Consider the following 56,208-nt stretch of genomic DNA (forward strand, 5'->3'; position numbering starts at 1 on the left):
AATGGAGTAATCCCTTATAACCGCCAACTAAAATCACATTATTTTCTTTAAGCAAAGCAGTCAGTTTTTCTTCTATTGTATGCAGATATTTCTTTAAATCCTCATTCTTAAATTCTCTCACCAGCAGCATTTGAATATATGTGCGCATTTGATTTATTTTATCTTTTGTATCTTTGTTTGCCGTTTCTAATATTTCCGAAAACGCTATATTTTCTTCCAGATATAAGTCACCATCTAACTCCGTTCCGTCTTTAATCATTTCGATACCTACATTATCAAAAAACAAGGCAAATCCTGCCTTCCCGACGTCATCAAGATATTGGGCTTTCCAAAGACTGCGAAGAACAATTGATAAATTCGGAACCGGCACATCGTCTGCCATAAGTTTAAATCCTTTTCTTTTATGCTGCAACAGGGCACCTTTTACAGAACTTCCCGGAAGATAATAATTTGCATGTTCGGGATCATACCTTTCATATTCGCCATATTGATAGAACGGATAGACCACTTTGATCTCATGTTTCTTATCGGACTTAATATCAGCTAACTTATCATCCGGTGATAGGCAGAATTCATCAATATTTTTATAAAATGCCTGTCCTGATCTGGGGGATACAATCAAACTCGATAAAAGTTTCATTGTATATGTAATCTTTTTCATCCTTTTCCCTCTTTTCTCTGAACAATTGGATACAGAAATGCATTACCAAACACAATATCCCGCATTTTATTAAAAGGTGATGGTACGCACTTACCGGCTTCTCCTACTCCATTCTGCAAAGAAATTACACTGCCACTATCGATAAAGCTGATAAAATATTTCCCGCAGGTTTGATTCCAGCCCCCTTGCATTGCAAACGGACGCCGCTCTGAAGTAAATAGTTTTAATGTAGATGACCCGTAGTCAATTTTATCAGGCAGCAACATACCTAAGTTCAAATAATAATTTGCATTCGGAAGTTTTATAGGTTGCACATCAGTTACCCGGTACTTATTCAACCCTTGTGACGCACGCTTTCCTAATATAAGCGATGTCCCATTTTGCACCAGTTCTTTTATTACATCAAGCACGGATTCAATCAACTTATTTTCATCCCCCTGCAGGTAAAAACAAAACTCATTTACAGAATCCATCAATTTCCTACCATCCTTATTTCTCTTTACTTCCTGCAGTTTTAAAAAAGGCACCGTATATAATTTCGTTTCGAGACCTTCAACGCCATATATCACGCTTTCCATAGAAGCGCGAAGCTGCTGACCATCAGATTGTTTAATATATGGATATAAATCACTACAAGTTTCAGGATTTTCCATTACACGTCTTAAATCCCACTCCCTAATAAAGGCTCTCTCTTTTACTGCTGCCCGCTGCTCTTTTAGACTCACAGCCTCTGATATTTTCTCTGCCAGCTTATCAACAACATAATCTTCAGGCATAGGAAAATAATGTAATGGCATTACACTAGACAAGGCCAAATGAATTGTCTTATCAAGTACGGCCTTTACCATCTTTGCAGCTTTTTCGTTTCCGTTTGTTTCTGCGTACATAGTGGTCAGCGCCCCAAATACTTTTTGAGAATCGGGAAGCTGTGTAATTGCACCTGTCGCTTTCAATACGATTTTATAATTTCTCACATTCCTCTCCCCCGCCTTATTCAATCGATACATATACTTTTCCGTAACCACGGCTTTTTGAATTGCCAAGCCGATAAACGCCACCATTAAACTTTTTCAAATTATAAACTATATATGCTTTACATTTCTCAATGGCATTATTGTCGAAATATTTGGAATTGAACCTGTAGAGCTCAATCTCCCCCTCAAACTCTAAACCCATTCTTGCGGTTTTATAAGTACGTGGATTTGATTTCGGCTCCGCACCTTCGCAATTAATCGATGTTTTTGTGTCAATAGAAAAACATTTATTCAAATCACGATGCTCTTTTTTTAACAGCAGGTCATTGAATAACAGTTTGGGTGTGTTATTAAACTCTCTAATCCCAAAAAGGTGGCCTGCTGATGCCTCTTTTATCGCGCTGGCATAGCGTTCTTTAGTTCTGACAAGCGCTTCTGTGTTTTCCTTATAATATTTCTGAATCAGCGCCTCATTTTCTTCTTTTTCTTTTCTTAACAGTTCCGCATACCATCGAGCGATTTCATCAGCCTCTTTACTATGATCCTCCATAACAATAGCGCGAAGTGCCCCTTTCAAAGATGACGCAGGAATACACGGAAAACCCTGTCCATCCACTGCTGTCCACTGATCAATTCCACCTATTTCAAAAGGCATCGGCGATCCTCCGATGAAAAGATTTGAAAGGGTTTTTATTCTTATTTTTATGACGTTCTCCATTTACAAAAACCTCCTATTCTAACTCCGTCTTTTTGAATTTCATAGCCAGCTCATTGTATTGATAAAACAGCATCAGAGAATCCACAAAAACAGGAGTCCACGCCTTTGTACTTACTGCAAGTTTACAAAACTTCTCCTTATCAAAATACAATCGGTTAGGATGTTTCCCTTCCTTTTCACGCTTTTCATTTAAAGCTTGTATCTCCTGCTTTGCTTCCACCGTTGATGGGTTGCGCAATTCTATCATATCTGCGGCCTTTTCTACCGGTATCGTATCTGTTTCCCTCAGGCGGTAAAGCATAGATGTTTCAAGTACAAGTCGTTGGTACCCACATTTCCGTGATTTCTTTAAAGTTTTTTCTTTCACAAAAACAGCTGTCAATTCTCTATTCAGCTTTTTTAGACAACGTTCGAAAAGATATTTTCTAGGCTGTACAAACAAATAGCGACAGATATCTGTTTTACTCTCTTCATACCTTTTCTCATACATATCCCATCCTTCTTTATCCGAAATCTGAAAACGGGCATCACAGAAGAGCAGCATTAAACGCAGATATGACTCAAAACGGTGCCTTGTCAAGCTATCCAGTTTTATCCTCGTTCCATATTCATCCTTTATATATAACTGCCGTATTAAATTACCGTTCAAAAGAAGTTCCAGCTTTCCTGCCCTTTGATCAGAATCATCCAAATGCCTTGGGCGCAAATGATACAATATATGATTTATATATTGTACCTGCTCAGACTGGATATCGTCAGCCGTAATATCCTCTAACAATGTATAAAAAAAGTTAGGCTTCCCCAAAAATTCAGAGCATCCACTCTCTTTGCTTCTTATATAATTAAGGAGCTTAACATCGCTAAGAAAAAAATTCCAAATCGGGGTGTTTTTTAACTGCTGGTTTATTGCTGACCGTTTCCTGCAATTTTCACATTTACATCTCGATTTTTCTTTTGTTTTACACTCTAGTAATTCTTTTTCTTTCTTCAATTCTCCATAATCTATATCGAAAAAAGTCATGTTTCCAATAGATATCTTCATTATAAAAAACTCATTCAAGGTATCCGAAATTTTCTTGGATTTTGCATTTTTTAGCTGAGCCTCAACCATTTCCATATAGTAGCGGACAGGCTGTTTGTTAAATGTAATTTCTACCCCAACACTTATAAACAACTTTGTTGTATTTCCGCACTCTTTGATTTTTCCATTTACATTTTGCATAATTTCCCTGCAAACATTGATTCCGCAAATCAAATCTTCGATGGCTACAGCAAAAAAGATATCATCTCCAGCTATGTATAATGGAAAAAGCCACCCCCTTCTCCCTTCTGGCGCACATTTGACAGCCATTCGATGCAGCCCTTCCAAAGAAATCTCTTCATTAAGTATCTGGCTGATATTTCTATATTTTTTATAATCTTTTATATTTTTGAACATTGCTCCCATTCTGTCTAAGTCAGCTTTTAGTATAGCGATACGAAAGCGTTTTGAATCATCTTCCTTTTTATTCGCTTCTTCATTATTTTCTTTCTTTCGCAATGCATTGATATTTTCGGCAAAAGCAGGAAACTTCTCTGTATCTATTTTAATACTACGTTTTTTATCCTCATCCTCCGGCGCCTTGCAAAATGAGAAAAGCAGCTCACGATTTTTTGATATTATTTCATTCCAGTTATTCGTCTTTTTAAGATTTGCCTTTGCCGTTTGAATTGCAGCGATATCATCCAATCCTTCAGAAGAAAAAACTGTCCATCGGATTAACTTCTGTCCCTGTGATTCTCGATAATATTCCTCAAATAAAGTATTGAGACGGCTCTCCAGCTCCGCTTCAGATAATGTACAACGAAAGACATATACTCCCGAACATTTTAAAAGCACATAGTTATCGAATTCAGGGAATTTATTATGTATATGTTCAAAGAAGCCCTTGGAAACCTGATAAGAGGAATTTATAATTCCCCGAAGTGTAGCATCTTCCGTCTGCTTTTCCTGTGCATGAGAATGTATAACCTCTGTCAAAAATGTTTGAATTTTGTCTACGGATAGCGCAACAATTTGTTCATTCATCCCCCTTTTCCTCCATATTTCCATTATTGTCAAACATCTCCGCATAAGCAGCATGTGGGAACAACATTGGATTATTAATCAACATGAGTACCTGATTTAGCTGAAAATTAAATGTCAGTAGTGAAAGTTCTGTGCCTTCATGATGAACCAAATATTTATCTAATCCGTAATTTTTCACTGCCTCTTCCCAGTCTACTTGATCATTTTTATGCTCTGGCAAACCCTTTGCATGGTTTAAGGATACATACCAATCGTATAGATTTTTCTTGCTGTCATCCCATTCAATCTGCAATTTGCCGCCCTTATTAGGAATTGCCCTTATAACAATATCAAAAGGATTTTCATCTTCATCTACCAATTCACTAATATCCTTCTCGTTTAAACAACACAAAATCCGCAAAGGGCGCGTAGCTGTCTGTGTTATTGTAGGTTCTATTTCCCCGCACACAATTTTACCAATCATACGGATATATGATTTGTTTGAAGTCCTTAACGCTTTTATGCTACTGATCCAAGCCCTTAATATTTCCTTATCCATTGAGGAACTTTTGCATTCAATAACTGCTGCCACCGCTTCAATCGGAAGAAATTTCAAATTGTCATAACTAAAAATATATGGAGTATAAGTTTCATCAAAAACAGCCAAATCCACTTCCTTCGAAACTTGACCGTAGGAATCAATGATAAACATAGACTGTTCAATCATAAACTTTTTAGGCACAATGTTACGAAACATCTTCCCCCAAATTTGTTCCCGATAATGCCCAATTGTGCTGCCATGGGGCACTTTAAAATATAATTCATTTACAATTCCCTGTTCCATCCGCTCATAGTTCAATTTAATATTTCTTATAGTAGAATAATCAGCATTTGCATATTTATCTATATGATCCTCTTCGCTTTTTCTGTTTGTTTCTTCTTGTTTCATCCGTTCCTCCTAATGTGTTCTTTATAGATTTTTCAAATAAAATATACCTCAATCCGCCCCATCCCAAAGGTCGTATTCCGACCAATGTGCAAAATTTGCGCTGCAAGCAGCCACGGGACAAAAGGTGTCAGATCCCCCGCAAACTCCAACTCCCCCAATAAACCACTTAGATCCATCTTTCCCTTCAGACGGTTTGAATATCGTTCTACTTGTTCCAGCCTCAAGTCCTCCTTCGTCGTCCTGACCTCTGCTGCAAGCATCAAAAGCCTGGTAGCCTCCTCCTTATTCACAAACCCTCCATACCTCTCGGTTATCGCAATTATCCGATTAGTAATATTTCGAATCAGTGTCGGAAACGTTATGCTTGTCAACAACTGGCCACTACGACGTATTCGAAGCGGGGTGCAGAGCTTTATTACTACACCTGTAACTTTCTGCAATCTTTGATAAGGTATACTGACGGCATTGGCGCCTGTCGCGTAATAATTTTCTTTTCTCCAAAGGACTCTTTGATCCTGGCTATTATTGATTTGCGATAAACTAAAAGGATATCGCTGCGCTCCTAAACCCAAGCGCCAGATATCCTGTAAGGCCCTTGACAATGAAGGGGCATATTTAACTGCATTTCCAAGAAGTATGAATTCGAATTTTAATTGTTCTCCCTGTTCAATTATTGTTTTTGTCCCGAAAGCCTCAGGTGGAACTATCAAATAGGGCTTTACAATATCTTGCTTCCCATCACAGTACTTACCATTCGCATAGAGAAAATCGTAAGCCTTTCTATCTTCCTTATATAACGCCTGCCCGATCACTCCTCGTAATGTCGACCCGAGATAACACGGTAATTCTGCTTGTTTTAATGAAACCAGCGAAATTCTAAGCGGTAAATATCTAATATCAAATGATTTCTGTTCACTCATAGTCTAAACCTGTTAGCGTATTTACCGTACGTTTACCTTTCTTTCATTATTTATGTTAGTTAAGTGTTTCTTTAATTTTTCTTTCACGCTCCCGTGAAGGAGCGACTGTGCTGATACATTCAATGAGGCAAATAAAAGAATTTCAATCCACGCTCCCGTGAAGGAGCGACGGTAGAGATTTTGAGTATGAGCTTCAGGTAATAGCATTTCAATCCACGCTCCCGTGAAGGAGCGACCTGTGGGCACTCATGTTCTTTGGATGGATGGGGTATTTCAATCCACGCTCCCGTGAAGGAGCGACGAAATTACAAAGAGGGAGACATACTTGAAATGATGATTTCAATCCACGCTCCCGTGAAGGAGCGACGAAGGTCCAGCCACTCCCCCCACGACCACATAGGATTTCAATCCACGCTCCCGTGAAGGAGCGACGCGTATCGTGCTGACGAGGTAGCGGATGCGCTGATTTCAATCCACGCTCCCGTGAAGGAGCGACAGCAATATTGCACAAATATCCCCTTTGTCGTCTCATTCCTATTAGTCAATTATACCCATTCCCTTCTCTTTAAGCAAGCTTTTCCTTTCGCATTCACTTCAAATCATTCAAATTTTCACGTTTTTTTGGTGCGAATCTCCTAAGGGATTTATGTCTACTTGACATTCGCACTTAATCCCCTCTAATCACACAGCTCTGTATCTGCCGCTTTTTCCCCTGATTCGATTTGTTTTAATAAATTCAATGATATGCTTCATCCCAAAGAAATACCGTTTATACCTTAATTATTCTCTTCATAAACTGCCTTGCATTCTCCATATCCTTCCTATCAGGATGCTTCTTCGCTATTCCCCCAATCCTCCCAAACACCCCAAATGTATCAAAGCCACGGCATTGAAAGTTTCCAAGATAGTCCGCTCCTTTTATTTTTATCTGTTTTGCCGCACCACTTGCATAATTACGGTATCCGACACCACAGGTTGTAACCGTGAACACCTTTTGGTTTCCGGAAAAATCGCTTTTCTCAATAAGCTCTTTTATCCCATCATGCATGGAATGATAAAATACCCCGGATGCCAGTCCTATCACATCATAACCCGCCAGATCCACGTCCTTTTCCTTTGTGATGTCCACAACGTCCGCACCTACCTCTGGTGCCATAACGTCCACGATTTTCTTTGTATTTCCATGATGTACAGACGCATATACAATTACAGCTCTCATATATGAATACCTTCCTTTCTAAATGTATGGTCAACCATTCAATCTCCAAAAAACTCAAATGCAGCACCCGATCACCACTTATAGGCTGCATTGTACCGCTGATTCCTCATCAAAGAACTGATCTTATAGCCCATTATTCAGCATTACCATAGGTTTTCCCTTCTTTATTTATATGAATAACAACATATTCACACTTTCCTTGTGTACGAACAGGAAATCCCCATCCGGCAGCCCCCGAGGACACCACCATGCTGCATTCTTCCTCCTGATATTTACCGTAATTAGGGCTAAGGAACCACTCTGTGAAATAACCTGTAGGAAATATCTGTCCGGCATGGGTATGACCGGATAGTACCAAATCCACTTTCTGTGCAGCATTTTCTTCCGCTTCCACTGGCTGGTGATCCGCTACAATGATAAACCGTTTCCTGTCTGCATTCTCTAATAACGCTTTCACAGAAGCACGTCCTGATGTGTATGATGCATCTTCCCTTCCTGCCAGAATCAATTCATCCCCTACCGGAACCCAATCGTCACACAGAATCGTAATACTATTTGTTTCTATGGCCTGTACCAGCTCCTGTTCCGTATACTTCCGGGAATGAGAAGTTACGTCTGCATATAGCTGGCGGTCATGATTTCCATAGACATAATAAGTGCCATAGGTACTTTTAAGCCCTCCAAGCACCCGGAATACCTCCTGCATAGATGCCTTTGATGTTCCTTCCTCCACAATATCACCGCCAAGCACAATGACATCCGGATTCAATGCATTGATCTCTTCTATTTTATTTTTCAGAATATCCGGGCTTTGAATCGTATCATAATGGGTATCGGTAATCAAGACCACTTTATAGTCATTCTGCAGTTTATCCGTGACAATATTATATTCGGTTCTGACAATATGCCCCATGTTGTAATATCCATATCCCAGCAACAGGCAAGTGATAACTACCGGGATAAGACCACTGCGGTAAATACGGCCTAGAACCCGGTACCACTTTTCTTCCTTATAGCGCTTTCCGCCCCCACGAATTACAATGGCTGCAATCTCAACCAAAACAAACAGCGCCAGCAGATGGGCCACAATCACCCCAGCCATACTCCAGGTCCGGCATAGAAAAATCACAAGCAGCACAATCCCAAACCGCAGCAGGCGGATATTCCATCTTCTGACGCAAATTCCATAGAGAGACAGCCATCTGCCGGTCAGCCAATAGATACTGGCCGCGAGGCAGAATACCATTCCGCCTAAAATTACTAAGTACATTCGACTTTTCACCACCTTTAACAAATTTCCATTCGGTTTTCCCCTTAAACCTCACCAAATCCTGATAACTTCTTCTGCTGCTCTTTATCAATACGCTGTCCCTCCGCTGTCAGTTCCAGGTAAATTCCCCTCGCATTATCCTTTGACTTTGTCTTTTTAATCAGTCCTTTTTTCTCCAATTTCACCGCCATCTGGGAGACAGCTCCCTTAGTAAGCCCAAGTATTGCACCTATTTCATACATCTTTACCTCCTTGTTTTTGCCTACCACATCCTGAAAAAACAGGTCTAATGAGTTAACCGTGATGTTCCCTTCGAACTTAACTGGTTTATTCCTAATCTGATTCATCTTATTGGAGATACTATAAAAATCATCCATAAATGATTTTAAATTATCCCGATTCATATATTCGCCCTCCATCTGTTTACGCTAAACATCCATTAGGATTTATAGGAGAACAAATACGCTCTCCCTAAGTATTAGTTTCGTACTAAACATTATATTTGTCAACTTTTCAATCTACAGAAATGCCGGCCTGACTGCTATTGACGTTAAGCAGTTCCATTTTCTTGCCAGGTATAGATTTATTTCATCTACAAATAATATTTCAAATGATTACAGGAGGTATAATTAATGAAAGCTATCGTATTTGATGGGTTGCAGAAAGTTGAATGCAGAACCGTGGACGATCCGCGGATAGAAAAAGATGATGATATTATAGTAAAAGTCACTTCTACGGCTATTTGTGGATCGGATTTACATTTAGTGCACGGTTTAGTAAAAGGAATGTATGACGGATATGTTTTAGGTCATGAAACAATGGGTATTGTCGAAGAAGCAGGAAAAGAAGTCAAACATCTGAAGAAAGGTGACAGAGTTGTAATCCCCTTCCCCGTCGCATGCGGGCATTGCGAATTTTGTAATAAGGGTGAATTCAGTCAGTGCGATAATTCAAATGATTATGCTGAAGCTGGAGGATTATTCGGTTATAGCAAGTATCATGGGAATTACGCCGGAGGACAAGCCGAATATATCAGGGTACCATATGCCAATGTAGGGCCTAAAAAAGTGCCGGAAGGATTGACCGATGAGCAGGTTTTATTCGTAACAGATGTCCTGCCCACATCCTATTGGGGTACCGAAATTGCAAATGTAAAACCCGGGGAAACCGTAGTCGTATTAGGCTGTGGACCTATAGGATTGATGACAATTAAATGGTGTATACAAAAAGGAGCCGGCAGGATTATTGCAGTCGATAATGTGGGGTATCGCCTGGAGCATGCAAGAGGTTACGGTGTGGAAACCTTGAATTTTGAAGATCATGAACAAGTAGGGGAGCATATGAAAGAAATTACACATGGAGGAGCACATTCCGTAATTGATTGTGTGGGGCTGGATGGAAAAACTTCGGTTATGGAAAAAATTGAAACTGCGCTCAAATTACAGGGAGGATCAAAATCAGCTATAGAAACAGCCTCTCAATGTATCAGAAAGACCGGTACAGTAGCGTTAATCGGAGTATATGGCAATAAATATAATAATTTTCCTTTGGGAAATTTTTTCTCCAAAAATGTCTCTTTAAAAATGGGGCAGTGCCCTGCTACCCGATACGTTGATTTGATGTTGGAGAAAATACAAAAAGGGGAATTTGATGCGACAGATATCATAACTCATACGCTTTCCTTAGAGGAAGGAAGCCACGCTTATAGTATTTTTGATAAAAAAGAGGATAACTGTATCAAAGTAATTCTAAAGCCCTGATTCGCAGAAACAATCCGCCGAAATACATTGCTATATGGTTCGCAGAAGCAGAACCTGCTTCAAAATGTACACAAAGGACCTCCTGTTACTCATGCCCTGCGGGCGGATCTGCACAATGCTGTAGAATAGGGTATACCCAAAGGGCACCCCGTAACACATGCCCTGCGGGCGGGTCTGCAGCAGAGCTGCAGAATAATGTATCCCCATGGAACAATACGTAATTCTTGCCCTACAAGCGGATCCGCACAATGCTGCGGAATAAGGTAACTCGGTTTCCTAAAATAGTGGTTTTGCCCGTGGTTCTTTACCAGTCGGCAGAACCTCTTTTTTATACTGATATGGCGTACGCACTCTTCCTATGTTATACGTACATACGCTCAGATTAAAATTAGAAACTATGCAATCACTCCTGCATAATTTATATAGAGACCATTCATCCATCAATCTTCCCCAGAGGAGGTATTTCAATGTATTACAATGATCATTCTGAAAATGTCCCAGATAAATATGAAACAAATTGCAGCTGTAATAATAAGTGCAGGCCGCCTCGACCAGACTGCTGCCCCCCTTGTTGTTCCGGAGTACCAGGGCCTCCAGGACCTCAGGGTGAGCCAGGGCCTGCTGGTGCTCAGGGTGAACCTGGACCTGCCGGGCCTCAAGGTGAACCCGGTGTTGCCGGACCGCAGGGCGAACCCGGACCTGCCGGAGTTCAAGGTGAACCTGGACCTGCTGGATCTGAAGGAGTACCTGGCGTTGCCGGGCCGCAGGGCGAACCTGGACCTGCCGGGCCGCAGGGCGAACCTGGATCCACCGGGCCACAGGGCGAACCTGGACCTGCCGGACCTCAAGGTGAACCTGGACCTACCGGGCCACAAGGCGAACCTGGGCCTGCCGGACCTCAAGGAATACCTGGAGTTGCCGGCCCCCAGGGTGAATCTGGCCCCGCCGGACCTCAAGGTGAACCCGGGCCTTCCGGTCCCCAGGGCGATCCAGGACCCGCTGGGCCCCAGGGCGATCCAGGGCCTTCCGGTCCTCAAGGACCAACCGCCGCCACGATCCCCTTCTCCTACTCCAACCAGAATTCAAGTGGAGTTTCACTCAGTACTGACAATACGGGTTCGCCGTCCCAAATCGCCTACGCCGGCTTCGGAGGCGACGGCGGATATTTTACGGCACTGGAACCCGGAGAGTGGGCTTCCGGACTCATCACTATTAATACAAATGAATCGTATCCTTCATCCTTTGTTATGCCTTACGATGGTACACTGCGTAATTTTTACGGCGTATTTGCTAACCGGCAAGAATTATTCATTGAGGAAGGTATTATCCTGCGCCCCTTTATGTGCCTTGCCATAGGAGAAACCGACAGACTTGCCTTTACGATACTTCAAGAGACTCTCGTATATTTTCCGCCTTATATAGGTGGTGAAGAAATCCCCAAATACACAATCCGGAGAGCCAGCCAGACGGGACTGAATATTCCGCTGCCGGCGGGAACTCTTGTAACGATTATATTTGGGATAATAGCGGGAGGTACAGCTTCGGCACAATACATTACCGCTTCTATCAGCGGGGGTATATACATCGAGTAGCAAGATAGCATAAGACTCCGGATTTGGCTCCGGTCAATTCGGAGTCTCTTTTGTACAAATATAAAAGGAGCATCCACCATGCCAGTAAGGGAATTTATCATACAACTCATCAAACAAGAAACCGTTATTTCTGTTCCGATTACAGAAACAACCGATCTGTATAAAGATCTGTACTTAGACTCGCTCTCATTTGTCGGCCTGATCATGGATATTGAAGAACAATTCGATATTACGATTGAATTGCCGGAGATGGCTGACTGCCATATTTACGGCCGGCTCATTCGATTAGTGGAAAGAAAGGTTAAGGAGGCGATGCAAAATGATTAGAGGTGCATTACAGGCACGCTGGGAATGTGACCTCCCCGCTGTATTAGGTGAAAAGGAAACGATTTCGTATGCAGAACTGGCACGGCGTGCAGCAGCATTACAGGCAGCTCTGTCACACATAGATGGTCCTCCGGCTGCCGCAATCCTTCTTCCTGACGGAAGCGATTTTCTCATTGCTCTGTTCGCTGTCCTTCAAGCCGGATGGACGGCTTTCCCACTGAGCGTACGCCTTACCGCCCCAGAGCTTTCCCATTTACTGAACCGTGTGCCGGTATGTACGATCATTACTTGTAATGCCATGCTCCCTATTTGCAGGGCCGCTGCTGATGCCTATTCGCCTGCACCGGTCATCCTCTGCGCCGATGCTTTACAGCCGGCTCCACAGCAGCAACCGGACATACAAAAAACCGATCCCTGTACTCCCATGCTTTTGCTTGCTTCATCCGGCACCACAGGATATCCGAAACTAGTCCAGCTCTCAGAGAGTAACATCGCATTTAATGCCGCAGCCTATTTAAGGCATATGGGGTATGAGCTATACCGGGATCCGTCGCCTAAGTACGCTCTTGGCACTCCTTATTCAGGAATTTACGGTTTGCTCGTTATCTTTTCTTGTGTTCTGCGCGGTTTCCCGATGCTCGCGATGGCAGAAGGGTTTACACTGGATGCTCTTTTTCGGGCCGCGCAGGAACAAGGTATCAGCCATTATGACGGCGGAACTGTTGCCGCCATCCTGCTGGACCGTACTCTCGGCCGCACCATTCCCTATGATATCACTTCTCTGCGGTATTTCGGATTTGGCGGAAGTAAAGCCCCTGACGGCACTTTAAGGCGCTTATCCGACGCCTATCCTAACATAAGGTTCTGGTCAGGTTACGGCATGACCGAAGCCTCTCCCCTTATCGCCCAGCCGTACCGTGAACTTCCGGCAGATAAACTGGATTCTGTGGGCGTACCACTGCCGGGCGTAAAAGTCTGTCTGGAAACAGAGAATAAAAAAACAAATGCACCGAATCAGCCTGGAGAAATCATAGTTCAGGGGCCCAATGTGATGCTCGGTTATTATAATGATGAGAAAGCTACAAAGGAAATTTTAAGAGATGGCTGGCTTCACACAGGAGATATCGGATACTTTGACGCCGACGGGTATCTCTATATCTGCGGGCGAAAGAAAAATATGCTGCTGATACGCGGTTTTAATGTATATCCGGAAGAAATAGAAACATGTCTGCGGGGATGTCCGCTGGTCGAAGACTGTATGGTGTACGGCAGGACTGAATTGCCGGGTACCGATTGTATCTGTGCCGATATAGTTCCTGCAAAAGACGGTATCCCGCTTGAGTCCGTCCAAATCTGGTGTACCGAACATCTTGCAGATTATAAACGCCCGCGCAATATCCGGTTCGTGGATAAACTGAACAAAACAGCAACAGGAAAAGTCAAACGGGACCTGGAGGATAGAGCACAGTGAAACTTATCCATTTTCAAGGTCTAAACTGCTATCATGACTGTATGATTACCTTAGCAAACACTTTTGGTCTTAACTATACCGCCGCCTTTTCCGGGCTTTGGGCGGAAGGCCGCCTGCGTTATGACCCGATCTGCGATGTATTCCTCTCCATGAGGTTAGAAGAAGCACTGGAAGATTGCGGTATGAAATTAGATGCACCCTGGATCACCAAAAAGGAACGGGAAACGGGATGGGCAGACACTCCAGCCGGGGACTATATTATTATCGGCATGGATGCATTCCTCATTCCGTGGAATCCGCTTTGTGAACTCCTTCACGGGCCACATTATTTTATCGTCCAAAAAGGAATATCAGAGACTCATGACTGTTTTGATCCAACGTACGGTTTAGACGGCCAAAAGCTGACTACACGGGATTTGATTTTTAATACTTACGCCCTTATCACCATAAAAATGATCAACAAAGCCAATTCTTTTATTGCCGATAAACAGGATCCACTCCTAAACCAGTCACAGGAAGTCTTGAAAACACATCCTGAAACATTACGCTATCTACTTAAACAGGCTAAAGTCTGGATGCAGGAGTCCGAAAAATCAGTTTTACTTCCTGCAAAATATGTTGACGCTCTGTTAACGGGGCGTTATTTATACAGATTTTTCTTGAAAGAAAGAAACATGACCGCAAGTAGTGCACCTTTGGTTTTTTCACGGAAATACTATGAACAATGGCTGACAGTCAAAAATGGATTTTATAAAGCGGCACTCAGCAGACAAAGCAGCGCGGCCTTCAATGAATCTTGCCGCCTTCTTACCTGTCTCTTTGAGAAGGAAATTGACATGGCAAGGCAGATCATCTCGCTGGAATCAAAAGATTCGAACCAGACTTTATCTTAAAACCGTGCTCTTTTCCGACTCTATTACCAATAGTATTCTTCATATCGTTCTCCTCTTGCATAGCAGGGGGAGATTTTTATATAACAAAAATATGGATTATCTTTATTCTCTTGCCCTGTCACCAAAGCTTTTCTGATGTATCGGCATCTTCAATTAGTATTTCAATATATTCCTAATTGAGCCTGTTCAGATAAACTCCCTTCCAGTCAACAATTTAACTTCTTAAAAACGCTCCGTCCTTTTTGTAATTCTTTGTTTCTGACATGCAGCTAACCTCCAGTTTAATTCTTTCCTTAAAAATATTTATAATGATATTTTTTACTAAATTAAGTAGGCTGCTTTTCATATTCAGCGGTACATTCCATCTGACGAAGCCATATTTTCAAGCTCACATGACATTACTGCGCCTTCACTATCCGGGATACTCATTTTTTGTTTGGTACTTTTATATTGATCCGGAATCGCATCCACAGTTAAACTGCGTACCTTGCTTTCTGTACCGTCCTGAATAGCTTCCTCGTAATACCAGCATTTAAATTCCAGATAATCAAGTGTCTCCTGGAGATCTGCTATTTGCTTTTTGACAGAGTCTCTCCGGGTGCGGAACAATGTAAGCCGTTCTTGCAGCGAATCGTCTCCACGATCTATCATTTCAGTAAAAGCCTTAATGTCCTTAATGGATAACCCGGATTTTTTCAGGCATTCAACCACCTTCAGCCATTCATAATCCTTATCCGTAAACATACGGATGCCCCCGTTTGATCGCTCCACGCAGGGAAGGATCCCCTCGTTATCGTAATAACGCAGTGTGGAAGCAGGAACACCCATCACTTTTGCCATTTCACCAACGGTATAAAGCATAAACATCACCTCATAAATTTATAAATATTTTATAATTTTTTCCAAAACGCCCATTGACTTAAAGTTAACTTTAAGTTGTATATTAAACTTGTAGCTATTATATCGGACAAAACCATAAAAGTCAATTTAATCACGAGGAGGATCATTATGAGCAAATCATTAGTAGCGTACTTCAGCGCAAGCGGAGTAACAAAGAGAGTAGCAGAAAAACTGGCAAAAGAAACAGGAGCAGATTTATTTGAAATTCAGGCAGAAACGCCGTACACAAATGAGGATCTCAACTGGCAAAATAATATGAGCAGAAGCTCCATCGAAATGAATGACCGAAGCTGCCGCCCGGCAATCCGCAGCAAAGTTGAAGATATGGCACAGTATGACGTGATGTTTGTCGGGTTTCCCATTTGGTGGTACAGAGAGCCGTCCATAATCGATACCTTCATGGAAGCCTATGATTTCAGCGGGAAGACCCTGGTTCCTTTTGCAACATCCGGCGGAAGCGGTCTGGGCGATTCCGGCAAAAACATGGAGGCACTTGCACCGAAAGCCAATGTAGCTGACGGCAGACGCTTTGCAGAAAATGTATCCGGCAAAGAGCTAGCAGACTGGTCCGCTAAATGGCTGTAAATATTAGGGAATACTCGGAGGAAATCATATGAAGGCGCGGACAAAAAGTATCGTTATGGCCATGGCGCTATGTTTTATTATGGCTTTAACTGCCTGTGGAAAAAATGAAACCATCTCAAATGAAAGTACAGAAAATACGCCAAACGATGTAGTTCAAACCCAAGAAACAGGTGGGCAGTCTGGCAGACCAGAAGAAAACTCAGGCAAAACAGACAATCAGGATACCGGAAATGACGTACTTGTTGCGTATTTTTCTGCAACAGGCACAACAAAGGGAGTGGCAGAGAAAATTGCTGCGATTACGAATGCTGACATGTATGAGATAATTCCGGCAGATCCATATACGGACGAAGACCTGGATTACAATGACGATACAAGCCGCACATCCATAGAAATGAATGATCCGGACGCCCGCCCTGAAATCGGCAGTGAAGCGATTTCACTTGAGGAATATACTGTCGTTTATATCGGTTACCCAATCTGGTGGGGGGAGGTTCCCCGCATCATGAGTACATTTGTCGAAAGCTATCATTTTGATGGAATCACTGTAATCCCGTTCTGCACATCCGGTGGAAGCGATATCGGAGAAAGCGGCAATGACTTAGCGGAGCAGGCTGGCAGTGGAAATTGGCTGGCCGGGCAGAGATTCAGCGGAAGTGTATCAGATGAGGAACTGCAGTCCTGGATTGACGGACTGCAGTAATAAAAGATATCTGGAAGAGACATGCAGGCGCAGGATCGTCCTTGCTGACGAATCATTTTCAATTACTTGGAGGTAAAGAAATATGTATAACAAAACAATCAAATTAGCAAATGGCGTGGAAGTCCCAATGCTGGCACTGGGAACATGGCTTATTGATAATGCCGAGGCTGCAAAGGCGGTCAGGTCGGCAGCTGAGCTTGGATACCGCCACGTGGATACCGCACAGGCCTACGGAAATGAGCGGGGAGTCGGCGAAGGAATCCGTACCTGCAAGATCCCAAGAGAACAGCTTTTTGTAACATCCAAAGTGGCCGCAGAGCATAAAACATATGCGGAGGCAGCTGCTTCTATTGATAAGACTTTAGCGGATATGGAACTGGACTATATTGATATGATGATTATTCACTCACCACAGCCCTGGGCAGAGGTGAATCAGTCGGTAAACCGTTATGTCGAAGGGAACAGATTGGCATGGAAGGCTCTTGAGGACGCCTATAAGGCCGGGAAGATCCGTGCAATTGGCGTTTCTAACTTTTTGGAGGGTGATATAGAAAGCCTTTGGGAAACCGCGGAAATAAAGCCTATGGTAAATCAGGTGCTCTGCCATATTTCTAATACGCCGATAGACTTAATTGAATTTTGCCGGAAGAAAGGAATTGTGATGGAGGCTTATTCTCCGGTTGCACATGGAGAGGCGCTTAAGAATGAGACAATTGCGGAGATGGCAAAAAAATATGGGGTAACTGTTCCGCAGCTTTGCATTAGGTATGATGTTCAGCTTGGGATGATCGTGCTTCCTAAAACTGCAAATCCTGAGCATATGAAGGTAAATGCGGACTTGGGGTTTGTGATTTCTGGGGAGGATATGGAAGCTTTGAAAAATGTAGAGAAGATTAGGGATTATGGAGAGCATGGGGGATTTCCTGTGTTTGGAGGGAAAATGTGATGGTGTAAAGCATGGGGCTTTGTTTTGATGAAACAGGTAAATTCGTACCTTTTGCTGAGGGATAAGAAGTTGTTCATACGATTTCTTATGATGACAAACCCGGTATCAGGGCACTCAAAACAACCGGCAAGGACAAAGCCCCATCCCTCATACGGAAGAAGGATCAACCATCATGCGTGATTACGAGTATAAACGTTCTGGAAAAGTATCCCTTTAGCAGCCATCTTGACCTGCTTACCGGTGAAGCAATCCCACTGGTAAGCGAATCTCATAAAAGCAGCGACTTTGTCAGGTTTCTCAAGTTAATAGACAATAGATATCCGGCTGGAGATAAAATTCGAATCATCTTAGACAATCACACTCCGCACGCACTTCTAAAGGAACACAGAAGAATAAGAATACTGCACCAGGGCGCTTTGAATTTGTCTTTCCCCCAACGCATGGTTCGTAGTTAAATATAGTAGAAGGGTTTTTCAGTAAAATCCCCGTCAAATGCTAATAGGTATCCGCGTTGAAAAATCGCACTGTTTCCCTCAACTGATCACTAAATTCTTCGAGATCTTCAAAACGAATTGCGCCCTCATTGATAAGTGAAATAATGTTATAAATCAGGTTCGACCGTCTCATTTCTGCTCTAACACCAGTTTTCTGCTTGTCTTTTTTTATTCGCTCTTCCAGACTCCAAAATTTATCTGATGGATTTGCATCTTCACTTAATAATTCTATATATTCCTTATTGAGCCTGTCTATATAGGCTTCCTGCCATTCCGCTATCTTACTTCTAAAAAGCTTCCAGTCTTTTTCAGTAAATCCTCTTTCCTGCAAAATATCGTTCCTCCCATTCACTTTATCATATTCGCATTACAAAATACTTTTTTCTAAGCTTTCAGAAATTCCGACATCTCAATTCTTGGTTGATTTTGAAGTTTACAGCCATTGTTCGGAATTTCTATATCACTAATTTTCCGTCTTACTGTCAAGCATCTGAGTAGTTGCTAAAACTGATCTTACCGTGATTGATACTGCACTTGACTATTTTGCAGGACTGGTTCCCCTCTCCACCTCCGTAACCCGGACAACAGCCGTCAAACTTCATAGGACATAGCCTGCAATTCAAGCCACTGAGGAAAACCAAGGTTGTCTCTTACAAAATCTTTCAATTCCCATCCCCCCTTTCCTCCAAAATCAAGTACGGCTGCCTGTTCTGATAAATTCAATCAGCTTCTCCACATCCTCAAAATCATCATAATCTCCGCTTATCCCTTCACGATGATAAATAACTCCCGACTTCTCGTTTGCCTCCAGGCAGTCTAAAAGCTGCTTCTCTCCATACCTTTTCGAAAATAAGTTAAACGCATATGGCTTTATTTTGGTTAATAATCCTTTTTGGCAGCCTTCATCACACGCATAGCAATGCCTAATTCCCTTTTCCAATGAACATTTTCTGTTCTCACACCAGTCTTTACCCGGACAGTCCCCGGAATTACAGCCTGCACAGTTTGTATTTTCCGAACATAAACAGCAGGCAAGCCCGCATCGCGCAATCCCCAATTCTCTTTTCATCTTTCACTCTTCCCCCTTGTGCTCTTTTAAATTCTTCATCTGCATAGCGTGATCCGCTTCATTTTCTTCCTTCGTTTTGGTCGGGTCTTCAAGGTCATAGCGACTACATGGCAATTCCTCACATTGACCGCAGTGCCCATATTTTCTTTGATTGATACAGCATTCATAAATGTCACAGCAACTTTCTCCTGTATATTCCAGCCAGAACACCTTACCCTTTATCTCTCTGCACCCCCGGCAATCCGCCGGGTAATACTCACAATCCGAACATACGGTACCGCAACAGCTCATCTTCTTTTCCATGGGCATTTTCTCCTAATCACATTTTCCACTGGCACTCACTGCATTCTGCATCATCAATAGAAATAATCCCTCTACATTCCGGGCAGGTATAGTTCTCTTTTTGCTGTGCCAAAAATGCAGCTATTCCTTGTTTTTTTACCATTTTGCCATTTCCCATCAAGCTGGCATGGTAGGGGGTATTATAACTTTTTTCCAACCCTTTTATTTGCTTACAGGGATATTCAGGGCATTCAAAACAATATGTAATCCACCGCTTTGTCGCACAATCTTTAATCTTGCTTTTCCTGCAATGCTCTGCTTTTCCCTGGTCTCTTTTCAGACAGCCAGCGCATGGCTTTTTATGATAGCAATGTTTTTAATAGACCAGGCAGTTCATCCCACACGGGGCAAACATGACTGGCTCTATCTTTTCTGTCATTATCATATACCCTTCCATAATATAAAAAAGGTATGAACACCTACTTTTTAAATTTGTCCATCCCCTTCCCTACTCTGCACAACAGCTTGCTACACCAGTATTTTATCTAAGTTACTATGCCAACTACATGTCATTTTTCTATTTTTACTGCCTAATACCAAACTTTTCTAATAACGTCTGATTCTAGTTCTGCAATGGGCTGTATTATAAATTTTCTCGCTGGTAATACAAAAAAATCAGCATTTGCTTACTTGATTATTACACAGTATTACTGCACCAGTTGCAATACCAGTCAATGCATCAACCTTTTCTCTTCCATCAGTGTCACCCACTTGTTTTTGTAACTCTGCTGCTAAAGGTCTTTGACAAAAGTATAATGTGAAGTGAGAAAAAATCAAAATTTCCAATGTATCACGACTTGCTCACTAACTTGTGGCCCGCACTTGTGAAACAAGCGTGTCAAGCACCCGGCGCTTGTCATCAAAGTCAACAGACTCCCAGTCCCGCAGATAGCCAGATATGTTTTAAACTTGCGAGGACAAAACGGAATTAGCGGTAAGTTCGGCCACCAGCTTTGTCTGGGTTTGCCATTGTCCGTCCAATTCCTCAATGCGGCTGTTTGCATATTGTAGCAAGGTGGGGTTTGCGCCGGAAAGCGTGTGAAGCAGTTTTTCAATCTCGTTTTCAGTTTTGACAAGCGCGGCGCGGGCGGCGGTCAGTTTCGGATTGTAGCTTGCAGTTTTACCGCCTTTCAGCGGTTGGAACACCCGCATTTTCTTAACCAACTCCTCATACACGGCTTGTTCAAGCACCTGTTTTGTCAGAGTGCTCGCGCCTTGTGTTCAATACCGCCCTGAAAGGACAGCACCAGAATCGGCATATTTTCCTTTGCCGCATGAACCGGAGCAGTTGGAACCCGTCCGTTTCCGACAGGGAGATGTCCAAGATCACAAGCTCGTAGTTATGGCGTGTAAGGCGCTCGATGCCGTCTATCACAGACAGGGTATAATAAGCGCCGATGTCGTATTCGGTCAAGGCGTACTTGATGGCTTTGCAGTTTTTCAAGTCACTATCAATAATAAAAACCCTCTGCTTCGCGTTCATAGCGCAGACCTCCTTTCTGATTGTTGGCCCCGCCACTTCTGGACTAAATGTCCAGAAGTAGCCAGCTATAAATAAAAATCCGACATATTAAAAGTTGATTAATGATTGAAATAACGAAACTAAAATTATTCAATTACTTCATATTCATAGTTCCAAATTTTGTATGTTATTTTTCCAGTTTTTTCTTCCATTCCCTGAATAAAAGTCCCTGTATTAAATTTTATCTTTGTCTTTTCATTATACACATTCTTTATACTTAGTTTACTTTGAATTTCAAATTCAGACTTGAGTGTTCGCCATTCATCATCTGACAAAATATTCCTTAAGCCAGTCAGAATAACTCTTAATTTAATTCTCCCTCTTTCATTAATAAATGCTGAAATTTCGTCTCCACACCCAGCAACTGGCTTAATGATTTTATCATCTATTACAATGTTAAACTCATCAATTTCAATACCTGCAATAGAATTGTCTGTAACATTCTTTAAATATATTTCCATAATCATTATGTCACGTGTATGCAATGTATCTGCAATATAATCAAGATTTAAATCTACACCGTCTTTCTCTAATCGCTTGGGCAAAATGGGATCTTGATTTTTTTATAAAATGATAATGACTTCTCCTGATCAAAAATTGCTATGGATTTCTCTTGATTATGTTGCATTGCAATCATTTTATCATTTTGCTTTACTGCTTTCTCATTCAACTTTAATGTGACATATCCTAAACTTACTGTTCCCAAGAAAGCTAAAACATCTCCAAAATATCCAAGAACATCGCCAGATGACCAGTCAGCCTCAATCCAGTAACAATTTGTTTGAGTTTTAAATAGAATATGTAATACAATTATCGGCAAAAATATTCCCACCGTAATTGCAATACACATTCCTATATGGTTCTGAATCCATTTGAATATCTCTTTCACTTCATTTTTCTCCTCTCAATTTTTTCTTGCTAATAATCCCGAAAACCCGCCTAGAATCAAGGTTTCTGCACGAGCAACACGGCGGTTTCAACGTGCGGAGGGACTGATATTTTATACTACATGGCAAAAATATTTTTATTGCATAGAAAAGGAGCAAATTTCTTCGTCAATTTTACTCCTTTTACCCCTTTTGAACGAAAATCACCCCTTTATGAATAAATTTACCCCTTTTTATACTCTCCCCAAAAAACACTTTATTTAAGTATAGTTATTTAGATCTTTCCTTATCATATTCCAAGGCCTGGTACTCTCTTCGCAATTCTTGTGACAGTTCTTCTTCGCTTGGAAGATATAGTTTATACTTTGACGCAAAAATCTGTGTTTCATTTTCCGGCAACGTATACTTTACTACAGATTCACTTTTATCCGCACACAGAACAATTCCTATAGGTGGATTATCCCCCTCATTCATGAGTTCACGTTCGTAATAATGTACATACATCTGCATCTGTCCTAAATCCTGATGTGTCAAATCTCCAATTTTTAAATCAATTAATACAAAGCATTTCAAGATGTAATTATAAAGACAAGATCTATTCGGAAATGCCGCCCATCAAATGTAATTTTCTTTTGTCTGGCAACAAAAGAAAAACCTCTCCCCAGTTCTAAGAGGAATTTCTGCAAATGCGTTATCAATGCTTTCTCAAGGTCGCTCTCATAGAAATCATTATTTGGCTTTAATCCCAGAAACTCTAATACATATGGATCGCGTATAATATCGTCTGGTGCTTTTGCAAGCTCCAATTTCTGGATTTCTTTCGAAACCTTTTCTTTATTCTGACTGGATAGCAATCTTTCATAAAAGAATGAATTAATTTGTTTTTTTAGCTGCCGTGTGCTCCAATTTGATTTTACTGCCTCCTCTGTATAGAATTCACGAGCGTTTTCATTTTCCACGCGCATAAGCAGGCGATAATGTGTCCAACTCAATTCGTCACGCAGTGCGTGACTATTTGGAAATGTCAAATAAAACTGTCTCATGTATTTAAGATTAGTCGGTGTAAAACCTTTCCCAAAATCTGCAGTCATCTGTTTAGATAATTCCACTATTAACCCGCTTCCATATTCTGCTTTTTCATAGCCATCCTGCCGTTCCACAATACTCTTTCCTATATTCCAATACGCTTCCACCATTGCAAAGTTTACAGTTTGATATACTTTATTTCTGACTTCATAAGAATGCTTTTAATTTGTTCATAAAATTTTTGTTCCATATTTTCTACCTTTTATATAAATGAGGAGTAATAACATAAATTAAACTATTCCTTTTTATATTCTTCTTCAACTTTTTTATTATAGCTATTATACTCATTGTATGACTTGAATATTGAATCCGATAATCTAGTTCCAGTTGATACAAGTTTAGAAAGAACTTTTAATTGCTCTGAGCACGCTATACTTTCTATTGGGTGAGGGTAATTTATTGCATGATCTATTTCTCCCCAAATTTCTTCAAACAGTGTTCTCACTTGAATTTCACAACATAAACTGTTCCCATTATTCAATTTTATAAGGTAATGAACACTTGTATAAAAAGAGTCTTTAACAACTGTATTTATACCTAAAGCTTCATAAAAATTTTGCGATTCAGGATCCCATGTGTATGCCTTCGGTGGCTCGCCTAAAATCCACTCTTTTTGATTCACCTTCTTCATTATTTCTTTATGTATAAATTTAAATTGCTCTTGGTGTAAATGTAAAATTCTTACGCCAATTAGGTCAGTAATTTCGTCAAACAAATTATCAGGAGTAATGGTAATACCTTTTTGCAATTTCCTTACTAATTTATCTTTTAAATGCTCTGGGTCTTTGATTCTTGATTTTAACGAATGAACAATCGGAAAAGGAAACTCATGTAAAGTTGGATTTTTGTCAAAAAAGGTCCAAACTTGAACGAGTAATTGTTCTAAAATAAATTGTGTTTGTCTATTTGTATAATATTTAATTACATTCTCTATATTTAGCTTATCATTAGTCACTGTAGCCATCATTTATAGTGCCTCCGTCCTTAGCAGTAAATCTTGAGCAAAAGTAATATATTCATCTAACGTTTCCTTATATTTCCTATAATGTCCAGAATTAGGTTTTTCAACTAATGTATCTAAACCTTTCTTTTCATATTCTGCATAAGTCTCAGGCACTAGCCACATAGGGCATTTTAATGCTTGTGCCACCGATGGAAAAGTATTATGTGAATACATAACAGCAACCCCACCTATAGGTTCCATAATATCTTCACAATTCACTCGGTTACTTGGTTTTATAAATTTGTCGATTATACTAGGCATTGCCTTTACATAAGAATAATGTGCTTGAGCTAAATCATATGAATTTAAATTTTTAGATTGTTTTTTTGCATTATATATTGTATAACCAAGAAATTGAACAAATTTTTGCGGAAACTTTTTTCTTTTTACGCTTGATATCAGTTGATATATGGTGTTAAACTCATTTTGCCATTGTTCTAGTGAATTTCCAATATTACGTATGCCATACATACTAAACATATCCGGTAATGCAGGTATTAAAAATCCATCAACAGTAGATATTATTACTTTATTTAAGATTCCTAAACTTGGTGATGTATCTATTAGTATATAATCATAATTTTTGATAGAATTGTACTTCTCACATATTCTACGTATATTGATTATAGTCCTAATGCTTAAATTGTCACTTTGGTACAAACCACTCCATCTTTCTGATAGTTTATTCTCGTATTTATGCAGTGAAAGCCTTCCTGGAATTAATGAAACATTACTGTTTACTTTGACAGTAGGCGGAAGTTCTGATAATTCATCTAAACCATCCTCCGCTGGTTTTAATAAAAAATGAATAGAGCGAGGTTTTTCTAAAATACAATCTAATCCGTCCGCTTTAATAGCAGCTTCAAAATCATCAATGTATTTATCTTCTTCTTTCCAAATTGCATGCAATTCCTCTTCATCCATAGCTGAAATAGTCAAGTTACATTGAGGATCTAGATCTACCAACAATACTTTTTTTCCCATTTCTCCAAGCGCACAACCTAAATGATAACATAACGTAGACTTGCCAACCCCACCTTTATTGTTAAATAAAGAAATAATTTTCATTTTGTTTTAGTCCTCCTAAATTTTTATTAATCCTATAAATTCTTTTCTATCATATACTTTAGCATACATTTTTTGACTTTTTATTGAGCTCTGTATACTATCTTCTAAATAAACAATCTATAAAACAAATAACAGACATATACTAACATTAATTTGACCACGTCCCACGTCTTCTGTTTCTGTATATATGTTTTGCCAAATTGTATCTTTTACATATCAAGACCCTATTTTTTGAACTACCCTGCATTATCCCCATCCCCACTAAGACGGAAACTTATCCATCTCTATTCCTTTAAAAACACAACTCCATTTTCTCCAAATAATCCCGCAAACCCGCCAAGAATCAAGGTTTCCGAACGAGAAGGCAAGCGGTTTCCACGTGCACCGTCTCACAAAACTGATCCACCGCCACACACTTCTCCACCCGGTACCCCCGTCCCAATATCATCTCCAAATCCCGCACCAAACTAGTCGCCTTACAAGAAATATAAACAATCCGTTCCACCTGATAATCCAATATCTTAGGCAGTGCCTTAGGATGTATCCCATCCCGCGGAGGATCCAGCACGATCACATCCGGCTTATCCTCAATCTCATCCAGCACCTTAAACACATCCCCCGCAATAAACCGGCAATTATCCAGCCCATTCCTCTCTGCATTCTCCCTGGCTGCCTCCACAGCCTCCTCAACAATCTCAACCCCAATCACCTGTTTTGCCACCGGAGCCAGCACCTGCCCAATCGTCCCCGTCCCGCTGAACAGATCAAAGACCGTCATATTCTGAATATCCCCGATATACTCCCGCACCGTCTCATAAAGCACCTCAGCACCTCTGGAATTAGGCTGAAAGAAAGAGAACGGAGTGATCTTGAATTCCATCCCCAATATCTTCTCATAAAAATAATCTTTCCCATAAAGAATCCGCGTCTCATCACTCTGTACCACATCGGAAAGCGAATCATTCAGAATATGAAGAATCCCCACAATCTCCCCTTCCAATTTCAACTCCAAAAGCCTCTCCACAAGCCCGCTTAAATCGTGTTCTTCCTGCGTCGTCGTCACCAGATTCACCAGGATCTCCCCGGTCGTATCCCCGCGTCTCAAAAGCAGATGCCTCAGATACCCAACATGCTGCATCTTCCTGTAATACCCCACATTCCGCTCTTTAAAATACTCCAGAACGCACAACAGAATCTGGTTCATATCCTCATGCACCAGCATGCAGTCTCCTGCTGTCAGCACATCATAAGTACTCCCTTTCTTGTGAAGCCCCAGCGACAGCGGGCCGTCCTTATACTCATCCCCAAAGGAAAACTCCATTTTATTTCGATACCGGAACTCTTTCGGACTGGCCTTAATCCCCTCATTGTCATAAGGCTCCTTCACAACCGCATCCAGAAGCTCTTTCACCTGCCCGGCCTTCATTTTCAACTGTTCATCATACCCCATAGTCTGATACATACAGCCCCCGCATGCCGGGAATATACTACATACCGGTTCCCGTGTTTCCAGGGGCGACTTTTCCAGAACCTCCAGCAGCCTGCCCTCCGCGTTCCCCTTTTTAAACTTATTTACCACAAACCGAATCTTCTGACCGGGTATCCCGTTTTTTACAGTGACATACCGTTCCTCTTCCGCGACCCACACCAGCCCCTTATTTGGAAACTCTACCTTTTCTATGGTACCTTCAAATACTTGTCCTTTTTTCATCATCTTCTCCTGAATCATTCTATACATAAAAATGGACAGGGTGCAGTGTTCCCGCCACATCCTGTCCATGATTTAGTTCGGTTGCCTGATTATACCTGGTCTTCCTCACTGAAATAGTCATCAAAGTCATCGTCAAAATCTTCTTCAAAGTCTTCCAGATAATCCGGTGTAAAGAAACGATATACTGCATATGCAATACCTGCTACAGCAGCTACGGCACCTACAATTGCCAGAACCCAGAGCACTGTATTTTTCTGCTTGTCGTCCTCTTTCTTACGCAGTAATTCATTTAATTTTGTCTCGGCAATTAATTCCTCTACTTTGCTCATATTTCCACGTCCTTTCCCCATCTTGTCGATACAGGTTTACTTTAGGTTATTATATCACTATCATTTTCAGATTACTACTTATTTATGCCAATTTTATATAAATTCTATATTTTTCTGAGCTTGGCAAATGAGGCAAACATTTTCTTTGTTCCCGCTGTGTCGAAATCTACTGTCACTTCAAAATCGCGGCCGCCTTCTGTGATATCCCTTACCAGCCCTTCGCCGAATTTCATATGGCGCACGCGGTCCCCAACGGTATAATCCAGGCTTTTTTCTTTTGTTACGGTAAACTGTTTCCCCACTTTTGCCGGGGCAAATGCCTTTGTCTTAAACAGCTGTTTTGCCTGCTGGTATGTATTTTGTGCCGGCATTTCGTATGTTTCCCCGAAGTCCGCGCCTGTTTCCAGCAGTTCCTGCGGAATTTCTTTTAAAAACCGGGACATTTTATTAAACTGCGTTTCTCCGCGAATCATCCGCCTCCTGGCGCAGCTGACTGTCAGTTCTTTTTCCGCGCGCGTGATCCCAACATAGCAGAGCCTTCTTTCTTCTTCCAGTTCATCGATATCATCTGATGTAATCGTCATATAACTCGGAAACAGCCCATCTTCCATCCCTGCCAGATAGACATGGGGGAATTCCAGACCTTTGGCGCTGTGCAGTGTCATCAGCACCACATAATCCTGATTCTCATCCAGGCTGTCTATATCCGCCACCAGGGCCACCTCTTCCAGAAAGCCGCTGAGCGTAGGCTTCTCGTCCTGTTCAAGGCAGTTTTCCTCATAGGCTGCTATTTTACTTAGAAGCTCATCGATATTTTCAATACGCGACTGCGCATCTTCCTTATCCTCCGCTTCCAGATTTTCCACATATCCAGTCTTCTCAATGATCTCGTTCATTAAGTCAGAAATGCTGTCCACCCGGGCCCGTGTTTTAAAATATTCGATCAACGCCACAAATGACTCCAGCTTTGCCGTGCTCCGCCCGATATTGGGGATCAGATCCAAGCCCAGCAGCGCCTCATAGAATCCGATTTCACGCTCCAGGGCCGATTCCTGTACGCGGTTGATGGTTGTCAGGCCAATGCCCCGCTTCGGCACATTGATGATACGTCTGACAGCCAGGTCATCCTGCCCGTTATCAATCGTTTTCAAATAAGCCAGCAGGTCCTTAATCTCCCGCCTTGCGTAGAAATTGACACCGCCGACTATCTTATATGGTATGTTAGAGGAAACAAAACGTTCCTCAAACAGACGCGACTGTGCATTCGTCCGATACAGGATTGCATGGTCGTTGTAAGTGGAGCCTTCTTCTTTCACATGTTTCCGGATATCCTCCGCAATAAACTCTGCCTCATCGTAACCCGTATCAAACTGGCGGCACTGGATCTTTTCGCCCTCTCCGTTGTCTGTCCAGAGCGTCTTTTCCTTTCTGCCGCAGTTGTTGCTGATCACTGCATTTGCAGCATTCAGTATATTAGAGGTGGAACGGTAATTCTGCTCCAGCTTGATCACTCTTGCATCCTGAAATTCCTGTTCAAAGTTCAAAATATTTTTAATATTAGCTCCGCGGAATTTGTAGATCGACTGGTCATCGTCACCGACTACGCAGAGGTTTTTATATTTTCCCGCAAGAAGGCTTACAAACTTAAACTGCACCGTATTGGTATCCTGGTACTCGTCCACCATGATATAGCGGAAACGCTCCTGATAATTCTCCAGTACGTCCGGCTGGGTCTGGAAGAGCTGTACTGTCTTCACAAGCAGGTCGTCAAAGTCCAGCGCATTATTGGCGCGCAGCTGTTTCTCATATTCCCGGTAAACCTTTGCGATCTTCTGTTTCCCGTAATCTCCCGCCGCATTAAGTTCATATTCTTCCGGAGTGACCAACTCATCCTTGGCGGAAGAGATCGCTCCAAGAAGGCTTCTTTCCTTATAAACCTTGGTATCAATATCGATTAGTTTACAGACATCCTTCATCAGAGTCTTCTGATCGTCCGCATCATAGATTGTAAAATTATTGTCATATCCCAGCCGGTCGATATATCTCCGCAAAATTCTCACGCAGGTCGAATGGAAGGTGCTCACCCAGATGCTTTCTGAACCGAACCCCACCAGTTTGTCCACTCTCTCACGCATCTCGCCGGCCGCCTTGTTTGTAAAGGTGATGGCCAGTATATTCCAGGGATTTACGCCCTTTTCCTCGATCAGATAAGCAATCCGGTGTGTCAGGACCCGCGTTTTTCCCGAACCCGCACCGGCCAGTATCAGAAGCGGGCCATCCGTGCAGTATACCGCCTCTCTCTGCTGTTCATTCAATGTATCGTATATACTCATATGTATCTCCTGTCTGCTTTACATCTTATCTAAGAGATTATAATACAAAACAAGAGTTCTGTCACGCAAAAATCAGTTTTCCCTCTTCATTTTTCCCCTCTTTCCCAATCCATTCCTTCGGTTTTCCGACATGCTTTGCTGCGTAACTGCCGCAGAACCTTTTCCTCCATTGAAGACTGCGGCTTAAAATGCTATACTATAATCTGTAGGTTTGCTGCAGACCCGCCCGCCAGGGCATATATTAAGGACAGTCCTTTGGGGTTCCTTTAAACTGCAGCTATACTGCATACCTGACACTTTCAGATTTTTTACAGAAAGGACGTGTTATTATATGGAAAAAAATTATAGAGCTGAACTTACCGGAGTTTTTGGGGATCCCGTGGACGGAAATCCGACCGGCGTCATGGAGGAGGCCGGATATGAGGCCCTGAATCTCAATTACCGATACATAACCATGCAGGTCAGGTCCGAAGATCTGGAGGCGGCTTTTCTCGGTGCAAAAGCAGTCAATATGAGAGGGGTGAATCTGACCATGCCACATAAGATCACGATTATCCCCTACCTTGACCAGCTGTCAGAGGCTGCCCGGATTATCGGCGCCGTCAATACCGTGATCAATAATAACGGAACCTGGATCGGGGAAAATACAGACGGGAAAGGCTTTGTCCTGGCCCTCAAAGATAAGGGTGTTTCCCCCGAGGGCAAGACAGTCACCATCCTTGGAGCCGGCGGGGCCGCCCGTGCCATTGCAGTAGAATGCGCCCTCGCCGGAGCCCAAAAGATCCTGATTATTAACCGTAATGAGGGAAGAGGCAGGGAACTGGCAGAACTGATTGCATCACAGACGGGCACTGATTCCGAGTACCTTCCCTGGACACCTGGCATGGATATTCCCGCAAAGACCCAGATTCTGATCCAGGGAACTTCCATTGGCCTCCATCCTAATGTGGAACAGAAACCAGATATAAACTACGAGAGTATCACTGAAAATATGATCGCATGCGATGTAGTTTTCAATCCGGTCATGCCGCTCTTTCTGAAAGAAGCGCAGACCCGTGGAGCCCAAATTATAACCGGGATCGGGATGCTGGTACGGCAGGGCGCTTTAAATTTTGAATTCTGGACCGGCATGCCCGCCCCCGTTGACGTTATGTATCAAACTTTGGAGAATGAATTCCGAGCAGTGGATTAACATAATAGTGCAAAATGAATTTATTCATTTTACTCTTAAAAATGCTTGCCATCTAGTATTGATTACTATATAATAAAGTCATTGAGGTGATAATATGACAATTAATACGAATGATATGCTGAACAGTATTTTAGAAAGTATCTCCCGCATTGATTATATTCATCCGGAAGACATCCCCAATATAGATTTATATATGGATCAGGTCACGACTTTCATGGATGCTCAGCTTGCATCGACAAAACGCTATCATGAGGATAAGATTCTCACAAAAACCATGATCAACAATTACGCCAAGAACAATCTCCTTCCTCCCCCTGTCAAGAAGAAGTACACGAAGGAGCATGTGCTTGTCTTGATTTTTATCTACTATTTTAAGAACATTCTTTCTATTAAAGATATAGAGACGCTGCTGAAGCCGATCACAGACAAGGCCTTCTCTGATGGGGAGACACTCGACATGACCGAGCTTTATGAAGCGATCTGTGCGATGGAAAAGGCCCAGATCAACCCGCTGCAGGAAGAGATCAGGGCGGCTTTTGAAAAAGCCGAGGAGTCATTTCCTGACGCGGCCGAGGATGACCGCAGTTATCTGCATCTGTTTTCTTTTATCTGCAGTCTCAGCTTTGATGTGTATGTCAAAAAACTGCTGATTGAAAAGATTATCGACGAACTGCCCCGTTCAGAAGGCAAACAGCCTAAAAAATAAAAGAAGGATGCTTACGCATCCTCTTTTTCGTTATTTCCAAGCCTTTCAAATACCATGTCGTATCCGTCATTCCCATAATTCAGTGAACGATTCACCCGGCTGATGGTTGCTGTGGAAGCCCCGGTTCTCTCTGCAATTTCCAGATAAGTCTTCTGTTCTCTCAGCATCTTCGCTACTTCAAAGCGCTGTGAGAGTGATAACAATTCATTGATGGTACAGATATCCTCAAAGAATGTATAACACTCTTCTTTGTTTTCCAGACTTAGTATGGCACTAAACAGATAATCTACCGCCTCTGTTCTTATCTTTTTACTCATACTACCGATCTCCTTTATCAGTCAAATGACTACCGTTACATTTTAGCACACTAAACTTGTAAAGTCTACCTTTTTATCACGTTTAATACAGTTTTAAGGCATAAAATCATTTTCCCCGTAAATTCAGCGTTCTTGGGATTTTATTGTTGCTAACGTGTTACTAACCGGATAAGTTTCATCGGTTCTGATTGATACTAATTGTGCTAGTAAATTAAGATTGAATTGGTAATTTCCATTGCAAATAAGGCCGCTTGGCAAGTCAGTGAGACCTGGTCATCTCCGGCCGGCCAACCAGCTTATATGCACTGTTGAGGATATCATGCATCCTCTGAGTTGTCATTGTCATACCAGCTGGCAGAGTAACATCCATTTTATTCCCCGTAATGTTACAGAACTCCTGGTAAAGCTGCCAGGTATCTTCCGATTCGTAGCGCATGTGTTGTGTTCTTTTGCTCATTGGTAGGTCCTCATGTTCATGGAGTTTATTCTATATATAATAGGTTACTACTAATCATCTCAAAAGTAAACATGCCGTTGCGCATAATTTTCCAAATTTTCCCTCATTCGCTTACTTTGTTAAGTATTATAATGATCTTATAAAAATAATGGAAATGGAGGAAGAAACTATGAATGATGAGATAAAGTTTACTTGTTCAGAAACGGGGGATGAAGACAATTTGTCGGAAGAAGACAAAGAGGCACTACGCCTTGGCAGAGAGTTGCTGAAAAAGAAAGAGGACGGGCCAAAGCTGTTTGAGGTCGATAAAGAATATCACAAACATTTGCAAGCAGACATAATCAAGTTCAAAAAGAACAGCCCGGAATCCTGATGGACCCGGGCTATAATTTTACTTCTGTGTTCTCTTAACCGCCGCCTGCAGCCTTGCATGCCACGGTGCCTTACTCTGCCAGCTAAAACATGGTATATCCTTACCGTTGTTGGCCTTGTAAATACTATTCAATACTGTCATTTCGTCCGGATGCGAAAGCGGATGAAAATTCAATCCATCAAAATAAATCACCGGCCCCTTGCCATCTACTGTGTAAAAACATTGCATAGTTGTTTCTCTCCCTTCATTTTTGGTTTCTTTTTTGTTAGTTACTGCGCTTCCCCCGCCCGCTAGGCGGTTCTTAAAATCATTCCAGATGCTTTCATTCCCCGGCAGCCAACCAGCCCAGCCAGGGCAGCTCTTACCACACACATCCCAGTGACGCACCACACGTTCGGTTGGGATCCCGTATCTTTTCATCAGACTTTTTGTCAGACTTACCGCATTATCGATTGTCCGGTCAGAAATCTTCCCGCCGGAGGAACACATCTCAATGCTGATGGAATTGTAATTGGTACAGAGTCCAAACAGGTTCCCACCATAATCTACACCCACCGCCCAGGCTGAATCATTAAGTGATACAACTTCATACACGTCTGATTCATCCACAAATAAATGAGCCGATGCACCTCGTTTTGTATCCCGGAAGTAATTCGCGTTGTTTTTTGCGGTATCTGTCAGGTTGCCGGTATAATGCATTACGATATACAGTCTGCCGGAATTTCCCGGAGTATAGTTGACATTGGTGTGATCTGTCACATAGTTATATCCCATGCTTACTCCTCCTGTCCTTCCATGACACCCATTAATTTTTCGATTCCGACCATTCCGAAATCCTCTACTGCCTGCGGGGTATATACTTCTTCCGTTAATACCTCTTTTTCTTCTGCCATATTGACGCTCCTTTCCTGAATAAGAGGACGCTTATTTTGCGTCCCCCGAATCCTTGTCTCTTAGCTGCAGCAAAACATTTTTTAATTTATCTGGTATAGGTGTAAACACTGCCGCATTTTCCAGCAGGCTCAGCCCCTCATTCGCGATATAAAACATAATAACGACTTCTCGTAATGGTATTGTCCCGCCGATCAGCCCCTGGATAACAAAAGATACCGCGATCACAATAAACATGACTATCTTTTTCAGTAGCCCCCTAAAACCGATTTCCGACGATAACTGTTTCGTATATATGCCTTTGATCCACCCAGTAATATAATCAGCAATTGCCAGAAACACGATCGTCTTTAGCAGCACATCCCATCCTCCCAGCCAGTATGTAAGGAAGCCTCCGGCCATTCCGAATACGATGCTAATCCAGTTAAATAATTTCTCCATTTTCTTCATTTACCTCACTCTTTCTTATTCTGCTGATTCCACGGCCAATTCTTCCATACCGGAATCAATCAAAATCTCTTTGACCTGTTCCTTCAACAGCCTTGGTACCTTCTCATAAGTCTTCTTTCCCAGCATTATCTGCTGTGCCCATAACATTGCCATCATTTCTTTACCTCCATTATTTTGTAATAATATTAATAAATTTGTTATTAAATCTATCATTATTGATACACCAATTCAGACATTTCTAAAATGCATTGCGTAAGCATATCGTTTTGCTCTTTTAACGCTGCATTTTCTCTTTCGAGATCCGCAATCCTGGTTTCTGTGTCCTTTCCTTCCTGCTGCATTTCAACAATCCAAATTCCGCCGGAATTCTCTCGGATATACGAAAAAACCGTATAGTTCTCATACACTTCATCTGTGCCAGCTATTTCGATCCTGGACGTAGTACAAGGATCTGTAAACAAGTGTTTTAACTGTTCATATACGGTGTTAATCACATTGACTTGCATGATCCCGTCAGCTGCAGTTATAGACTGGGCTTTCAGTGTCTGCCCATCCTTAAACAATAACTTCATAAGCTTCCTCCTTTCAAGAAAAAAGAGCCTTTCGGCTCCGATCAACAAGTTACATACCTTCACTAAATAGCAATTTGACTGTAAAAACTCGGACGATTGAGGGAGCGTACTTAAACATGCAGGTTACATCGTATGGGGAGATTGCATGGGTAAGAATATCCGGTTACCCTAAAGTCGCTATGAAGCAAGGTCAGGAATATAAGCTCTTTCAGCCATCTTCTGAAACGCCCCGATACGGTCTTTATCGAAGGGTCAACATATCTTCGACAGCGGGTTTTGTCTTCCAGATGTCAGCGGAAAATGCAGAGATAACTATTACACCATTTGGGGCAGACCTATCTACTACGACCGGAGTCAACGTCTCCGAATGCTACATTATGAAATGATTATAATCCGATATCTAATACAGCTTAAAGAGGCTGGTATGTATGCCGGCAGTTGCAGCCGTACTCCAGACAGCATATACTCTGTTGCTGGATGTCTTTGCGAGTTTAGGGTATAACGCTTCTGATCCGCCGTCTATCTTAATAAGTACCGGTGCGGCATCGGCGGCGCCCATTATTATCAGGTATACACTCTGCTTCCCGGTGGAAGCTGTGGAATTAAGCACAGCCAAGAATGCACAGTTGGTAAAATTCCCTGGATACAACTGGGATCCGGCAAACGACAGTACATTATCAGCAGAGTATTCTGCTGTAACTGAAGCGATGAATTGATGGTCAAATCTTAAGCCACCTAATTTTTCCCAATTGCTATTTAGTTGTCCAAGTAGCGACGTTAAGTCCTTTATCGTTCTCGGCATTTCGCATATGCGCTCTACTGCTTCAATCGCCAACCCATTAATCCGCACCCTGTATAGTGGCATTTCACTTTCAAATGCCCCGGCCCTTATATCCTGATTATTTGGTGTCGGATCCGTAGCTGTTGACCCTGTCTGACCTTTTAGGACAGCAAGGCTGACTCCCTCAACGCCTGTGGCCTCATCCTTGGCATACCTCATTACAATCATGTCGTTCCTTAATAACCCTGCTGTACCGTTCTCGATCTCCACGTCCTCATAAGCGCCCTCCTCAATAGCGCATACCCTTCCGTACCCAACAAAAACCCCGTCAAAGATACGCACTTTGTTGGCAGTCACAGCCTCGGCCTTCATTTTCTCACCAACATTAAGTATGCAAGGCTCTTTTCCAATAATGCCGGCATTAAGGTCTGCGTCCTGTTCCGCTGTCACGTGCTGCTGACCCCAATACCCTGTTACTAATTCTAATGCCATTTTTCTTTCTCCTTTCATTATGTACTGCCGCAATCATATGGGTAATCATATGGGTAGTCATACTGATGATTCCCTGCGGGCCTGTATCTGCTGACAAATCCTCTTGGATATTCATAGGGATAATCTGTGGTTTCTTTAATAGTAACCCGTATTTGAAACCGTTCATTTGTCATAACCGGATTATTGCTTATCTCTATTTCGGTTATTTCCAGCATCATACCACCTCGATCCGCGCCCTTGCTTTTCTTATGGAATCTGCTACCTTATATGTTACCTCAAGCACATACAACTCGCTCTTTGTTTTTGGGGACAACTTTATATCGAGATAGTGCCCATCTATCTCGCATTCCCCACTTATCTCTGTTTCTCCATATATGGATAAAACATATGTTGCTTCCAGAATTGTAAATGGCTCATCGTTCGGGGATCTTACTTTAAGTTTTACATGTTTGTCTTCGCCCAGGATATATCTAAATCGTTGCATGGCAACATCTCCTCCCTTCATGGTTCGGATATATGATGTCTACTATATAATCTTCGCTCATTATTTCCACATAATAGTCATATGGGAGAAGCTCAACACGTAATGTATCCGGATCAACAATAAGCAACATTTTGGTTCTGTATGCGGTAAGTCCCCGGTCATTCACTGCTGTAACTTCAACTACATACATCCCGTCTAAATCATAGGGGACTGTGATTGCCCATAAATCCCCTTCAACTCGTTCAAACACAACATCTTTCCCGTCTACTTTTCCAGTTATTCCCATAATCATAGGCTCACCGTCTAGTCTGTCGCTTCCACGGAAATGACAAAAGTCTTACCGGCATCTACCGGGTTCGGAGTAAGGGTAATTTGTCTAATCACCGGTGCGCCGGTATCAAGGGTGACATTGCGTACAACTGTCGTTGTCTTTCCAGCCCTATCAGTTGCAATGACCGTGATGACATTTGCACCAGCTGATAGTGTAATGACTTTGCTGAAGGTACCATCCTGATTAACGGTAACTTCTTCTCCGTTTATAGTTACAGCTACTGGCTTCGATGTCGTATCATCCGTTGTACCTGATACAGTAAGTTCCCTTTTATTTGTAATCAAGCCTTCGACTGGGTTGGTTACGGATAGTGATGGCGGTATCGTATCAATAGTAAATCTCACAGATTTGGCACCAGCTGCATTCCCATCATTATCAGAAGCATTTACAGTAATTGTATGTTCCCCGTCTGACAATGCCGTATTCGGGGTATACGTACAGTTATAGCCACCCGTAATAGCTGTTTTTACAATATCTGCTGCTGCAATTGCCTTCCCATCAATAGTAAGGGATATTGTATCTGGTGACACGCCCGAATCATTATCGGTAATTTTAAATGCAATCGCTGGATTTGCATTTGTGATAAATGCGGATGCAGTTGGGTATGTGATGGCAATGACTGGGGCAACTTTTTCGAGTACTCGTATTTTAAGTTTATCCCCCAGTGTGCTATGTGTTTCGTTAACAGTGGTTATGTTTCCCGCATTATCTTCCACTGTTACTGACCCACCATATTTATGTCCAGACTGTGAATAGCTTGATTTAGACGGGGCCGTTATGGTTGCTTCATATTTCCCTGTCTGCGAATTGTAGGTCAGGTCATAAACCTGTCCCTGAAATGTATATTTAGCTGTTTTTACTGACATATTATCCCTCCTGTTGTCATTTTAATCTATGTGTTATTTTTTCACTGCCATCTGCGTATTCCAATATTTTATTTGTTACAGGCCGGCTCAATACTATTTTAGCATCCCTGTCTCTGGCTGATACAATATCTCCAATTTCCAAATTCGCCTCGTCTATACTCATTTCTGCAGCTTTATAGTCCATTAATTCCTTCAGATGCTCCGTGCCTGCACTCAGCAACTCAGCATCGTCAGTAACTGAGGAGTAGTCATACACTGCTGTACGTTCGGCTGTCCCCTTGTAATATTGCTTCTTGTCGATGCTCCCGTCTAACTGCACGTATAAATGGATGACCGTCCGCGCTGCCAGCTCACCGGCTCCCAGGCATATCAGGTGATTGATGCCGCAACTGTAATCCCTCACAGTGACATTAATGTTATTATCCCCGTCATACTGTAGCTCCTCAGAATAATTTTGTGCTTTAACGGCGCTTACGATTACCCGGAACGGCTCATGATCCTTTCCTTCTATTGCTTTTACGCTTAGCCTGGCGCCGTGTTTTTCTAGCATTTTTGATAATCCTGATAATGCAGTATCGTATCGGAACTGGTACCGGACGATATTGATGCCGGAAACCTCTTCTGGGACTTCGAACAGCATCCCCAGGCCGTTACCAAGCACTTGCTTTATTATCAGGTTTGCATCTCCTGACACTGTAAGGTATGCCTGGCCAGACGGGGGCTGCAAGATTATCTGATCCAGGAAACCGCGCCACGTATATCCCCTATATGTGATGGATGGATAGGATGTATCGCTCTGTATATCCTCTATGATCCCACCAAACTCTGTGTCAGGGACAAAAAACTGGAAGCCTTTTTTAACCCCTAACCTTTCTGAATAACTACGGCTCAGCACTAACTCGAAATCGTTTGTTTCGCCGATATCTACATCAATGGATGACATCTCATTCAGGTATCCCACGCACATTCTGTCCGCATCTGCGATTATGTATTCCATGCTGGCTCGCTCCTTTCTTGAAACAGGATCACATCAAAAGGATACTGGGCGTTCCATTTCACCGCACTTTTCCCGGGCGGAATTTTTTCAAATACATTGTTTTCCTTATCCCTTGCATTGAAGAGATTTTCCTGTACCCCGTTCCTTGCATATCTGGTGACCGTCCGCCCCCTGCTGTCAATCACCATATATTCGCTGTCATATAAAGTTGTTGATACGCAATACACATTTCCGCCTATCCTTATTTCTGGATGTGTGCATGGGCCATATACGATCATTCGGAAATCTGACCCAGTAAAATGGTCATTATCCAGTTTTCCTACAGTATGGTTCCGATAATAGTCGTAGTTATAGTCATATAAGACTTTTCTTTTTGCCGGCCTGTACCTGGTTATAAAATCAAACCAAAAATCATGTGGGTAATCAGGGATTATTTCTATGTTGTCAAGCGCTGAGTCAATCTCTTCTTTCATTCCCGCATCTATGATCTCTTCTGCAGATGCATAAAAATGGTATGCCCTGTCCCTGCACCAGAAAGGGTAATCAGAAACGATGGTAATGGTATTATCCATCACCCCAATATCGCTCTCCCATTCTTCTTTTTCGCTTTTTAATATGTAACACAGCAGATAGTAAGGCCCAAACCATAATTTTCCCGGTGTCATGCCAAGGACATCACTGTCCACGGCTTCGTAAAAGGCATCAACATTCTTATGGTATTCTTCAATCGTGTTACCCATTATTCCCAGGACAACTTCCTTTGCGCTGATCCCCCTGAAGAACTTCTCAAATCTGCCATTATTGCGGACTGTGGATTTTGTTGCATATTCCCATTCGTAGTTAAACAGATTCCCAGTCTGTATGCGGTAAGGGTAGCGCAGCAGATCCAGTTTTTCTCCCCTGCTGTTTTCGTAATATATATCGTTGACCATCACTGTACCTCCCTTACAAGCCTTGCAAAATTTCGGTTACCTACCTTAAACTCAAAACCAGCCTTCTCAAAGGCATCAACGATTTTGTCTGCAAGTTCGTCCAGATTGTTTGATGTCTTCTGGTTCTCTATTTCGGCAGTCCCGAATATCTTGTGTTCTACTGATGCAGATATCACTTTCCCTACACGGGCATTTTCCATACTTACTGTCATTCTTGCTTTCTCGGCAAGTGCTGTCATATCCAGCCCTGCCATTGCTATATCTGCGAGAGAGCTGCTTGCTTTTTTTACTTCTTTAGTGCTTTCTTTGATGCCAATAGCTAAGCCTTGCCCAAAAAAATCGCCAACTTTTTTTGTTTCTTTTGATGGAGATTTAATTCCAAGTGCTTTCTTTATTGCGTCTAACGCATTCTTCCCAATACTATATGCAACATCAAACAGGTTGAAATCGCCCATTCCTCCACCAAAACCAGAAGTAAAATTATATCCAGCATCCCAAGCAGACACAGATCCGATACCGTCATTTGCATCGTTCGCCCTGCCTTCTCCGGCACCATATAAGCTCACTGAGCTGATGCCGTTCGAAAATGTATAACTAAAGCCACTGCCCGTGCCAAACGGGCTTACTGATCCAGCACCGTTGTCTGCGGATCCTGCGATCGAGTTTCCACTCCTCCATAGTGTATTTGCCATATAAGACACGCCGTTACCGAGCATTAGGCCGAAATTATTGCCTGTGCCTGTCGGGTTTACACTTCCAGCTCCACTATTGGCGGAGTCACTAATTCCTTTTCCTGATTTTCTTAATAATTGTGACATGGAGGAAACTCCATTGCTGAGTTTCGTACCAAATGTCTTTCCGGTGTTAGTTGGGTTTACACTCCCAGCACCACTGTCTGCAGAATCCCCGATTTGTTTTCCTGTTTTTTTCAAAAGCTGTGACATGGCAGATACGCCTTTACTCAACATTGTTCCAAAGTCATTCCCTGTCTTAGTTGGGTTCACACTTCCCGCACCTTCATTTGCCGCGTCAGCATTTGCTTTTCCTGATGCTTTGGAATTTTCCTTCCGTGAATCCAAGCCAATGCCAAAGAAATCCATCAGATTTGCACCTACGGTCTTAGCACCACTAATTAATCCACCATTTTGCATAAAATCCAAAAGACTCGTTATAACATTGCCACCTTTTTGCCGCAGGGACTCTTTGCCTGAATCAAGTCCTTTCTCGGCTCCAGGCCATACCTGTGAGAAGATTTCTTTTACAGCTCTGGATGGGCTTTTGACTTTTAGTGCATCCCTTAAACTCTCCAAAAATGCATCTGCTCCATCTACGGCCGGATCCTTTAGGCTTTCAAAACCTTCCAGGCCTTCCAGCGCCCCGTACCACGCCTGCGACCATACCTCTTTTGTTTCAGCATCTAATCCCGCAAATCCGGCTATGAACCCCTCCATACCACTTCGTGCCTGGAGACTCATGTTCCCAGAAAGATCAGCCTGTGCCATTGCCGCGATCATCTTCGCGGATCCATCTGCTCCCGCATCTTCCAACATCTGTTTCATGTTATCTGATGATGAGCCGATCGTGCTTAATGCTGTCCCCATAGATTCAGCGGTTCCGTCAATAACGGATTGTTCCAAAGTTGCCAGACCACTTTCCTGTGCAGACAGAATCCCCAGAAGGGTATTACCTGTTGTTTCTGCCTGTTTCAGTGCGGCCTCGGAAGATGCCTCGAGGGACGTATCTATACCGCTCTGGATCTGCGAAAGTGCATTATTGATCGTGTCCGTATTCCCAGACATCGATGCTTCCAGCAGCATGTTATAATCAGAAATCACTTTTTCATTGTCTGACATTGCAACACTTGCTGCATCAAATGCGGCCTGCTGGGTTTCCACATCGCCTTTTACTTCTTTCAACTGCTTACTCAGTTCGTTATAGCGTCCTGTATTTAGCGTTACGGTATTGCCTACTTCATCAATGTACGTTTTCGCCTTTTTAGCTTCTTGTTCAAGCTCTGCTTCTATTTCTTTCTGCTTCTTTTTTGCCTCCGTTAGAACATCATACTTATTTGCAAGATCTGCCGCTGTTTCTGCTTGTTCTCGCATTGCCTTCGTATACTCTGATTTTAGTGCGTCTAATACGGCCTCTGCCTTTTTTGACGCAATCACGTCCTGTACGGATTTATTCAGCTCGTCATAGTTTTGTATAACTCCGTCTACCAGGGATATTTCAATTCCAAGCGCTTCTGCCAGCTCACCGGTTATGTACTGTGCCCTGGACTCATAACCGGCCCTTACTTTGCCGTTCTCATCCACGCAATTCTGCAGCTCTTTCCATAATGCCTGCGCAGATTCAATTTCAGCCGTGGAAGCATTGATGTTTTCCTGCCTTGCTTCTGCTTCTTCACGTATGTTATTTACCGTCTGCTTAGAATTATCGATGACCGCCTTCTGTTTTTCTGTCAGTTTAGTGGTGGAGTCAGACGCATTGTCAGTCACAAGCGCATAGATCCCAAGCCCCGCTGCAAGGGCTGCCACCCCGGTAATCAGGATCCCGATTGGGTTCGCATTCATTGCGGCATTCCATAGTGTCTGTGCTGCAGTGGCTAGCGTGACCCTTCCAGTAAGCACTCCTACGACAGCCTGCCCAGCGGTGAGCGTTGCATTTGAGATAACGCCTTGGGCAGTACACGCAATCTGTACGGCATTATAAGCATCTACCGCCACTGATGCAGCCTTCCATGCTTTCGTGCCTTTTGATATGAGGGCCGTCACAGTGCTGATCTTGCTGTACCCCTTTATTGCAACGATCCCGGCAGTAAGCGCGGCGGCAAGGAGTTTCCCGTTTTGGGTCAATACCGAAAACGCCTTCGATACAACGGGTATAGCCTTCTGCCCTAATTCCAGCCCCCTCTTTGCCACGTTCCTGATCGGCATAATGATCCCAGCAAGCTCATCACTTCCGCCTGCAACTTTCGTGGCAAATTCATCAAACATTTCAGCGCATTTTTTTGCCGCACCCTGGAGCCCTCCACGTTTAAACGCTTCTGATAGCCTCCCGATCCCCTCTGTGCCTGCCTCTGCAGCGCTTTTCAGCGGGGACTCCATGCTTTCATAGATCTGTATTCCAAATCCTTCCAATGCAGATTTCATGATCGTGAGTTTTCCCTGCAGGTTATCCTGCATTGTCTCTGCCATGCGCTCCGCAGCACCATCCGCATTGTTGATGGAATCTTTCAGTTTATTGTAGTCAGTTTCAGATGCATTGACAATTGCGAGCATTGCAGACATTCCTTCCTGCCCTGCAAGTGTTGCAGCATACTGTGCTTTTTGTGATTCTGTCAGTCCCGAGAAACCACTGCGCAGATCTTTCATGACCGTATCAAGGCTCTTTGTATTTCCTTCTGCATCTGTAATAGAGACCCCAAGGTCATCCATTGCAGCCTGCATAGCATCTGTGGGCTTGACAAGGTTCGTAAATATCTGCCGCAGTGATGTACCTGCCTGGCTTGCCTTGATTCCTGAATTAGCCATCAAACCAATAGCCGTAGCGCAATCTTCTGCACTAAACCCGAGCGCCCCTGCCACGGGGGCAACGTACTTGAACGTCTCCCCCATCAAGCTCACATTGGTATTCGCGTTGGAAGAAGCCTGCGCCAATACGTCAGCAAAATGGGTAGAGTCGGCAGCGCTCAGCCCAAATGCTGTCAATGCATCTGTTACGATATCCGAAGTCGTTGCCAGGTCTTCACCAGAAGCCGCGGCCAGGTTCATTATTCCCTCGATGCCGCTAAGCATGTCCTCGGTCTTCCAGCCAGACATTGCCATGTACTGGAACGCATCGGCAGCTTCTGTCGCCGAAAACTTGGTTTTTGCGCCCATTTCTTTGGCTTTTTCCGTTAGCCTATCCAGATCACTCCCTGTAGCCCCGGATATCGCAGATACATTAGACATTCCTGCTTCAAAATCAGATCCAACCTTTACCGCATACCCGCCAGCCACTGCAAGTGCCGCGCTTGCAACTTCCGCCGCTACCTTAACTGCTGAAAACCCCTTTTTCGCTATCCCTTCCAGCTTGCTTAAACCTTTCTCAATTCCACTTACGTCCAGACCGGTTTCAATCACCACTTTACCGTCCGCCACAATATCACCTACCTTATTTTAAAAAACAAAGTAGGCTCGGACGTTACTCTGGGGTACGCCTCTTAACTCTTCCCTTTGTATCACATTCAATTTTATTTTTTTCCTTACACCGCGGACATTTTATTTCTACGGTTCCGTCCCGGATATCCGCAAAGAAAAGTGTCTGCCCGCACTTCTTACAGCTTATCTTTTCAATTTTAAACACCCCCGAACACTTCTTCTATATTTTCTCCATTCCGCAGTCTGTCCCTGATATTCTTCATGCGTTCCTCGTCTTTATCGCTCTTTGGCAGAGCATACAGCTTTTTCATTTTCCGGTAAAAGTCTCTTTGCTCCTTTGGTACCTGTGATAATTTTACCGTCCGATAACAGACGATTTCAGAAAATTTTGACTTATCACTCAAGGATTGAAACAGTGCCCTGAATTTCCACCAGTGCATTGTGCATTCCTGTAAATCAATCCCAAACTGTTCGAGGAAAGCAGAATAAATATAGTTCCAATCGTGCTCAAAAGAATATGGCTGTGGTCTTTGTGTATCAGAGGATGTCCCTGTTTTTTTCATTTCGCCACCAGAATAGAACCACAGTGCCTTTTCAACGGCTTTCGTCAAGTTCGGCGGTATCTCTTCGCCATAATATAAGCGAAGCAGCTCAAGCACAATCTTCTCTTCGTCTTCCGCCTCCTGAATAAAAACTTCAAAGCGAATAGAGGTGCGGAAATCCGAGTCAATCCGATAATCCACACCATCTATTTCAACCGTCTCAGGAAAGCTTTCCATAAACTTCATTATTTACTCTTTTCTGCCCTACGCTGTGCACGGTTCATCCCTGGGAACTTCTTTTTCAGTCTCTGTGCGTCATGGGCAACCCCTTCGCACATGGCAACATACACATCAAGGCATACTTCAACGTCATCCTTTACTCCGCAGACTGTTTCGCCTGTTCCTTCACCGAATAACTTGTCAAGAAATCCTTTCATTGCAACGCATCTATCGCGAAAAAGTTCAACTACCTTCCGGTAGTCTCCCTTCTCCGCATCCGTCAGTTCAGTGTTCATGGCTACATCCAGATCGTCTGCATTTTCCATATATTTTTCATAAAAATCTACATTTGTCATATCAAAATCGAGCTCTACACCATTTAAGTTTATAATCATTTATGTACCTCCTGTTTTATTCATTAGATGCAGCGGAAGCTGTAAATGTCTTTGCAGTTGTATCAAATTTGCCCGGGACCATATCGCCGATGCCAAGCAGATTCCCTGACATTGTCATTTCACCATCGCTATCTGCAAAGTCAGCAACCTCTATCGCAACATGGAATTTTCTGGCTTCATATTCCGTACCGGAATCTCCAACCCTTTTATCCAGGTCAACACGGACATAGTCAGTCTCAGCTTCAGCGCCAGTTTTTCTGTTTTCCCCGATATCGCGGATAAACTCAACTGCTTCTTCATCTATAATTTGATCTGCCTCAAAAGGGAAAGAATCATCATATCCTGAAATGCTTTTCGTCTGTGACTTGTCATTTACATATCTCCTGGACTTCGTTTGTGCAGCCGGGGACTCATCCAGCTTTGTGTAGCCTGCCCCCATCAGAACGTAATTTTTTGACGCACCTGTCCCAACGCTTAAATAATCGGCAAATCCTCTTCTTTGTTTCACTCCCATAATAGTTCTCCTTTCATTTATGCTTTTTGATAATATTTCATGATTACCTGTATCTGATATTTTGCAGTTGATTCGCTTGTGTCAAATACATATGGTGTTGTGGATGCTTTGATCCGCATTACTTCTCGCTTTTCTCCAATATCCGGATAGGATCGTCCCTTGTCACATTTTTCAAGCCATTCAGCGAATTCTTCGTAAAATCCACAGTTCGATAGGTTTTCTATCACTTCACGGCCATATGACTCACGACTGGAAAAAATAAAGGCAAACTGCCTTATGGCAGATCCATCCATATATTTTCTTACAATAGGGTCGATCGGCTCTGACTCAATGGAATAATTCTTCTCATCATCTTTCAAATATTCCACATTCACATCTGATTTTAATGCATCAAGGTATGTCTGGATGCATGGGCACTCTTTTATAAATTCCCGAATGCCCTCCATAATCTTCCTATCTTCCTTCTTTGCTGTCACTTTGCTTTACCTCCTGTAAAATTTGCCACAGACTTCACAATCTCAGGCCCTCGAGTCGCCCACATACGCTTATCCCACAGTTTTCCTCGAAGTCCATCGCCTTTATGCTCATAATACTGCCGTCTGGCATATGGCTGTCCATACGTGATCTTGTTTACCTGCTCTACAGCGGTATTCTTCAGCGGACCATTCCGAAACGGGACATAGGGATCCGACAAGCGTCTGACTTCGTGCGTAAAGAACTTCTGTGCCTTGCCGTTTCTGATTAGGTTCCGTTTCAGAAGAATTTTATCTGCCGAATTCATGTGCAGAGTAATCTTAGTCTCCATCAGCGGGCACCCCCTATGCGGATATGCGGGGCTGCTCCATACCCATTCACAGAAAAACTCATGATCTTTCCTGATTCCGGGTATTGCTTTAAGGACGATAGCCCCGTAACATCGTCATCAACCAAGCCTTTCACGAACAAGTCTTCCTTGTCGACAGTCCAATACCTCCCCACGTTATCAACGCTGAGTTTATGGTACAGTTCTGCAGCCAGGTATCTCCTGCCTTCTTCGGTTGCTGCATCTTGTGGGATCCTGATTTTATAAATATCCCCGCCCACTACGCCCTTGTCAATGATTGCTACTTTTTGGTCAGTATGCCAGTGTACGCCCATGATCTGCGTTCTACGGTATTCCCGCTCTTTTGTTTTTGGGTTGTACCAGTAGTTATAAATAGTCATGTCTGCATTTGTGGTCATGAGTCACCCTCCACTTCGAGGTCCATCAGCCCTGTGTGGGCCAGATAGGTACCAGCGATTCCATACAACTTTCTCTGCAGGGTTGCGGAAGACTCAAACGAAACTGAATACCCGTCTGTATTTTCTGACTTTTTCCCGTCCATTTTATCCATGTAGTGCATGACTTCCACAATCTCGCAGACAGCGCATTTTGCCCGGTTTTCCCAAGCCATACCTGTCCACTCGCAGTCAGTCCGTCCAAATGTATAATTGTCAATGCGTTGCACTGCTTTCTGTTCGAGACGTTTCCAGACACTTTCAGGGACGTTTCCGCCCCCATAAGTATCCTGATAAAACCTATAATCTACCTTCATATGGCACCCCTTATGCTCCCGCTGCTACCGTATGGACATAAATGCCGTCTTTCTTATTGTCGTAAGCCTCTACCATCCCGACAGTACGGTACCCAAATTTCCAGGCATCCGCATCCTGATTCGCTTCCGGGGAAATGATTTTTGTCACCGTATGCTTCTGGTACTGGATAGCGGTCTGCTTATCAATAATCAGGAAGTTCATGCCAAGAGCGCCCTCTGCTTTCTGGAAGCCACCTTCGCCGGAGCCGGATAAAGTGATCTTATCAAAAAACCGCCCTTCAGGAACCTTGGTTATGCCTGCAAATCCTTCGATTGCTTTCTTTGATGCCGTAGTATCGAGGTCTTCAATCAAGCCGTAAATGGTCGGGTTGATAAACAGATAGCAGGTGGCAATATTCGCCTCTGCGTTTTCAATCGCTCCACGTGCCGCCCGGAGTGCTGCAAGTGCCGCTTTCCCATTTGCCAGATCTTCGCTCACCTTCTTTACGCCCTCAATTTGAGCATAGGAAGAAAGCCTGTATGCATCGAGCTCCGGCACTACCTTTGTCCTCAGAAACTCCCCGGACAGACGCCCGAACGCCACACCGGCCGACTCGATATTGTCCATTGCATCGATGGTGAACATGCGCCCACGATCATACGCACACTTCTTAGTTTCGTATTCCAGGGTAACATCGCCTGCAACATATCCTGTCTGCCTGTTGTAGTCAGCCAAGCCCTGCATGGACAGTTTCGGGATCAGAATTTCATTTGCATTTGCCCCTTCCCGAACGAGCTCATTAGGCCCGTCTAATACCGCTGTCAGGGACGCTAATTTATACACCTCGTCCAGGAGTGTGGAATACTGTTTTCTTAATGCAATTACATTTGCCATATTCTTTTACCTCTTTTCTTATCTCGTTTCTGCCGGAAGTCCCATTGCTGCGCGGATGGACGCAAGGGAATCGCCTTCTCCTCCTGCACTGCCGCCTGTAGTTCCGACAGGGTTACTAAATGGTTCATCTGCTCCAAATAAATAAGCATCAGACTCCTTTGCGGTTTCCAATGCTTTCTTAATATCCTCGGACTGGTCTTTGGATGCCTTCAGCTGCTCTACATCCAGAAGGGCCATGACAGCCTTCTCATTCCGGCCGCCAGCTTCTTTAATTGCGGCTTTCAATGAGTCAGTAAAAAGGCGGTCTGCCTCTTTCCTTGCATACTCATCATCTTTCGCTTTCAGGTCATTTTGCAGCTGTTCTATCGTCGCCTGCAGCTCTTCCGGCTTTACGCCCTTAAACTTATCCAGTTCTTCGGTCGCCGTGTCAAGCTGTGATTTGTAGTTATCACGCTCGCCTTCTGCCTTCTGTGTCTTTTTCTTCTCAGCCTCAATGTCTTTTCCGTTCTCCGCCATGATCTTGCTGATTGCATCCTGCTCCAAACCAAGTTCCTTCAAAAATTCTGTTTTCATGCTGCATTCTCCTTTCGTTTTTAGGTTGTTTTAGGTGTGTAACCACGCCACCACGAATTGACTGTTTTAGGTCTGATCTGCTGACCAAATGGTATAAAAATAACGCCCAGGACATTCCTGCGCGTTAAATTTAACATATCTCTATGGCTCAATGATTTCCCAGCGTCCTCCAGGGCTGCTCCCATCCAATGGTGCTGGATTTTCCGCGGAATACAGATAATCTTCCCCGCTGTCATCTATGACCCTAAACATCCCGGATGCATCCAGGGTAGCTTCATATATTTTCCCATCCGTCAGCGAATCGACTCCAAATGTCTCCCCTATATATCTCAATTTCATTGTCTTCCCTTCCTTACTTTCAGCTTTGCGTCATATTGTTTCCCGTTGCGTTCATACCAATGGACATCGAAAATATATTTGCCGCTTTCAATCTTTCCAGCAAATTTACTCCATTCGCCAGATGCCCCTCCATATTTCTCTGCAAGTCTGTGTGCTGCCCTTAATGGGGTATCGCTTCCGGCACCTGCTATAGTCTTTACATTGCTAAAATCTGTCCCTGTTGGTATGAAGTCCTTTACCCCATTATATACGTAAGACAGTTGGCCCTGCAAGGATTTCTTCGTTGTGTTTTTGAAGTTTCCGGATGTATATTTAACATATGTCTTCTTGCTTGGTGCAACACGCCCGCGTAAATCAATATATATCCGTTCCCTCTGTTGTTTAAGATCCATTATTTTGCAGAACCGTGCATACTCATTCAACTGGCCTTGATATTTCGCTTTTTCAACCGTCACCACATCAGGGTCAGCCCGACCTGATCTCAACAGCTGCACCTTTTCCCGCTGTGCCCGCATTGCAGTTTCCATCTGCCGCTGTTTCTGCGTTGCCTGATATACATTATACTCTTTGCCCTTCCATTCCTTTACTCTGACTTCTTTCGCATTCATCTGGTCAAGCTGTTCATCAGTATACGTCCGGACCGAAATGCCGGGAATAAAGGCATGGTAGCTATGCCGGCAGTTTGCCCCACAAAGCCCTGTTACCTCACCTAAATGGCAGATGTCTGCCAGCTCCTGCTTTGTATACACCCTGCCGCCCCACCAATGACTGGGCCTTGCACCTGTATGCCATGTCACCTCGTACATGTCTGTCCCCAGATCCTCTGCGGTCCGTTCATGTATTTTAGCAGACAGCTGGTTCACTCCGGTCATGACGGCTCTCCTGGCAGCAACATCAATTCGGTTGCTGTGCCCAGATGCATAGTCCACAGTTCGGATTCCACTGCTGGTCATCTCTTTTACTACCCGCCTGAGGACGCTGTTGTAATCGAATGCCCCTGTTACGATATCCATACAGGCGCGGTCAAGATATTTCTGGTAATACTCTGAAAAAGGAGTGAATACCAGTTTGTTTCCATAATTCAGTGAAAATCCCATTGACTTTGTAATATTATCAAATTGTCCGTTTGTCTGCACCCGGGCGGCTTCTACCCAGGCCTGCATGGTCTCGTTGTCTTTATACGGTATGTACTTTGCATTTACCTGTTCATACAGAGACTTGTCTCTCACATAGTCTTTTTCGATCACTTCGTCATACAGTTCAAATACTTCAGGGTAAGTAGCGTTTAGCAGCCTCTTGGTCTCTGCTTCTAAGAATTCTGAAGAGTTCCCTAGAATCTGCATTTTCTGAAGCTGATAATCTGCAGTTGAAGTGATCCCGCCGGTCTTCCTGATCCGCCGCACCACATCCAGCATGATCCTGTTCTGCATATCAATGAAAAGTGCCTCTATCTTTTCTGGCAGTTTCGCCAGCTCGTTAGGCTGCATCTACATCACTCCTGCACTGTATTTTGTTCCGGAAGGTTAGCTTTTGCCGTGGCCTCATCTTCGTTATACCATTTCATCCGGTATTCCCAATGACTCATAACCCCCATGCTCACATCCTGTCTGTCCTGCTGACGTTCTGTCTCCTCATCAGTTAGGATGGAATCATTGAATTTGCAGTTGAATTCATATCCAGAGCGGTACGCATTGTTATAAAAGGCAAGACCTGCGACAAAATCTTCGAGGCATTTCCGCAGGCTCTCCTGAATCGCGGAAACACGGTTGTACTTCCTTGTCTTTGACGCTTTGATCTCTGTTGCAGTCTTATCTACTTCCTGCACGTTTGACAGATCGCCATAGGACAGGCCAACAACAAACTCTATTTCACGTTTGTATTCCTCAAGCCCCCTTTTAAATGATTCATCCCGCATTTGTGGGGAATATTCACGCAGGAGCTCTTTGTCTTTCCCGTCTTCGATATTGAGCCCTCGGTACAGGCGGTTATTCAGTTTTGACATCTTTCCAGTTTTACTGTTTAGCGCCCGGCTGTCCACATGGATTGCCCGCTCACCAGAATCAAACTCCCAGTCAAGCCTTGCCCCCTGGATATCTGCTTTCCGGATCAGCTCCCTGGCAGAATCGAATATGGATACTCCACAGGCGGACCCGTCAATATTGTTCTTGATAGGGTTTCGGTAATATCCGAAGTCCATCTGTGTCATGCCCGGATATGTGACCGGCCCGGGATTGATATCCGCCCACTCTTCCACTTCTTCAAGGTTGCATCTCTGTCCTATGTCATTCCGGCTCTGGGAGTGGTAACATGTATTTTCTATAGTCAGATTCCCGCTGACGAAATAGTGCCTTTCTACTCTCGTATAGTAATCTGTCTCACCTATCCGTTTTACCGTAAGAAATGCTACGTCTGTCAGCTTTCCATCATCCCCGAACTGTACCGGAATAAACTTGTCTGCTGTTACAAAATCAGCTGTCCCAGACGGCAGTGGTTTCAGGCAGAATGATCCAAGTGCAAGTCCTTCCTGCATGTTTTCATTCAGTAGTGGGAGCGCTTCCTGATATATTTTGTCAAGTGCTGTATTTGTGACGGAGGTTTCCATTTCCACCAGCACCACGTCAGCAAATTCGCGGCAGATGCCGTGTTCAATCTTCAATGACTTGATATAGTCTGTGATCCAGTCTGCATTGCCGTTCAGCATGTTCTTCCAATCATTGATTGCATCGATCATGGCCTGAGACAACACAACATCCCGGCCAATCACATTTTTTATTGTGGTATATCCAAACATTCCCGCTATCCTCCTCCATATATTTTTCACTGTATCAAGCATCCGGCACCTCCTGTATCAGGTACTTCATATCGCGCTCTATCGTATACTCGAAAGCATCCAGGCTGTCTATATCTGTGCTGCCGTCATCCAGCCTCTCGTCCCTGTCCTTTACCTCAGTATCCCATACCGCGTCTGTAATAGCCGACTGTAAGCTTTCACAGCCGATAGTAATAAAAAACCGCCCTGCTCCCATGAGCCTGACGGTACATCTGATTCGGTCATTAATTGTCTTCTTTTTGGCCGGCTTCACTGTAATCCAAGGAAAACGTTTCTCAACCGCATTCCTAATAGAATTACCGAGCACAGTTTCTGCATTGTCCCAGAATACGGACTCTATATTGCAGTAGTTCACAGTATCCCCGCTCATTGATACAACCGCATATTCATCCATGACTTCCTGTATAAACTCACAGAACAATTCATCCAGCCTGTTGCTGTCAATCTCTTCTGTCTCATTCTTTGCCATGATCCTGCATGATTTCAGTGCGATCACCTCCCGGTAATCATCAGTATAGCCGCGGGCAACGAAAGAGTGCCCTGACTGGCTTCCTCCAAAGTCAAGTCCGATTTCTATTGATACGATCTCGTCCTTTTTGAACTGCTTCCATCCGCTCTTCTGATTGTAGGAATCCACAACCACACAACGGAATGCCTCCGGGTTATCAGCAAATCGTTTATAGATTGCCCCCTCTGCACGTTTCCACTTTCCCAGTATCAGACGGTCATAATAGATCGTCCCCTCATATTCTTTGCAGAGGTTTTCAACAAAGGCCGGATCCAGGAAGGGATTGTCAAAGATCGTATACTCCTGCAGGTAAATATCCAGATCTTCGCTGTCAATAAACTCCTTCAGCCAGTGAGTCGGATGTTCCGGGTTACAGCTTCCGTCAAAGCAGCTGTATGGTTTATCAAGACGGGATTTCAACATCTGGAATACTTCTTTGTTCCACTTTGCAATCTCGTCACCGTAAGCATATTTAATACTCGAGCCCTGTATCTTTGCTACCTGACTGATCTTTTCAGCTCCCAAACAGTATACATCTTCCCCGCAGACCCTTGCAATGTTACGGTTGTTAATCGTCCCGATTAGCTTGTCTGTATATACTTCCCGCATCGGAGCCAGAACGTTACGCTCAATAGAATCACGTGACACACCAAGGATTACTACAAGTCCTGGCTTTCCTGCCCGCTCCCTGATCCGGAATGGTATTGCAAAGGCTGTATCCACATAGGACTTGCCTGAACGTACTGCCCCGGATTTAATATTCCACCGATGTACTGAATTAACTATATATTCATTCTGCTTCCTGCTCATTTGCATACTCATATATCCCTTTCAATATTTCATCCAGTTTCTTCAGAGCCTCGTCCGTTTCATTTTCTCCTGTGAGACTCTGCTTTTTTGCCTGATTTAGTTCAGTTTTGGATTGCTGCTCTTCCAAATCCGATTCTGACTTATCTGTCTGTCCCACAGTATCCATGATTGCCCTGTATGCTGATACGTTACCGGCAAGCACTTCTTTAGCCATAGCGGCAACTAGAGCATACTCGAGAGTACTTTCAAGTCCCATTTCTTCCAGCGCCTCACTCCATTCTGGATGCTCAATTTTAGTCGTAAGAAGCAGGTTGGCAGCCTCTCTTAAATTGGCTTTTTTACGCCTGGATTCACCCGATGCTATGCCGCCCATTTTAGCTATCTCTCGCTGTTCACTCGCTGTTCGTTCATGAAAGCCATGACCTTTTAAGTTTTCATCATTCACCTACCACCACCTTCAATTCCGGCTCATTTATCCCATCAAAAAACGCCCCACTGATACAGCAGGACGCTTTACTTTAACTTTTTCGATGATACTATAATATCACAAAAAGTTGTCCTCTGAGTCCCCCTCTTAAACTTTTTTTGATAGCAGATAAAAAAATTTCCTCCTACGGTCATAATACATCTTTTTTCCACAGGGCATCCCGGCAACCTCTCTTAAATACCTATACGATGCATAATCCGTAGTCACCCCTTTGATTATGTACTGATATATGTCTGGGTCTGCCTCGATTGCAGTCTGCTCTATCAGCTCACACTTGCGGCTCAGCTCTGCCCTCCTTGTCGCAAGCGTTGCCGTAGCATCCCCGTTTCCGTGGCTCATCGGCATATCCGTAATCTCAATGCTACGGACCGTATCTCTTTTGTATTTCAGCTCGTCCTGCCACTCATTATACTGCATGCAGAAATGATAAAGCTCTAAGAAGCGATGTTTGCTGATGTCATATTTTTTCTCATTCATTGGCCTTACATTTGGCATTATCGCGCACTCCCTCTTTTATATTTATTACCCCCGACAGATACTCTAACTCCGTCTTACGTTCAATCTGCCGCCCCTGCACCCGGATCAGACGCCTGGCCTGCTCCGAAAGTTTACCATCCGTATACGGCCTGCGCCGGAAATGCCACCGTGCCATAGCTTCCACACTCATTTTTATAAGTCCGGCGTAATGATCCTGGCGATCCCGTTTCTTTTCTTTATCGCTCCTTTTATTTTTCAATCTATTCCTCCAATCTATGCCGCGGCCCCGTACTGCAGGAAGGCACTTTTTACCTGCTGCGGGCTACGGTATGCATAATGTTTGTTGGTTACATTTCCGTTTTTATGACCAAGATACAGGGATATCAACTCACCCGGGCACCCCTTTTTAGCCATATTGCTTGCCGTGGTTTTTCGGAAGAGGTGCGGGTATACATTGCGATCCAATATTGATCTCTTCGCGATCTGCTTTATGGCAGCACGCAGACCGCTGCGCTGCATTCGCTCATGTGGGCCTTTAATGGATACAAAAAGTGCAGTATTATCATCTGTGCGGCTCTCTATGTACTTACGCAGGTGGAACTTGGCCACATCGTCTAAACACACCGTCCTATACGCCCGGCCTTTCTGTCCGTAGATGAGAATATCACCGGTGTCCCAATTGATGTCCTGCACATTAACAGACGTGCACTCTCCGATCCGGACGGCAGTAGACCGTAAAAACTCTATCAGGGCACGATCCCGCAGGCACTCCCGGTACTCCTCGATCTGCGTCACCTTGTTAACCGTCCTGACCTTGCAGGCATCCCGCAGGGCCTCCATTTCCCAATCCTCCATGTGCTCTATCGGCTTTTCGATTTCTGCGTATTTTTCGATAGATTCGCACGGATTTTCTACGATCAGATGACTCCGGCGCATCCAGGTGAAGAATGCAGAGATCACCCGCCGCTCATTATTAACTGTGGTAGGCTTATTGCCTTTTTTCGCGTAGTGCTGCAAGTAATATTCAATATCCATATCTGTTACATCGAGAAGGCTTTTACCAATAAACGCCACAAAATTCTTGATGCTCCTTAAGTAATACTCTGCTGTCTTAACGCTTAGCTTCGGCGCTTTTTTCGCTTCGAATAGCTCTAAGATATACTGATTAGTATTCTCGCGCGTCGCTGGCAGCGTCTCTCCCATCTCTGTAATCTCCACATTGTAAAGCTCCTGCACAATAACCTGATTAAGCATATCCATTGCCACTGCATCCAAATATGGCATCATCTTGGTTATAATATTGTCCCTTAAAATCTCTTTCTGTGTACGCATAATTTTTCTCCTTTGTATTGCCTAAGGAGAATCGTTATGGTACAATCCCCTTAGGTGAATGAGTAGCAGAACAAAGTCTTGCCGGACGGTCTGCTACTTTTTTATGTAGTTATCTATAAAAAACTCACTCACCCAATAAATCAATCCACCGGCTCCCTACTTCCGGTTTCAATTATCTTTTTTCCCGAATAGCAATTGCTTGAATATTTCGTTCTGCTCGCTTATGATCTGAACATATTCGTTATACGCGCGTCTTACAATTATATTCAATATCGTATCTGCAAGGATAAGCAGTAACCATATCGTGCATATTACTATCATAATTATCTCATTTGTTGTCATAACTGTTCTCCTTCATTAAATTTGGGTTTAGTTTACCAATTGAACTGCCGATCCTTTGGCTCTTCTAACCATTTTCTTAGTTCATCCGGTCTCATTCTTCTCAGCTTTTGTTTAAAATCTCTACACTCTTGTCTTGGATGATTGTCGTATGTAAGCAACATCACCGTGTCTGCTATCATTTTATCTCCGAAAAAATATTCTCTATTTGTCACCATTGCCGGACTATATCCTCCACAATACCCGCTCATCTTTCTTGCGCTGCAACAATCATCCTGTTTTACGCAATTATTACAGTTTGCCATAATCTCCTTCTTTCCCCGGCCTGCAGCCGGATGCTATTCTGGTTTGTATGGTTCCGGTAGCGGCATCCAAGCAACTACTTTTTTAACCTCTTCTTCCCAACAGGTATTTTCTTCACTATTTCCATCCGCTATCATTAACCATTTCCCGCACTCATAAAAACAGTATTCTATATCATGCCCACCTGTATTTTTTGCGATTGTTACAAGATAGAATTTTTGTTCTTCCGGCAGGCGCTCAGATACCGGGATCCAGCTTTTATTTCGCTGCGCTTCAAGATCTGCAATAATGTGGTCCTTATCACATTCGCTGCAGCGCTCATGCGAACTA

The 56,208-nt window shown here is 43.2% G+C and carries 68 protein-coding genes, 2 pseudogenes and 1 CRISPR repeat array (2 of these 71 running past the window's edge); of the genes and pseudogenes, 11 read left to right on the top strand and 59 right to left on the bottom strand.

Going from position 1 to position 56,208, the window contains the following annotated elements; translation table 11 throughout:
- The 9 genes from BN1938_RS13885 to BN1938_RS13925 all read right to left on the bottom strand — a co-directional run.
- Positions 1–661, bottom strand: the 5' portion of a protein-coding gene (locus BN1938_RS13885; RefSeq protein WP_050641182.1) for a hypothetical protein. Its footprint begins 110 nt before the window's first position; 661 of the gene's 771 nt are visible here — the first part of the coding sequence; its start codon is at positions 659–661; its stop codon lies off the left edge, out of view.
- Entirely contained in the window at positions 658–1,635 is a 978-nt protein-coding gene (locus BN1938_RS13890; protein ID WP_050642700.1) for a hypothetical protein, read from the bottom strand. Before BN1938_RS13890 ends, BN1938_RS13885 begins: the two co-directional genes overlap by 4 nt.
- A gap of 16 nt (positions 1,636–1,651) precedes the next feature.
- Positions 1,652–2,353: an RAMP superfamily CRISPR-associated protein gene (locus BN1938_RS13895; RefSeq protein ID WP_050641183.1), complete on the bottom strand. Its 702-nt coding sequence runs from the start codon at positions 2,351–2,353 to the stop codon at positions 1,652–1,654.
- Positions 2,354–2,366: 13 nt separating this feature from the next.
- Positions 2,367–4,421 (bottom strand): Cas10/Cmr2 second palm domain-containing protein, encoded by a 2,055-nt coding sequence (locus BN1938_RS13900; RefSeq protein ID WP_050641184.1) that lies wholly within the window; start codon positions 4,419–4,421, stop codon positions 2,367–2,369.
- Positions 4,414–5,349: a DUF6602 domain-containing protein gene (locus BN1938_RS13905; RefSeq protein WP_197278219.1), complete on the bottom strand. Its 936-nt coding sequence runs from the start codon at positions 5,347–5,349 to the stop codon at positions 4,414–4,416. The genes BN1938_RS13900 and BN1938_RS13905 overlap by 8 nt, the downstream gene beginning before the upstream one ends.
- A 32-nt stretch (positions 5,350–5,381) precedes the next feature.
- Positions 5,382–6,269 carry a CRISPR system precrRNA processing endoribonuclease RAMP protein Cas6 gene (cas6, locus tag BN1938_RS13910; protein WP_050641185.1) on the bottom strand — a complete coding sequence of 296 codons (888 nt, stop codon included), beginning with the start codon at positions 6,267–6,269 and terminating at the stop codon, positions 5,382–5,384.
- A gap of 75 nt (positions 6,270–6,344) precedes the next feature.
- A CRISPR array of direct repeats spans positions 6,345–6,765; the repeat unit is 31 nt; unit sequence ATTTCAATCCACGCTCCCGTGAAGGAGCGAC.
- A 273-nt stretch (positions 6,766–7,038) separates the two neighbouring features.
- On the bottom strand, positions 7,039–7,488 hold the full coding sequence (locus tag BN1938_RS13915; RefSeq protein WP_050641186.1) for a flavodoxin family protein: 450 nt from the start codon (positions 7,486–7,488) through the stop codon (positions 7,039–7,041).
- 133 nt (positions 7,489–7,621) lie between these two features.
- Positions 7,622–8,758, bottom strand: a complete 1,137-nt coding sequence (locus BN1938_RS13920) for a metallophosphoesterase (protein WP_050641187.1) — start codon at positions 8,756–8,758, stop codon at positions 7,622–7,624.
- A 44-nt stretch (positions 8,759–8,802) separates the two neighbouring features.
- Complete coding sequence (locus BN1938_RS13925) at positions 8,803–9,162, bottom strand: MarR family winged helix-turn-helix transcriptional regulator (protein ID WP_050641188.1); 360 nt, start codon at positions 9,160–9,162, stop codon at positions 8,803–8,805.
- 228 nt (positions 9,163–9,390) lie between these two features.
- On the opposite strand from BN1938_RS13925, the gene BN1938_RS13930 reads away from it, so the two are divergent.
- From BN1938_RS13930 to BN1938_RS13955, 5 genes are all read left to right on the top strand, one after another.
- A complete protein-coding gene (locus tag BN1938_RS13930; protein ID WP_050641189.1) occupies positions 9,391–10,518 on the top strand; it encodes a zinc-dependent alcohol dehydrogenase in 1,128 nt (375 codons plus the stop codon).
- A 507-nt stretch (positions 10,519–11,025) separates the two neighbouring features.
- Positions 11,026–11,874, top strand: coding sequence for a hypothetical protein (locus BN1938_RS24125; protein WP_276508104.1), 849 nt, complete (start codon positions 11,026–11,028; stop codon positions 11,872–11,874).
- A gap of 314 nt (positions 11,875–12,188) precedes the next feature.
- Positions 12,189–12,437 carry an acyl carrier protein gene (locus BN1938_RS13945; protein WP_050641192.1) on the top strand — a complete coding sequence of 83 codons (249 nt, stop codon included), beginning with the start codon at positions 12,189–12,191 and terminating at the stop codon, positions 12,435–12,437.
- The gene (locus BN1938_RS13950) at positions 12,430–13,908 is read left to right on the top strand and encodes a class I adenylate-forming enzyme family protein (protein ID WP_050641193.1); all 1,479 of its coding nucleotides are present in this window, start codon (positions 12,430–12,432) and stop codon (positions 13,906–13,908) included. Before BN1938_RS13945 ends, BN1938_RS13950 begins: the two co-directional genes overlap by 8 nt.
- Positions 13,905–14,801, top strand: coding sequence for a hypothetical protein (locus BN1938_RS13955; RefSeq protein WP_050641194.1), 897 nt, complete (start codon positions 13,905–13,907; stop codon positions 14,799–14,801). The genes BN1938_RS13950 and BN1938_RS13955 overlap by 4 nt, the downstream gene beginning before the upstream one ends.
- Positions 14,802–15,149: 348 nt before the next feature.
- On the opposite strand, the gene BN1938_RS13960 is transcribed toward BN1938_RS13955, so the two are convergent.
- Positions 15,150–15,662: a MerR family transcriptional regulator gene (locus BN1938_RS13960; RefSeq protein WP_050641195.1), complete on the bottom strand. Its 513-nt coding sequence runs from the start codon at positions 15,660–15,662 to the stop codon at positions 15,150–15,152.
- A 147-nt stretch (positions 15,663–15,809) separates the two neighbouring features.
- Here BN1938_RS13960 and BN1938_RS13965 point away from each other — a divergent pair, with 147 nt between their 5' ends.
- The 3 genes from BN1938_RS13965 to BN1938_RS13975 all read left to right on the top strand — a co-directional run bounded on the left by BN1938_RS13965 (position 15,810) and on the right by BN1938_RS13975 (position 17,935).
- On the top strand, positions 15,810–16,286 hold the full coding sequence (locus tag BN1938_RS13965) for a flavodoxin (RefSeq protein ID WP_050641196.1): 477 nt from the start codon (positions 15,810–15,812) through the stop codon (positions 16,284–16,286).
- A 28-nt stretch (positions 16,287–16,314) separates the two neighbouring features.
- A complete protein-coding gene (locus BN1938_RS13970; protein WP_050641197.1) occupies positions 16,315–16,989 on the top strand; it encodes a flavodoxin in 675 nt (224 codons plus the stop codon).
- 82 nt (positions 16,990–17,071) lie between these two features.
- Positions 17,072–17,935, top strand: a complete 864-nt coding sequence (locus BN1938_RS13975; RefSeq protein ID WP_050641198.1) for an aldo/keto reductase — start codon at positions 17,072–17,074, stop codon at positions 17,933–17,935.
- Positions 17,936–18,430: 495 nt separating this feature from the next.
- Here BN1938_RS13975 and BN1938_RS13980 read toward each other — a convergent pair whose 3' ends face one another.
- From BN1938_RS13980 to pcrA, 15 genes and pseudogenes are all read right to left on the bottom strand, one after another.
- Positions 18,431–18,760: a hypothetical protein gene (locus BN1938_RS13980; RefSeq protein WP_050641199.1), complete on the bottom strand. Its 330-nt coding sequence runs from the start codon at positions 18,758–18,760 to the stop codon at positions 18,431–18,433.
- A gap of 360 nt (positions 18,761–19,120) precedes the next feature.
- The gene (locus BN1938_RS13985; RefSeq protein WP_050641200.1) at positions 19,121–19,498 is read right to left on the bottom strand and encodes a DUF3795 domain-containing protein; all 378 of its coding nucleotides are present in this window, start codon (positions 19,496–19,498) and stop codon (positions 19,121–19,123) included.
- Positions 19,499–19,501: 3 nt separating this feature from the next.
- Positions 19,502–19,801: a DUF3795 domain-containing protein gene (locus BN1938_RS13990; RefSeq protein WP_050641201.1), complete on the bottom strand. Its 300-nt coding sequence runs from the start codon at positions 19,799–19,801 to the stop codon at positions 19,502–19,504.
- A gap of 16 nt (positions 19,802–19,817) precedes the next feature.
- Entirely contained in the window at positions 19,818–19,943 is a 126-nt protein-coding gene (locus BN1938_RS24245) for a hypothetical protein (RefSeq protein ID WP_330581575.1), read from the bottom strand.
- Between the two features lie 69 nt (positions 19,944–20,012).
- Positions 20,013–20,132, bottom strand: a pseudogene (locus tag BN1938_RS24250) (DUF3795 domain-containing protein); the annotation flags it as partial.
- Between the two features lie 611 nt (positions 20,133–20,743).
- A complete protein-coding gene (locus BN1938_RS23710; RefSeq protein ID WP_187376316.1) occupies positions 20,744–21,004 on the bottom strand; it encodes a hypothetical protein in 261 nt (86 codons plus the stop codon).
- Positions 21,005–21,023: 19 nt separating this feature from the next.
- On the bottom strand, positions 21,024–21,323 hold the full coding sequence (locus BN1938_RS14005) for a response regulator (RefSeq protein WP_050641203.1): 300 nt from the start codon (positions 21,321–21,323) through the stop codon (positions 21,024–21,026).
- Between the two features lie 125 nt (positions 21,324–21,448).
- Entirely contained in the window at positions 21,449–21,907 is a 459-nt protein-coding gene (locus BN1938_RS14010) for a hypothetical protein (protein WP_050641204.1), read from the bottom strand.
- Positions 21,892–22,251 carry a hypothetical protein gene (locus BN1938_RS14015; protein ID WP_050641205.1) on the bottom strand — a complete coding sequence of 120 codons (360 nt, stop codon included), beginning with the start codon at positions 22,249–22,251 and terminating at the stop codon, positions 21,892–21,894. The genes BN1938_RS14010 and BN1938_RS14015 overlap by 16 nt, the downstream gene beginning before the upstream one ends.
- Positions 22,252–22,519: 268 nt before the next feature.
- Positions 22,520–23,445, bottom strand: a pseudogene (locus BN1938_RS24090) (YhcG family protein).
- 125 nt (positions 23,446–23,570) lie between these two features.
- On the bottom strand, positions 23,571–24,302 hold the full coding sequence (locus BN1938_RS14025) for a RelA/SpoT domain-containing protein (RefSeq protein ID WP_197278220.1): 732 nt from the start codon (positions 24,300–24,302) through the stop codon (positions 23,571–23,573).
- Positions 24,303–25,406, bottom strand: a complete 1,104-nt coding sequence (locus tag BN1938_RS14030; RefSeq protein ID WP_050641206.1) for a ParA family protein — start codon at positions 25,404–25,406, stop codon at positions 24,303–24,305.
- Positions 25,407–25,749: 343 nt separating this feature from the next.
- Positions 25,750–27,117, bottom strand: coding sequence for a 23S rRNA (uracil(1939)-C(5))-methyltransferase RlmD (gene rlmD, locus BN1938_RS14035; protein WP_050642703.1), 1,368 nt, complete (start codon positions 27,115–27,117; stop codon positions 25,750–25,752).
- 89 nt (positions 27,118–27,206) lie between these two features.
- Positions 27,207–27,446 (bottom strand): hypothetical protein, encoded by a 240-nt coding sequence (locus BN1938_RS14040; RefSeq protein ID WP_025655409.1) that lies wholly within the window; start codon positions 27,444–27,446, stop codon positions 27,207–27,209.
- Between the two features lie 104 nt (positions 27,447–27,550).
- Positions 27,551–29,779 carry a DNA helicase PcrA gene (pcrA, locus tag BN1938_RS14045; RefSeq protein WP_050641207.1) on the bottom strand — a complete coding sequence of 743 codons (2,229 nt, stop codon included), beginning with the start codon at positions 29,777–29,779 and terminating at the stop codon, positions 27,551–27,553.
- A 331-nt stretch (positions 29,780–30,110) separates the two neighbouring features.
- On the opposite strand from pcrA, the gene aroE reads away from it, so the two are divergent.
- Positions 30,111–30,971 carry a shikimate dehydrogenase gene (gene aroE / locus BN1938_RS14050; RefSeq protein ID WP_050641208.1) on the top strand — a complete coding sequence of 287 codons (861 nt, stop codon included), beginning with the start codon at positions 30,111–30,113 and terminating at the stop codon, positions 30,969–30,971.
- Positions 30,972–31,065: 94 nt separating this feature from the next.
- Positions 31,066–31,677: a DUF1836 domain-containing protein gene (locus BN1938_RS14055; protein ID WP_050641209.1), complete on the top strand. Its 612-nt coding sequence runs from the start codon at positions 31,066–31,068 to the stop codon at positions 31,675–31,677.
- 11 nt (positions 31,678–31,688) lie between these two features.
- On the opposite strand, the gene BN1938_RS14060 is transcribed toward BN1938_RS14055, so the two are convergent.
- Positions 31,689–31,994: a YerC/YecD family TrpR-related protein gene (locus BN1938_RS14060; protein WP_025655402.1), complete on the bottom strand. Its 306-nt coding sequence runs from the start codon at positions 31,992–31,994 to the stop codon at positions 31,689–31,691.
- A 259-nt stretch (positions 31,995–32,253) separates the two neighbouring features.
- Positions 32,254–32,451: a hypothetical protein gene (locus tag BN1938_RS14065; protein WP_050641210.1), complete on the bottom strand. Its 198-nt coding sequence runs from the start codon at positions 32,449–32,451 to the stop codon at positions 32,254–32,256.
- A gap of 169 nt (positions 32,452–32,620) precedes the next feature.
- On the opposite strand from BN1938_RS14065, the gene BN1938_RS14070 reads away from it, so the two are divergent.
- Positions 32,621–32,824, top strand: a complete 204-nt coding sequence (locus tag BN1938_RS14070) for a hypothetical protein (RefSeq protein WP_050641211.1) — start codon at positions 32,621–32,623, stop codon at positions 32,822–32,824.
- 18 nt (positions 32,825–32,842) lie between these two features.
- On the opposite strand, the gene BN1938_RS14075 is transcribed toward BN1938_RS14070, so the two are convergent.
- The 32 genes from BN1938_RS14075 to BN1938_RS14230 form a co-directional block, all read right to left on the bottom strand.
- Complete coding sequence (locus BN1938_RS14075) at positions 32,843–33,598, bottom strand: peptidoglycan recognition protein family protein (RefSeq protein ID WP_050641212.1); 756 nt, start codon at positions 33,596–33,598, stop codon at positions 32,843–32,845.
- 150 nt (positions 33,599–33,748) lie between these two features.
- Positions 33,749–34,165: a phage holin family protein gene (locus tag BN1938_RS14080; RefSeq protein WP_330581577.1), complete on the bottom strand. Its 417-nt coding sequence runs from the start codon at positions 34,163–34,165 to the stop codon at positions 33,749–33,751.
- A 15-nt stretch (positions 34,166–34,180) separates the two neighbouring features.
- Positions 34,181–34,321 carry a CD1375 family protein gene (locus tag BN1938_RS14085; RefSeq protein ID WP_156320706.1) on the bottom strand — a complete coding sequence of 47 codons (141 nt, stop codon included), beginning with the start codon at positions 34,319–34,321 and terminating at the stop codon, positions 34,181–34,183.
- 56 nt (positions 34,322–34,377) lie between these two features.
- The gene (locus tag BN1938_RS14090) at positions 34,378–34,737 is read right to left on the bottom strand and encodes a hypothetical protein (RefSeq protein WP_050641214.1); all 360 of its coding nucleotides are present in this window, start codon (positions 34,735–34,737) and stop codon (positions 34,378–34,380) included.
- 400 nt (positions 34,738–35,137) lie between these two features.
- Entirely contained in the window at positions 35,138–36,010 is an 873-nt protein-coding gene (locus BN1938_RS14100; protein WP_050641215.1) for a hypothetical protein, read from the bottom strand.
- Positions 36,011–36,027: 17 nt separating this feature from the next.
- Positions 36,028–36,228: a hypothetical protein gene (locus BN1938_RS14105; protein ID WP_148487220.1), complete on the bottom strand. Its 201-nt coding sequence runs from the start codon at positions 36,226–36,228 to the stop codon at positions 36,028–36,030.
- Positions 36,225–36,494 (bottom strand): hypothetical protein, encoded by a 270-nt coding sequence (locus BN1938_RS14110; RefSeq protein WP_050641217.1) that lies wholly within the window; start codon positions 36,492–36,494, stop codon positions 36,225–36,227. Before BN1938_RS14110 ends, BN1938_RS14105 begins: the two co-directional genes overlap by 4 nt.
- Positions 36,481–36,786 (bottom strand): PF13754 domain-containing protein, encoded by a 306-nt coding sequence (locus BN1938_RS14115; protein ID WP_050641218.1) that lies wholly within the window; start codon positions 36,784–36,786, stop codon positions 36,481–36,483. The genes BN1938_RS14110 and BN1938_RS14115 overlap by 14 nt, the downstream gene beginning before the upstream one ends.
- 11 nt (positions 36,787–36,797) lie before the next feature.
- Positions 36,798–37,691, bottom strand: a complete 894-nt coding sequence (locus BN1938_RS14120; RefSeq protein WP_050641219.1) for an Ig-like domain-containing protein — start codon at positions 37,689–37,691, stop codon at positions 36,798–36,800.
- 16 nt (positions 37,692–37,707) lie between these two features.
- Positions 37,708–38,688, bottom strand: coding sequence for a Gp37-like protein (locus tag BN1938_RS14125; protein ID WP_050641220.1), 981 nt, complete (start codon positions 38,686–38,688; stop codon positions 37,708–37,710).
- Complete coding sequence (locus tag BN1938_RS14130) at positions 38,676–39,620, bottom strand: hypothetical protein (protein WP_050641221.1); 945 nt, start codon at positions 39,618–39,620, stop codon at positions 38,676–38,678. Before BN1938_RS14130 ends, BN1938_RS14125 begins: the two co-directional genes overlap by 13 nt.
- Positions 39,620–43,762 (bottom strand): phage tail tape measure protein, encoded by a 4,143-nt coding sequence (locus BN1938_RS14135; RefSeq protein ID WP_050641222.1) that lies wholly within the window; start codon positions 43,760–43,762, stop codon positions 39,620–39,622. The genes BN1938_RS14130 and BN1938_RS14135 overlap by 1 nt, the downstream gene beginning before the upstream one ends.
- Positions 43,763–43,959: 197 nt before the next feature.
- On the bottom strand, positions 43,960–44,550 hold the full coding sequence (locus BN1938_RS14140; protein WP_050641223.1) for a bacteriophage Gp15 family protein: 591 nt from the start codon (positions 44,548–44,550) through the stop codon (positions 43,960–43,962).
- Entirely contained in the window at positions 44,550–44,918 is a 369-nt protein-coding gene (locus tag BN1938_RS14145; RefSeq protein WP_050641224.1) for a DUF6673 family protein, read from the bottom strand. Before BN1938_RS14145 ends, BN1938_RS14140 begins: the two co-directional genes overlap by 1 nt.
- A gap of 16 nt (positions 44,919–44,934) precedes the next feature.
- A complete protein-coding gene (locus tag BN1938_RS14150; protein WP_050641225.1) occupies positions 44,935–45,432 on the bottom strand; it encodes a hypothetical protein in 498 nt (165 codons plus the stop codon).
- A gap of 17 nt (positions 45,433–45,449) precedes the next feature.
- Positions 45,450–45,908, bottom strand: coding sequence for a hypothetical protein (locus BN1938_RS14155; RefSeq protein ID WP_050641226.1), 459 nt, complete (start codon positions 45,906–45,908; stop codon positions 45,450–45,452).
- A complete protein-coding gene (locus tag BN1938_RS14160; protein ID WP_050641227.1) occupies positions 45,905–46,237 on the bottom strand; it encodes a minor capsid protein in 333 nt (110 codons plus the stop codon). Before BN1938_RS14160 ends, BN1938_RS14155 begins: the two co-directional genes overlap by 4 nt.
- Entirely contained in the window at positions 46,237–46,653 is a 417-nt protein-coding gene (locus BN1938_RS14165; protein WP_050641228.1) for a DUF6751 family protein, read from the bottom strand. The genes BN1938_RS14160 and BN1938_RS14165 overlap by 1 nt, the downstream gene beginning before the upstream one ends.
- Entirely contained in the window at positions 46,650–47,006 is a 357-nt protein-coding gene (locus BN1938_RS14170; RefSeq protein ID WP_050641229.1) for a head-tail connector protein, read from the bottom strand. The genes BN1938_RS14165 and BN1938_RS14170 overlap by 4 nt, the downstream gene beginning before the upstream one ends.
- A 10-nt stretch (positions 47,007–47,016) precedes the next feature.
- The gene (locus BN1938_RS14175; protein ID WP_050641230.1) at positions 47,017–47,880 is read right to left on the bottom strand and encodes a hypothetical protein; all 864 of its coding nucleotides are present in this window, start codon (positions 47,878–47,880) and stop codon (positions 47,017–47,019) included.
- Between the two features lie 18 nt (positions 47,881–47,898).
- A complete protein-coding gene (locus BN1938_RS14180; protein WP_050641231.1) occupies positions 47,899–48,453 on the bottom strand; it encodes a phage scaffolding protein in 555 nt (184 codons plus the stop codon).
- Positions 48,454–48,594: 141 nt separating this feature from the next.
- The gene (locus BN1938_RS14185) at positions 48,595–48,792 is read right to left on the bottom strand and encodes a hypothetical protein (RefSeq protein WP_050641232.1); all 198 of its coding nucleotides are present in this window, start codon (positions 48,790–48,792) and stop codon (positions 48,595–48,597) included.
- Positions 48,789–50,279 carry a phage minor capsid protein gene (locus BN1938_RS14190; RefSeq protein WP_082203017.1) on the bottom strand — a complete coding sequence of 497 codons (1,491 nt, stop codon included), beginning with the start codon at positions 50,277–50,279 and terminating at the stop codon, positions 48,789–48,791. The genes BN1938_RS14185 and BN1938_RS14190 overlap by 4 nt, the downstream gene beginning before the upstream one ends.
- A gap of 5 nt (positions 50,280–50,284) precedes the next feature.
- The gene (locus BN1938_RS14195) at positions 50,285–51,625 is read right to left on the bottom strand and encodes a phage capsid protein (RefSeq protein ID WP_050641233.1); all 1,341 of its coding nucleotides are present in this window, start codon (positions 51,623–51,625) and stop codon (positions 50,285–50,287) included.
- Positions 51,618–52,940 carry a terminase large subunit domain-containing protein gene (locus tag BN1938_RS14200; protein ID WP_330581578.1) on the bottom strand — a complete coding sequence of 441 codons (1,323 nt, stop codon included), beginning with the start codon at positions 52,938–52,940 and terminating at the stop codon, positions 51,618–51,620. The genes BN1938_RS14195 and BN1938_RS14200 overlap by 8 nt, the downstream gene beginning before the upstream one ends.
- On the bottom strand, positions 52,921–53,385 hold the full coding sequence (locus BN1938_RS14205; protein ID WP_148487224.1) for a hypothetical protein: 465 nt from the start codon (positions 53,383–53,385) through the stop codon (positions 52,921–52,923). The genes BN1938_RS14200 and BN1938_RS14205 overlap by 20 nt, the downstream gene beginning before the upstream one ends.
- Positions 53,386–53,514: 129 nt before the next feature.
- Positions 53,515–53,922 (bottom strand): hypothetical protein, encoded by a 408-nt coding sequence (locus BN1938_RS14210; RefSeq protein WP_050641236.1) that lies wholly within the window; start codon positions 53,920–53,922, stop codon positions 53,515–53,517.
- On the bottom strand, positions 53,897–54,163 hold the full coding sequence (locus BN1938_RS14215; protein ID WP_050641237.1) for a hypothetical protein: 267 nt from the start codon (positions 54,161–54,163) through the stop codon (positions 53,897–53,899). Before BN1938_RS14215 ends, BN1938_RS14210 begins: the two co-directional genes overlap by 26 nt.
- Before the next feature lie 14 nt (positions 54,164–54,177).
- Positions 54,178–55,236 carry a tyrosine-type recombinase/integrase gene (locus tag BN1938_RS14220; protein WP_050641238.1) on the bottom strand — a complete coding sequence of 353 codons (1,059 nt, stop codon included), beginning with the start codon at positions 55,234–55,236 and terminating at the stop codon, positions 54,178–54,180.
- 168 nt (positions 55,237–55,404) lie between these two features.
- Positions 55,405–55,578 carry a hypothetical protein gene (locus tag BN1938_RS23450; RefSeq protein ID WP_156320691.1) on the bottom strand — a complete coding sequence of 58 codons (174 nt, stop codon included), beginning with the start codon at positions 55,576–55,578 and terminating at the stop codon, positions 55,405–55,407.
- A gap of 32 nt (positions 55,579–55,610) precedes the next feature.
- A complete protein-coding gene (locus BN1938_RS14225) occupies positions 55,611–55,880 on the bottom strand; it encodes a hypothetical protein (RefSeq protein WP_148487088.1) in 270 nt (89 codons plus the stop codon).
- 33 nt (positions 55,881–55,913) lie between these two features.
- Positions 55,914–56,208, bottom strand: the 3' portion of a protein-coding gene (locus BN1938_RS14230; RefSeq protein WP_050641239.1) for a DUF551 domain-containing protein. Its footprint extends 107 nt past the window's final position; 295 of the gene's 402 nt are visible here — the last part of the coding sequence; its start codon lies beyond the right edge, outside the window — the gene reads right to left on this strand; it ends in the stop codon at positions 55,914–55,916.

It is taken from the genome of Eubacterium sp. SB2 (genome assembly GCF_001244405.1).
Classification (GTDB): Bacteria; Bacillota; Clostridia; order Lachnospirales; family Lachnospiraceae; genus Faecalicatena; species Faecalicatena contortus_B.

Excerpts from the sequence above, each read along its gene's own strand:
- BN1938_RS13895 (WP_050641183.1), bottom strand. The coding sequence starts at position 2,353 with ATGGAGAACGTCATAAAAATAAGAATAAAAACCCTTTCAAATCTTTTC.
- BN1938_RS13900 (WP_050641184.1), bottom strand. The coding sequence starts at position 4,421 with ATGAATGAACAAATTGTTGCGCTATCCGTAGACAAAATTCAAACATTT.
- BN1938_RS13905 (WP_197278219.1), bottom strand. The coding sequence starts at position 5,349 with ATGAAACAAGAAGAAACAAACAGAAAAAGCGAAGAGGATCATATAGAT.
- cas6 (WP_050641185.1), bottom strand. The coding sequence starts at position 6,269 with ATGAGTGAACAGAAATCATTTGATATTAGATATTTACCGCTTAGAATT.
- BN1938_RS13915 (WP_050641186.1), bottom strand. The coding sequence starts at position 7,488 with ATGAGAGCTGTAATTGTATATGCGTCTGTACATCATGGAAATACAAAG.
- BN1938_RS13920 (WP_050641187.1), bottom strand. The coding sequence starts at position 8,758 with ATGTACTTAGTAATTTTAGGCGGAATGGTATTCTGCCTCGCGGCCAGT.
- BN1938_RS13925 (WP_050641188.1), bottom strand. The coding sequence starts at position 9,162 with ATGAATCGGGATAATTTAAAATCATTTATGGATGATTTTTATAGTATC.
- BN1938_RS13930 (WP_050641189.1), top strand. The coding sequence starts at position 9,391 with ATGAAAGCTATCGTATTTGATGGGTTGCAGAAAGTTGAATGCAGAACC.
- BN1938_RS24125 (WP_276508104.1), top strand. The coding sequence starts at position 11,026 with ATGAAACAAATTGCAGCTGTAATAATAAGTGCAGGCCGCCTCGACCAG.
- BN1938_RS13945 (WP_050641192.1), top strand. The coding sequence starts at position 12,189 with ATGCCAGTAAGGGAATTTATCATACAACTCATCAAACAAGAAACCGTT.
- BN1938_RS13950 (WP_050641193.1), top strand. The coding sequence starts at position 12,430 with ATGATTAGAGGTGCATTACAGGCACGCTGGGAATGTGACCTCCCCGCT.
- BN1938_RS13960 (WP_050641195.1), bottom strand. The coding sequence starts at position 15,662 with ATGCTTTATACCGTTGGTGAAATGGCAAAAGTGATGGGTGTTCCTGCT.
- BN1938_RS13965 (WP_050641196.1), top strand. The coding sequence starts at position 15,810 with ATGAGCAAATCATTAGTAGCGTACTTCAGCGCAAGCGGAGTAACAAAG.
- BN1938_RS13970 (WP_050641197.1), top strand. The coding sequence starts at position 16,315 with ATGAAGGCGCGGACAAAAAGTATCGTTATGGCCATGGCGCTATGTTTT.
- BN1938_RS13975 (WP_050641198.1), top strand. The coding sequence starts at position 17,072 with ATGTATAACAAAACAATCAAATTAGCAAATGGCGTGGAAGTCCCAATG.
- BN1938_RS13985 (WP_050641200.1), bottom strand. The coding sequence starts at position 19,498 with ATGAAAAGAGAATTGGGGATTGCGCGATGCGGGCTTGCCTGCTGTTTA.
- BN1938_RS13990 (WP_050641201.1), bottom strand. The coding sequence starts at position 19,801 with ATGGAAAAGAAGATGAGCTGTTGCGGTACCGTATGTTCGGATTGTGAG.
- BN1938_RS24245 (WP_330581575.1), bottom strand. The coding sequence starts at position 19,943 with ATGGTAAAAAAACAAGGAATAGCTGCATTTTTGGCACAGCAAAAAGAG.
- BN1938_RS14005 (WP_050641203.1), bottom strand. The coding sequence starts at position 21,323 with ATGAACGCGAAGCAGAGGGTTTTTATTATTGATAGTGACTTGAAAAAC.
- BN1938_RS14025 (WP_197278220.1), bottom strand. The coding sequence starts at position 24,302 with ATGATGGCTACAGTGACTAATGATAAGCTAAATATAGAGAATGTAATT.
- BN1938_RS14030 (WP_050641206.1), bottom strand. The coding sequence starts at position 25,406 with ATGAAAATTATTTCTTTATTTAACAATAAAGGTGGGGTTGGCAAGTCT.
- rlmD (WP_050642703.1), bottom strand. The coding sequence starts at position 27,117 with ATGAAAAAAGGACAAGTATTTGAAGGTACCATAGAAAAGGTAGAGTTT.
- BN1938_RS14040 (WP_025655409.1), bottom strand. The coding sequence starts at position 27,446 with ATGAGCAAAGTAGAGGAATTAATTGCCGAGACAAAATTAAATGAATTA.
- pcrA (WP_050641207.1), bottom strand. The coding sequence starts at position 29,779 with ATGAGTATATACGATACATTGAATGAACAGCAGAGAGAGGCGGTATAC.
- aroE (WP_050641208.1), top strand. The coding sequence starts at position 30,111 with ATGGAAAAAAATTATAGAGCTGAACTTACCGGAGTTTTTGGGGATCCC.
- BN1938_RS14055 (WP_050641209.1), top strand. The coding sequence starts at position 31,066 with ATGACAATTAATACGAATGATATGCTGAACAGTATTTTAGAAAGTATC.
- BN1938_RS14060 (WP_025655402.1), bottom strand. The coding sequence starts at position 31,994 with ATGAGTAAAAAGATAAGAACAGAGGCGGTAGATTATCTGTTTAGTGCC.
- BN1938_RS14065 (WP_050641210.1), bottom strand. The coding sequence starts at position 32,451 with ATGAGCAAAAGAACACAACACATGCGCTACGAATCGGAAGATACCTGG.
- BN1938_RS14070 (WP_050641211.1), top strand. The coding sequence starts at position 32,621 with ATGAATGATGAGATAAAGTTTACTTGTTCAGAAACGGGGGATGAAGAC.
- BN1938_RS14075 (WP_050641212.1), bottom strand. The coding sequence starts at position 33,598 with ATGGGATATAACTATGTGACAGATCACACCAATGTCAACTATACTCCG.
- BN1938_RS14080 (WP_330581577.1), bottom strand. The coding sequence starts at position 34,165 with ATGAAGAAAATGGAGAAATTATTTAACTGGATTAGCATCGTATTCGGA.
- BN1938_RS14085 (WP_156320706.1), bottom strand. The coding sequence starts at position 34,321 with ATGATGGCAATGTTATGGGCACAGCAGATAATGCTGGGAAAGAAGACT.
- BN1938_RS14090 (WP_050641214.1), bottom strand. The coding sequence starts at position 34,737 with ATGAAGTTATTGTTTAAGGATGGGCAGACACTGAAAGCCCAGTCTATA.
- BN1938_RS14100 (WP_050641215.1), bottom strand. The coding sequence starts at position 36,010 with ATGGCATTAGAATTAGTAACAGGGTATTGGGGTCAGCAGCACGTGACA.
- BN1938_RS14105 (WP_148487220.1), bottom strand. The coding sequence starts at position 36,228 with ATGATGCTGGAAATAACCGAAATAGAGATAAGCAATAATCCGGTTATG.
- BN1938_RS14110 (WP_050641217.1), bottom strand. The coding sequence starts at position 36,494 with ATGCAACGATTTAGATATATCCTGGGCGAAGACAAACATGTAAAACTT.
- BN1938_RS14115 (WP_050641218.1), bottom strand. The coding sequence starts at position 36,786 with ATGATTATGGGAATAACTGGAAAAGTAGACGGGAAAGATGTTGTGTTT.
- BN1938_RS14120 (WP_050641219.1), bottom strand. The coding sequence starts at position 37,691 with ATGTCAGTAAAAACAGCTAAATATACATTTCAGGGACAGGTTTATGAC.
- BN1938_RS14125 (WP_050641220.1), bottom strand. The coding sequence starts at position 38,688 with ATGGAATACATAATCGCAGATGCGGACAGAATGTGCGTGGGATACCTG.
- BN1938_RS14130 (WP_050641221.1), bottom strand. The coding sequence starts at position 39,620 with ATGGTCAACGATATATATTACGAAAACAGCAGGGGAGAAAAACTGGAT.
- BN1938_RS14140 (WP_050641223.1), bottom strand. The coding sequence starts at position 44,550 with ATGAAGTTTATGGAAAGCTTTCCTGAGACGGTTGAAATAGATGGTGTG.
- BN1938_RS14145 (WP_050641224.1), bottom strand. The coding sequence starts at position 44,918 with ATGATTATAAACTTAAATGGTGTAGAGCTCGATTTTGATATGACAAAT.
- BN1938_RS14150 (WP_050641225.1), bottom strand. The coding sequence starts at position 45,432 with ATGGGAGTGAAACAAAGAAGAGGATTTGCCGATTATTTAAGCGTTGGG.
- BN1938_RS14160 (WP_050641227.1), bottom strand. The coding sequence starts at position 46,237 with ATGGAGACTAAGATTACTCTGCACATGAATTCGGCAGATAAAATTCTT.
- BN1938_RS14165 (WP_050641228.1), bottom strand. The coding sequence starts at position 46,653 with ATGACCACAAATGCAGACATGACTATTTATAACTACTGGTACAACCCA.
- BN1938_RS14170 (WP_050641229.1), bottom strand. The coding sequence starts at position 47,006 with ATGAAGGTAGATTATAGGTTTTATCAGGATACTTATGGGGGCGGAAAC.
- BN1938_RS14175 (WP_050641230.1), bottom strand. The coding sequence starts at position 47,880 with ATGGCAAATGTAATTGCATTAAGAAAACAGTATTCCACACTCCTGGAC.
- BN1938_RS14180 (WP_050641231.1), bottom strand. The coding sequence starts at position 48,453 with ATGAAAACAGAATTTTTGAAGGAACTTGGTTTGGAGCAGGATGCAATC.
- BN1938_RS14185 (WP_050641232.1), bottom strand. The coding sequence starts at position 48,792 with ATGAAATTGAGATATATAGGGGAGACATTTGGAGTCGATTCGCTGACG.
- BN1938_RS14190 (WP_082203017.1), bottom strand. The coding sequence starts at position 50,279 with ATGCAGCCTAACGAGCTGGCGAAACTGCCAGAAAAGATAGAGGCACTT.
- BN1938_RS14195 (WP_050641233.1), bottom strand. The coding sequence starts at position 51,625 with ATGCTTGATACAGTGAAAAATATATGGAGGAGGATAGCGGGAATGTTT.
- BN1938_RS14200 (WP_330581578.1), bottom strand. The coding sequence starts at position 52,940 with ATGAGCAGGAAGCAGAATGAATATATAGTTAATTCAGTACATCGGTGG.
- BN1938_RS14210 (WP_050641236.1), bottom strand. The coding sequence starts at position 53,922 with ATGCCAAATGTAAGGCCAATGAATGAGAAAAAATATGACATCAGCAAA.
- BN1938_RS14220 (WP_050641238.1), bottom strand. The coding sequence starts at position 55,236 with ATGCGTACACAGAAAGAGATTTTAAGGGACAATATTATAACCAAGATG.
- BN1938_RS23450 (WP_156320691.1), bottom strand. The coding sequence starts at position 55,578 with ATGACAACAAATGAGATAATTATGATAGTAATATGCACGATATGGTTA.
- BN1938_RS14225 (WP_148487088.1), bottom strand. The coding sequence starts at position 55,880 with ATGGCAAACTGTAATAATTGCGTAAAACAGGATGATTGTTGCAGCGCA.